Genomic DNA, 57671 nt, shown 5'->3' with positions numbered 1-57671 from the left:
TTTCGACCGATTAAGCCATAAATATCACCTTTTTTGACATCAAGTGACACATGTTCAAGCGCCAACTGCCGTCCGAATTTTTTTGTCACATTTTTTAAAGATAAGATTGTATTTGTCATCTCTATTCTCGCTTTCCTTTTGTTGATAGTCCTATCATATCATGCAAATATTAAGCCGTCTCTTAAGTAACTATTAAATCTTTCTTAAATCGCAACAAATAACTTGACGCAAGAAAAAAAGCGACTCAATCTGAGCGCTTTTTCATTGATTAACTAAGACCTAAATCGTTTCAAACAAAGCCACAACTTTTGCTTTTTGATTGGCTAACAAAGCGATTTTAGCAGCGATTTGCGTTTTCGCCATCTCGATAATACGCTTAAAGGCTGGCTCATCTTTAAATGGTTCTGTAAAGTCGATAAAGGCTTGGAGTTTGGCTTCAGTATCAAAGCTATTGCCAATGACTTTGATAAAGTCACCTGACGCCATGTCGCCACCTAACTTTTCTTGCACCCAATCCCAATTTTCAGCCAACCAGTCAAAGGCAACAGTTTGAGAGAATTCACGACTAATCAGTGATGAGAACCAGAAACGCAAATCTTGCGGTTTCACCAAATCAGTATTACGATATTGCGAGATAATCGTTTCAACTGTTGTCATTTTCTTCGTGCTAGACACGGCAACATTCAACTCACGTTGGAAGGTTTGGTCAGTCGTTTTAGCGTAAGCATCGAAATAGCTTTGAACCAACTCGTCTGTCTCATTTTCAACAATTTCATTTTTTAGGACAACTTGTCTGATATCAGCTGGAATACTGTGAATATCCGTAGCGTGCTGGCTAAAGACCTCAGATGATTGGGCAACGGCATCCGCGTTTTCAGCGTAGACTTCCCATGAAATCGGTAAAGCGCGCAACTGTTCATCATTGAACGACTCACCGTCAATTTTAGTCCAGCCCAAACGCTTGTACTGTTTATCAAACAAACGAGCCACAAATTTCTTGAAGTTGACTTCAGATTCGGTGTCTTCGTCAATGAAAATTTTCAAAGCATTGAGTGCTTGTGACATGGCCAAGTTGACAACGTTTGAGGGTTCATCATCAAATGTTGCCAGTAATTTCACCAAATCAGCATAGTCAGACAAGCTACCTTCTGCTAATTTCAAGGCAGATTGGATGAGTTGGACTTTTGTAATCGTATCAAAAGTTGGCACTGCTGCGGTTACTTTTTCAGTTAATGCAGCATCGTATTTGACCAAGTAATGTGCGGCATTTTGCGCATTGAAAAGTAACGGTTTGTCCTTATTTTTAGCTGATAAAGCCGCAAAGTTAGGAATGCTAACTTCTGCTTCTGACAAGACATCAGGCAGACCCGTCCAGTTCGTGTTAAGTGGAATTTGCCACAGACGACCTTGAGCCACACCCTCGCCTGTGAAGAATTGTTGTTGGCGTAAAACGAGTTCATCGTTTGCCACAGATACGCTTAATACTGGGTAGCCAGGCTGCTCAATCCACGATGTCATAAAGGCTGAGACATCACGACCTGACGCTGCTGACAAGGCATCCCACAAATCGCGACCAACGGTATTGCCATACTGATGCACGTCGAAATAAGCATGAAGTCCGGCAGAAAAGTCGGTGTCGCCGAGCCATTTGCGGAGCATGACCATGAGACGAGCGCCTTTGGCATAAACAATCGCACCGTCAAAGAGCGTGTTAATTTCGTCAGGGTGGTTGACAGCGACATGGACGGATTGGACGCCATCGATGGCATCACGGTTGAGCGCCATAGGAGCTTCTGATACTGAGAACTGCTCCCAGATGTGCCAGTCAGGCTCAATCGCGTCAATGGCAACGTACTCCATCATATTGGCGAAAGATTCGTTCAACCAGAGGTCATCCCACCAGTCCATAGTGACAAGGTCACCGAACCATTGATGGGCAAGCTCATGGGCGATGACAAGCGCCACGTATTGGCGGCTGGCAAGGGTTGAATTATCTGGGTCAGCGAGCAAGGCGACTTCACGATAAGTGATTGCCCCCCAGTTTTCCATGGCGCCTGCAGAAAAATCAGGCAGACCGATATGCCACGAATGTGGCAATGGGTAGGCGACTTTGAAATAATCTTCGTAAAATTCGATGACACGAATGGCAATATCCAAAGGAAAATCAAGCGCTTGGGCTTTGTGGGCTTTGGTTGCAAAAACACCAACTTGTGTGCCGTTTTTCGTTTTGCCAAGTTTTGATTGCATATCACCAAAGACGAAGGCCAAAAGGTAAGATGACATCTTAACCGTTGTATCAAAGGTATGCACACCATTTTCATTTGAAATTTCTGGCATATTTGAGACGATTGCTTCGCCTTCTTTTTCGTCAAATTTGACTGACAAGTCAAAGGTTGCTTTGGCTGCTGGCTCGTCAATCGATGGGAAGGCTTGACGGGCAAAATGCGTCTCAAATTGTGTACCGACTAATTGTTTTTTCTCACCGTCAGCATCGTAATATGACGGGTAAATTCCTGTCATATTGTCTGTCAAGGCTGCTGAGTAAGTGAAGTCAACGGTCGTTTGACCTAATTCAGAGACGTTAAAAATCACCGTTTCTGATGGGTCATCCAATGTGAAATCGACTGCTTGTCCATTGACGGTAACAGATGTGATTGCTAAGTCTTTTTGGTGAAAAGCAAGATTAGTCGTCAGACTCTCACCCGTTACGGTGACTTGTCCCTCAAAACGTTTCGTTTCTCGGTTAACGTCCAGAAAAATTTGATAATTTTCTGGTTTAAAATCATTATACAAATGCTTAAATTCGCTCATGTTCATCTCCACTATCCTTCATTTTATTCTGTTTCATTATATCAAAAAACGCGGGTCTTGACAAAATTCGGGGCTGGTCATATAAAAAAACACTTGACCTCAACCAAGTGCTTCATTTTTAATCTTACAGAACGCCCCAAACACTTTCCAAAACGTTCGTCTGATCGCGACCTGGACCAACTGAGAAAGTTGAGATTTTCACGCCAACGAGTTCAGACACACGGCGAACATAATTTTTCGCTGTTTCTGGCAAATCATCCAAATGACGAACGCCCGTAATGTCTTCTGACCAACCTGGCAAGGTTTCATAGATTGGGGTACAACGTTGCAGCGTTTCAAGACTTGCAGGATAGTAATCAATCCGCTCACCATCAAGATCATAAGCCACACAGATTTTCACTTCATCAAGACCAGTCAAAACGTCGATTGAATTAAGCGACAGATTTGTCAAGCCAGACACCCGACGAGAATGACGCATGACCACAGAGTCAAACCAACCCACACGACGTGGGCGACCCGTTGTTGTGCCGTATTCATGACCGACTTCACGGATTTGATGACCGATTTCATCGTTCAATTCAGTTGGGAATGGGCCATCACCAACACGTGATGTGTAGGCTTTACAGACGCCAACAACTTTAGAAATCTTAGACGGGCCAACACCAGAACCAATCGTCACACCACCTGCAACGGGGTTCGAAGAGGTCACGTACGGATAAGTCCCTTGGTCGATATCAAGCATGACACCTTGCGCACCCTCAAAAAGCACACGTTTACCAGCGTCTAACGCATCGTTCAAAATCACAGATGTATCTGTGACATATTTCTTGATTTGTTGACCATAGTCATAATATTCTTCGAAAATATCTTTGAACGCAATCGGATCAACTTCATACATTTTTGTAAATTCACGATTTTTTTGCTCAAGATTGCTTTTCAAACGCTCAGCGAAAATCTCTTTATCCAGCAAATCAGCAATCCGAATCCCAACACGCGCAGCCTTATCCATATAGGCTGGCCCAATGCCTTTAATCGTTGTCCCGATTTTGTTATCGCCTTTAGCATCTTCTTGCAGTTGGTCAAGCTTGATATGGTAAGGCAAAATCACGTGCGCCCGATCAGAAATCCGCAGATTATCTGTCGTAACCCCCGCGTCATGCAAGTAAGCCAACTCTTTAACCAATGATTTCGGGTTGACGACCACACCATTTCCGATAACAGAAATTTTCTCAGGATAGAAAATCCCTGACGGAATCAAATGTAATTTATATTTAGTCCCTTCGATAACAATGGTATGCCCAGCATTATCACCACCTTGATAGCGCGCGATAACTTCCGCATTTTCACTGAGGAAATCCGTAATTTTCCCCTTACCTTCATCGCCCCACTGGGTTCCAACAACAACTACTGATGACATATTTTCTCCTTCAAGATTCAAGCCAAAACCTGATACGCTTTAAAAACTTGCTCAAATTGCAACACTTTATTATATCAAATCTAGGCTGTGATTGCTACCACCCATCCCTATTTTCCTGACCATCCGTCTGCAAAGTTCGGAAAATAGCTGCTATTTTAAGCCAATTCAGACTTTGAAAACCCTGTTTTGGTAGCAAGTCTACACCTTGAAAAATCTCCTACGACAGCCTATTATCTAGTTTAGAAACTTGCAACATCTTAATCAGTCATTCTAATTATTATCTTTCCTAATTTTAAAAATATGATATAATTATAATCAGGAAAGAGGAAATCATTATGAAAAAACAAATCGCCATCTTGCTCTCTGCTACTGCATTATTGACAGGACTAGCTGCTTGTAGTAGCAAGCCATCAACAGACAGTTCAGCAGACAAAAAAACGGAAACCGTTAAAAAATCATCAAAATCTGAAGAAAAGAAAGCTAGTTCTGAAGCAAAGGACACAAGCAAAACATCTTCTAGTGACAAATCAGCGTCATCTGATAATTTCGATCTGATGATTGAGGGCGCACAATCCCAAACCGATACCCTCAAAAAACAATTCGGAGATATGTTTTCGGACATTACCATCACCAAAGGAGACGGACATACCCTTGTCTACACCTATACTTATGCCAAAGATCCTGGGGTAACTGTTGATGCCGAAGCTTTAAAACCGACTTTAGTCAAAGGGATGAAACCTGTTTTGAACACCCTTAAAGCCATCGCGCCTGATGCTAAAATTCAGGTCATTTATCTCAAACCCGACCATACTGAGTTGGCTAATATCACCATCACACAAGAAGATACTGATAATATCAGTTAATCTAAAATAAAAATAGTAAAACCGCAAGTCTGCCTGATCTGTGGTTTTACTATTTTTTCTGTATTAAAAGTGATTACATCATGCCGCCCATCATGGATGGATCCATACCACCCGGCATACCCGCAGGGGCAGCTGGTTCTGGTTTATTGGCAACAACTGCTTCGGTTGTCAAAATTAGGCTAGCAACTGATGCCGCATTTTGAAGGGCTGAACGTGTGACTTTGACTGGGTCGATAATCCCTGTCTCAATCATATCTACCCATTCGCCTGTCGCTGCATTGAAGCCTGTACCAGTTGCGGATTGTTTGAGTTTATCAATCACGACAGAGCCTTCATAGCCAGCATTTTTAGCGATTTGACGAACAGGTTCTTCAAGCGCACGTAAGACGATATTACGACCTGTGAGTTCATCGCCAGTCAAGTCGACTTCCGAAACTTTAGCAATCACATTGACAAGCGCTGTCCCACCACCTGCAACAATGCCTTCTTCAACGGCTGCACGTGTGGCGTTCAAGGCATCTTCAATCCGGAGTTTCATTTCTTTCAGCTCAGTTTCAGTGGCTGCACCGACTTTAATCACTGCCACACCACCTGATAACTTCGCCAGACGTTCTTGTAATTTTTCGCGATCGAAATCAGACGTTGTTTGCTCAATCTGTGATTTAATGACGGCAGTCCGATTGGCAATGGCATCTTTAGCACCCGCACCCTCAACGATGGTTGTTGTGTCTTTATCAACGGTTACCTTGCTTGCTTGGCCGAGCGATTCAACGGTCGCATCTTTCAACTCAAGACCGAGGTCTTCCGTGATGACCGTACCACCTGTGAGAATGGCAATGTCTTCAAGCATGGCTTTCCGACGGTCACCAAAGCCTGGTGCTTTGACAGCAACGACGTTGAAAGTTCCACGAATTTTGTTCAAGACAAGTGTTGGCAAGGCTTCTCCGTCAACATCATCTGCGATAATCAAAAGCGGACGATTTTGTTGTAAGATTTGTTCCAATAACGGTAGCACATCTTGGATATTTGAAATCTTTTTATCTGTGATGAGGATATATGGATTGTCAAGGTCAGCGACCATTTTTTCGTTGTCTGTTACCATGTATTGAGACAAGTAACCGCGGTCAAACTGCATGCCTTCAACGACATCCAATTCAGTTTCCATCCCTTTGGATTCTTCGATGGTAATCACACCGTCATTGCCAACTTTTTCCATGGCTTCAGAAATGTAGTCGCCGACTTTTTCAGAGCGAGAAGAAACCGCCGCAACTTGCGCAATCGCTTCTTTGCCAGAAACTGGGATAGCGATAGCTTTCAAGGCATCAACAGCTGTCGCGACAGACGTTTCAATCCCACGACGAATGCCGATTGGATTCGCACCCGCCGTCACGTTTTTCAAGCCTTCACGGACAATCGCTTGTGTCAAGACAGTCGCTGTTGTTGTCCCGTCACCGGCAATATCGTTAGTTTTTGATGCCACTTCACTAACGAGTTTAGCACCCATATTTTCAAAATGGTCTTCCAACTCGATTTCTTTAGCGATGGTCACGCCATCATTCGTAATCAAAGGGGAGCCAAATGATTTTTCCAAGACCACATTGCGACCTTTTGGTCCAAGCGTTACTTTCACTGTATCTGCTAATATATCGACACCGCGTACCATTGCCGCACGCGCATCTGATGAAAATTTAATATCTTTTGACATTTCTTACCTCCTGAGTTTTATTGATTGAGTTTAATAATTTATTCTACAACTGCTAAAATATCGCCTTCGCGCACAATTAGAAATTCATCCGTACCATCTTTGATTTCGGTTCCTGCGAACTTCTCAAATACGACGATGTCCCCAACAGCAACACTAGGGGCAATCACATCACCACGATGTGTCCGACCTCCTTGACCAACAGCGATAACTTCTGCTGTTGACGGTTTTTCTTGCGCGCTAGTCGTCAGAACAATGCCACCGACAGATTTCTCTTCTTCTTTTTTAACACGTAAAACAATACGATCACCTAATGGTTTTAACATCTGGTAAGCCTCCAATTATTTTTAATTTTTGGCACTCTCTGTGTTCGAGTGCTAACACCTCTATTATACTCAGTTGGTCAGGATTCGTCAAGGATTTTTGATTATTACAGAGAAAAATATATCAGATAAAATGAACTGCCATTACGACAATCCATTTTTCCATATCTTAACCTACAAAATCATAACCTTTAATTTCTCCATTACTTTAAAAGCGTTTCAAATCACGTATTGGGTACCTTTTACAGTTTTACAGGAAAAAGAATTGATAACCAGATACTAAAACGGCAAATCCTCAGCCTCTAACATAACATCTGAGACATCATCAAATTGCCCCTCTCTCAAAGCAACGGCCGCTCGACTTTCTAGCAAATTAAACTGTTGGCATAAAACTTCCGTCACGTAGTGGGTCACACCCGTCTTATCTTCGTAGCGTCGTGTCCGAAGTTCGCCCTCGATTGAGACCAGACTCCCTTTTTTAGCATAGGACGCGAACAATTCAGCAGGTTTTCCCCAGATGACAATCGCCAAAAAGTCTGCTTCACGTTGCCCGTCAGCATTCTTAAATTGTCGACTAACGGCTAAAGTCACGCGCAAGACAGATTTATCTGTCGGCGTTTTCTTCACTTCCGGCTGCGCAGTTAAGCGACCGATTAATAAACTTTTATTTAACATATAAAAAATCCTCCTATCTACTTATACGTAAACAAGAGGATTTTGTTTTAGTTATTTTTTATTTCTGCCAATGTTTAACTGGATCAAAAGCAGTTCCTGGCACTTCACTTCCCGCAAGTTCGATAATCCCACGTTTCTGTGGGGCGTTTGGCAAGGCCAATTCGCGTGGACTAGCCATCATGCCAAAGCTCGGCTCACCACGGAGTTGACCAGCAAAAATCAAGGCACCACTTGGCATCATTGCACCGGGTAAGGCAACAATCGTTTTCAGACCAACACGCGCATTCGGCGCACCTGCCACGATTTGAACCGTTTTATCCTCAGCAATCTTAACCTGCGCGATATTAAGGTGGTCAGAATCTGGATGTGGCACGAGTGATGTAATTTCACCAACCACAAATTTAGGCGCATGATCGGGAACCAAAACATCTTCAAATCCTGCGACTTTAATGGCACCGTTGAGTGTATCAACATCGGCGTCTGAAAGATCAACTTGACCATTGCCCGTAATCGGAAACAAAGTTGACGCGTCAAAGAAGTTCCAAGCCACAACTTGACCATTATCCTCACGCATAACTTTAGCAACATTGTCCTTGCGCGTTGCCGTTAATTTTTCACCCTGATTGTCCCCGGTAATCAACATCAAGACATCATTTAAGTGGGTGTTATAAATCGCAATCATTTTTTCTACTCCTTTAGGCGTCTCAACCTTTGACATTAGTCAAAAACGCAGTCACTTCTTCTTTTGTTTTCCGTAATTTATTGACCAGACGACCTGTTTCTTTGCCGTCTTCAATCACGACAAAACTCGGGATGCCCATGATGCCCCATTCAATGGCAACGTCAATATAAACATCACGGTCAACTTCGATAAAGGTATATTCCGGATGCGCTGCTTCAATTTCTGGCATAGCTGGCTTAATAAAGGAACAATCCCCACACCAATCTGCTGTGAAAAAGAAGACATTGCGACCTTTTTCAACGTATGTTGCTAATTCTTCTACACTATTTGGAATAATCATTTTTATCTCTCCTTAATCTACTGCAGTCACTTCTGACTCGTGTGTTTCAACAATCCGCAAAGTATCAGCATCAATCTCAAACGTTATAACTGTGCCATCCGCACGAATAATGCCACCTTCATGAACATGAAAAAGAATCGGCTCGCTCACAAGCCAACTGGCTAATAGATCATCAAACATAAAATGCTGTTTAGCCAGAGCCAAGAGCTTGCGCAGATTTTTATCCTTGCGCTTTTGGTAGAGCGTGCCGACACTGACGACAAGACTTGCACCGACAAGTGCGCCCATACCCATTTTCAAAATTTTCTTCATGATTATATTTTAGCATAATTTTCATTTTCTAGCTAACTGGTCGCATTTTTCTGCCCCATCTCAGCATTATTTTGGTATTATGGAAGTATAACTATGCACATAATTATTAAGGAGAATCCCAACATGTCGATTACTTTTGACAAAATCAAAACTATTACTGAAATTCAAGCCACATCCGGTTTCGAGCGCCCCATGCAAGACTTCATGCGCCAACACATCACCCCTCACGTCGATGAGGTGCAAACCGATGGCCTCGGTGGCATTTTCGGTATCAAACATGCTGCAGATACCAACGCGCCACGGATTATGGTCGCTAGCCACATGGACGAAGTCGGCTTCATGGTTAGCAAAATCAAGCCCGATGGCACCCTGCGTGTCGTCTCACTCGGCGGTTGGAACCCCCTCGTCATCTCGGCTCAGCGCTTTACTTTATTTGCCAGAAACGGGGTTGAACTTCCGGTCATCACGGGTGGCGTACCGCCACATCTGATGCGTGGAGTAGGTGGCGCCCCTGCCATGCCACAAGTTGAGGACATTATTTTCGACGCAGGCTTTGCAGATAAGGCGGAGGCGGAGCGCTATGGCGTGCACCCCGGTGCGGTCATTATCCCACAAACTGAAGCTATCCTGACTGCCAATCAAAAAAATGTCATCAGTAAAGCTTGGGATAATCGCTACGGTTGCCTCATGGTGAATGAACTCTTAGAACATCTGAGCGAAAATAAAATCGAATTGCCAAATACGCTCATCGCAGGTGCTAATGTTCAGGAAGAAGTTGGTCTCCGTGGGGCGCACGTTTCAACGACTAAGTTCAATCCAGACCTTTTCTTCGCCGTCGACTGTTCACCTGCCCAAGATACTTTTGATGCTAGTGCTGACGGTCGCATCGGCGACGGGACATTGATGAGAATATTCGATCCCGGTCATATCTTATTGCCAACTATGCGTGATTTCTTACTGGATACCGCAGAATCAGCTGGCGTTAAATATCAGTACTACGTCTCAAAAGGTGGCACAGATGCGGGGGCTGCTCACCTCAAACACGCAGGGATTCCATCAACAACAATCGGTGTTTGTGCCCGTTATATCCATAGTCATCAAACGCTCTTTTCACTGGAAGATTTCGATACGGCACAAGCTTTTCTACAAGAGATTGTGCAAGGATTGGATCGGTCTACTGTTGACTTGATTCGAGGAACTGGCGTGTAAAACATATAAAAAGCAGTCATAGCTGAATATAGCTATGACTGCTTTTAAATACGCTGTGATTATTCAGCTTGTGACACTTTTTTATAGGCAACGTTTTCAGCATATCCTGCAAGTCTTTTCCAGGACGGAAATTGATTTTTGCTTTCTCAATATTTTTACTTGTGAAAGCTGCTTGGCTTTCTGGTCTTATCAATTTGAGTGAGACATTAAATCGACCGAAATCACTTAAACGAACGATTTCATCATTTACAATATGCTCCCCCTTAACAGTTGGGTTAAGACTTCTAATACAGCCAATGTATCCGCATGGTTGACTGTTGAGCGTTGTGCGATTTCTTTCCCAAGCTGTTTAAGTGTCACATCGCCACTTGATTTAGCTGTGGCATAATAGCGACCGAGGGCAACAGGTTGGCTTGGATTGATTTTTGCGTTGACAGAATAAGCAATAGATATTTTTAGCTCCTTTTGTGTGTAAGGGAAGGGTCAAACGATTATTTCCAACGGTAAGTCGTGTTTAGTTTAACCGCTTCACTGCGTTTGAACGATGCTTCTCAAAACATGGCCATGTTTTGAGTGAAACACCGCCATGTTTTGAGTCAAACACCGCCGTGTTTTGAGTCAAACACCGCCGTGTTTTGGGATATCCGATTTTGCGTATGGGCTATAAACAATTTTCGCGCGATTTGTTTATGACTATACTATAGCACAACAATCCGAGTTTATTTCCAAGATGCCGTGAATGGTCGAAAATATACCATGAATAACCAAATCCTTGTATGAGTAACCAAAATATGCCATGAATGGTCACATTTTCAAGTTTTCAAAAAAGTTCTATGATTGATTTGACCTCCAAAATCATAGAACTTTTTATTATTTCGATTAGTCTAGTGCGTTTAATTTGTATTTGTCAATTCGAGTAATCAACTTCGTTGCGTATTCTGGATCTGTTGCATAACCGCCTGCTTGCAAGGCTTTTGCGGCATTGTCATACGTTTTGGCATTGCTGCGCCATGCAGCTCGATAACGATAATCCGTTCCTCTATCATTCAGAGTTGTTTTGATCTTCGTCACATAATCCTTCAAGGACTCAGCCTGACTGTTATACTTACGAAAGTCAGCCATGACTTGGACCGTCTTCCCATTGATGACCTCATTGGTTAAGGCAGTATACTTAGCGCCCTTCCAAGAAACATCAGCTTTGACTCCAAAGAAATTGTTAGCTTTTGTCGCTAACTCACTTTGTCCCCATCCAGTCTCAAGTATAGTTTGGCTCATCATAATCGATGGCAATAAGTCATTGGCCTTTGCTAATTTTTGAGCCTCTGGATAGATAGCATTAAACCAGGCTTTTTGGGTATCGTTAACACCTGACAAATTAAATACTGGCATTAGTGTTGGGGCTGGTGGGGGCACGACGAAAGCTGTCCCCCCTGTATCAAAGGCAATCCCTTTTTTCACTAATTTGATTTGAATCGCTTCTAGGCGAAGGGCCTGTCCTTCACTTCCTGCTGAAGCCCCATCTTTAGCCCAACCTAACCAACCTTTATTTTGGATGTGAACGCGATAATAGATATCATAGTTTTCTGCCAAAGTACCCGTTAAATTAATCCGGATCGCTTCTAGGCGTAGTCCTTGACCTGTCGTCCCTGAGATGGCGTTATCAGACACAGCATTTTGCCATCCGATATTTTGGATATGCGTTTGATACTGAATACCACCGTTCATCTTATGGAAGGCCACATTGGCAACATCAATTTTGATTCCTTCCAACCGTAGTCCTTTACCAGATGTGCCACTTGTCTCGCCCTCTTTAACCATTGTTTGCCAGCCAAGATTTTGAACATGTGTTTGATAGTTGACGACTAACTCCGAGTTGAAAAAGGCATCTCCACCAACATCAAAGGCTGTGCCTTTTTTGACCAGTTTGACCTGCATTGCTTCAAGTCGTAAAGCAAAACCTTGCGTACCAGCAGATTCACCATTTTTAGTCCAACCAAGCCAACCCTTATCTTGCACGTTAACCCGATAATAAATATCATAGTTTTGGCCTAAGGTACCCGTTAAGTTGATTTTGATTGCTTCTACGCGCAAACTCTTGCCGGTTGTTCCAGATAGGGCATTGTCTGAAACAGGATTTTGCCAACCAATACTCTGAACATGAGTTTGATATTGAACACCACCAGTCATCTTGTTAAAGGCAACATTATCAACATTGATTTTAACACTTTCTAACCTCAAGCTTTTTCCTATAGTCCCACTTACTGCACCATCTTTAACGGATGCTTGCCAACCAATCCCTTGAATATGCGTTTGATAGCTGACCGCCAAATCCGATGTCACGAAAGCCTCACTCCCAACATCAAAGGCTGTACCTTTTTTAACCAGTTTAACCTGCAACGACTCCAGCCGTAAACCAAAACCTTGTGTCCCAGCTGAATCACCATTTTTAGCCCAGCCGAACCAGCCTTTATTTTGTGATTGGACACGATAATAGATATCATATTGTGATTTAAGGTCACCCGTTAAACCAATTCGAACAGCTTCCACACGTAATGATTTACCTGTTGTTCCAGATAAGGCATTATTGGCCACACCATTTTGCCAGCCAATCCCTTGCACGTGCGTTTGATACTGGACGCCTCCTGATACATTACCCGTTACCGCTAACTTCAACGCTTCAACTCGAAGTGATTGCCCAACTGTGCCGCTCGTTTCACCATCCGTCACGGACTGTTGCCAGCCGATACTTTGCACATGAGTTTGGTAATGAACGATAGGCGTCGTTGGATAGTTGACTTGTAAATTACCATTCACAACCGTAGTGGCATGCTTACTTGGACTATAAGCATAGGCATGGATAGCATAGAGGCCACTTTGGTAATTATGATTCGCACCATCAAATGTTGCTAAATATTCATCATCTTTGACTTTAGTTGCCGGATACCAGAGTAAATCATCCTGTCCATTATCATGAGACCAGATTGGCACCGAAACTCTTGTTACAGCACCGCTTGTCTTAACACGCACTTTAAACTCACCAGTGGCTGGATTACCTTCTACTGAGGTACTGTTAATCTTCGGAGTTCCAAGTTGATTATAGTAGTATTCAACCAAATCTCGGAACTGATTCATGTTGTAACCAAACCTTGCCCAATAGGCATCTGGATCAACATGATCTGTCGTCTGGTTAAACTTATAGGCAATCATCTTATGACTAGCTAAATTACCATCAGGCTTGATTGATAGATCATTCCTTTGAGGGCTGCTAGGACTTGACATTAATTTTGGTGCCCCCATATCATAGATTATCAACTGTTCTGCTGACCACTTGGCCAGTGTGGCGATTTGTTTATAAAACGCAGCACTCGTCGTCACACGCATTTGCTCAATTTGGATACCATACTGGTTCCCCCAACCACCTGAACCCCAAGATTTTTTTGCTTTATCCGCTATGGTGATAAGTTGTGAGCCATCAACAAATGAGTGGACAAAAGCCGAATCCTGCGTTCTAACCATGTAGTCAATGGAGCCATTAATTGACCCGCCATCAACACCAACTTCATGGATAATCACCATCTTTGGTTTCCCATCGGTATAATTCATGTTGATGCCACCATTTCTGTTGGGGTCTTGATTATAAATTCTACCAAGGGATACGGTTTCTCCTGCAGGTTTCACATTATTCTTGATGATATAGTCATTGACTGCACTTGCCGCCTCTCCTTTCATGCCCAACAAACAAGTCGATACTGCGACTATTGCTAATAAAATCCATTTTTTCTTCATCATCTTCACCGCTCTTATCTTTAGTTAATTTACTACTAATTTATCATTATATTCCCTTTACTATCTATCATATCAGATTTATTGATGAATATCAAAAACGACGAGTATATTATTAAAAATATCAAATTTTATCTTGAACATACTTTACGAAATCTATTTTTTCTTTCTTAGCTTCATCCCAATATTTCAAAAGTTCCTCGTCTGAAATACTTGAAGAATTAACGCCCGCTTCATAAAGACTTAGTCTGGCCTCGGTCACGTCAGAGCCTTGGACATCTGACGTTTTGACTGTCTGGTTAGAAGAAGGGAGTATTTCAGAAGACATAGGCGTTTCTGAAGATTTTGAGAGAGTTGGCTTTTTTATTGCACTCGTTGATTTTGATGTCGATTTGACAGGAGCATCATCATCCTTTTTTGCCCCACAAGCGACCAATGCGCTACTTGCCAAAACCATTAAAATTAATCCTATTTTCTTCATCTTGATTCCTCACTATTTAATGACAAAAACTGGTCTACCGGCATCCCAATCCATGGTATCTGCTGATGGTCTGCTCCACAGGTAGGAAATGCTATACCAGCCATTGAAAAATTGACGACCATAAGGATCAAATACTTCTGTACTCCCGCCCCTATTGCCAAAAGAAACGACTGCATGACCAATCCCGACATTTTCTAACCAGATAAGCGGATAACCCTCTCTCAAACGTTGCTCAGCAACGCCTTGTGACGTGACAACTTCGACTGCATGACCGTAAGATTTTGCTGTTGCAATTAGATCTTTACCTGAAGCACCGAATGACCAGCCACTGTAATAGTCCATACGCGCTGCGACATCTGCAGGGGTCAAATTCATGCCATAACTGCCTTTTAAAATCATGGCAAGACTTGTCGGCACACAGCCAGATGGCCCGATAGTCGATAAATTAAAGCGATTGCCTGACCAACGTGGGTCTAATTGAGAATAATAGTAAGGTTTGCCGATTTTTGGTTTAAAATCACTCGCTGACAAGAACGCTTTTCCTGTTGCTGGACCAGCAGCCCCTTTAGGAACTAATTGAATCTGCAACGCTTCAAGGCGCTTAGCGGCACCACTTGAACCTGCATTCCCACCATTTTTCGTCCAAGCTAGCCAACCTTTGTCTTGGACATGCACGCGATAATAAATATCGTAAAAGCTCGCCAACTCGCCCGTTAAGCTGATATTGATAGCTTCGACCTGCTTACCTTGACCCGTTGTTCCCGCCATAGCGCCATTAGATGCTTTAGCTTGCCAGCCAATGTTTTGAACATGAGTTTGATAAATGACCGAACCATTAAGTCCTGTTCGAGCAGCAGAAACTTTCAACGCTTCAATCCGTTTCCCCTGCCCCGTCGTCCCTGAAATTTGATTATTGCCTTTTGAAGCCTGCCAACCAATACCTTGGATGTGTGTCTGGTACGAAAGTGTCGTCCCTGAAACAAAAGCACGTGACTGTTCAAAAGCACCCATCCCTTTAGGGACAAGTTTAATTTCAATCCCTTCCATTCGAGCTGAAAGCCCTTGGCTACCTGCTGTTGCCCCATTTTTCGCCCAAGATAACCAACCGACATTTTGAACGTGAACACGATAGTAGACATCATAATGACTGCTCAGTTCATCTGTTAGCAATAGTTTGATCGCTTCTAAACGTCTAGCTTGACCCGATGTTCCCGCCATAGCCCCATTAGATACTTTTGATTGCCAACCAATACCTTGAATATGGACTTGATACTCAATATGCCCAGCATAAGTCGCATTATCCAGTTTAACTTTTACCCCCTCAAGTCGCAAAGCTTTTCCTTGTGTGCCAGACAGGGCGCCATCTGTTACAGTCTTTTGCCAACCAATATTTTGAATATGCGACTGATACACAACCGATGTTTTAACGACAGTCATCGTTAGTTTTGCCGTTTTCAGACCGTCCTGTGAGGTCACTGTGATTTCTGTTTGACCAGTCGCCAGACCTGTAACCTTACCTTGACTATCAATACTAGCAACGGCTGAATTTGACGAGTTATATTGCAACTTCTGCTCTGCTGTACTTGGTAAGACAATCGTTGCAACTTGAACAGTTTGACCAATCGTAATTTTAGATTTGGACACGCTAACTTCTAGGCTCGCCACAACATCTGGTGTTTCAGACGTTGTCGTTCCTGTAGATAAGTCATCATCTGTCGGATCGGCGTCTGACGAACTGCTACTCGATGGAGCAGAAAACTGCTCACTTGAATTATCAATCTGTACCTGACTATCACCCGTCGTCGGTTCACTCGCTTGTATCACTAAAGGTCTCACAACTAATGCTATCATGAGCACACCTATAGCTATCACTATACTTAATTTATTCCGCTTCATCAGTCAACTCCTGACCACCATCATTTTGCGTAATCGCTTACAAAGCATGTGCTGTAAACAAGGCCTATTTCTTTTATTATACCATAAGCTGCTTGTCAAATAATAAATTTATGATGATATAAAAAAACTCGGTGGCAATCTTTTCCACACGAGCTTTTTGATTTAATACTAGTCACTACCAGATGCTCAATCTTTAAATTCTTTCTCAACTGCTTTTAAAGCGATGCCAAAAACTTGATCCATATCATAGTATTGGTAATTACCTAAACGTCCACCAAAAATAACATTAGGATATTTTTTAGTTTCATCGTTATATTTTTTGAAAATGCCAGAATTCTTTTCATCATTGACTGGATAATAAGCTTCTTTGGCGCAATCCCAATTTTGCGGAAACTCTTTTGTTAAAATCGTATAACCTTCATCAGCTTTCTTATCAAAATGTCGCCACTCCATTACACGTGTGTAAGGCGTTTCTGCATCAGTATAATTGATAACAGCATTTCCTTGAATATTATCAGACGCTACAGTTTCTGTTTCAAATCGTACAGAACGGTATTCAAGTTCTCCAAAAGAATAGTCAAAGAACTGATCAATCATGCCAGTATAAACAACCTTTGGAAATTCCTCTAAAAAGATTTCTTTATCATTGAAAAAATCAACACCTGTTTGAACATCGATAAGATCTGAGTCAAGCATTTTATCAAAGATAGCCGTATAGCCATCCACTGGAACACCTTGATAGCGATGATTGAAGTAATTATTATCAAAAGTGTAGCGTACTGGAAGCCGGCGGATAATGAATGACGGTAATTCAGTAGCTTTGCGCCCCCATTGTTTTTCTGTGTAACCTTTGATTAGTTTCTGATAAATATCAGTACCAATCAGACTAATAGCTTGTTCTTCCAAATTTTTAGGATTTCCTGAAATCCCTGCTTTGGACTTTTGCTCTTCAATTTTTGCTGCTGCTTCTGCTGGCGTTTTGACTCCCCACATTTGATAAAAAGTATTCATGTTAAAGGGAAGATTATAAAGCTCACCTTTATAATCTGCAACCACCTGATTAATATAATTATTAAATTCCGTAAATTGATTAATATAATCCCATACCATTTTATTATCCGTATGGAAAATATGAGCACCATAATCATGAACATTAATACCATGCTCTTTATGCGTATACATATTACCACCAATGTGAGCCCGACGTTCAATCATCAAAGATTTTTTACCACGTTTTGCAGCTTCATAGGCAAATACAGAACCATAAGGCCCCGCCCCAACAATCAGATAATCATAATTTTTTGTGTTATATTTCATTTTTTCTCCTGATATCAACAATATCTATATAAGTTATGACTAAAAAGTTCTAATATAAACTATCACCGTTTTCAGCTCTATAAATAATAAGCACCAAAAAGTGTTGAAAATAAGAGTAAAACATTTGTGATTACTGCTATACCCATGACAAATAATAAGATACCTTTTTGTCCATTAATTTTGATTTTAAATTTTTCATAACAAGTTACAAATAATAATAAAAATAATGTTGGTGTAAAATATCTTCCTTGTAAACCTTGCATTTGACCTAATATAGTCGGATTTCCCACTGGCGCTCCAGTCGGTGTATATGTCATATACACATAGTAAACAGCGGCAATTCCCATTAAAAAGATAACCATACTCGTTAATGAAATGAATTTACTTTTTATAAACTTATCCTCAGAAAGCAATACTGCAAACAGCACAATATACCAAATCATACTTACCCAAGCAGGTGTATAGTTAATGTTAGGATATGGCGAACCTAACAAATTATAAAATACGGAGCTCACTGATAAATAGTCTCTCAAATTGACAACATAATTAATGATAAATCTGTATATACTATAAAAAATGCCATTATGCCTCAAACCTAATAAAACAATCAAAATAACAAATATTAAGCCCAGCCCTACTAATAACGACAGCACCAAGGCCTTTTTATTTGTCCACAAATCACTGAAAAATCGAGACAGTTTCTGATAGAGTTTGGGGAAAACAAACATGGCGATTAAGACTGGTATAAAAAGTAATAAAACTTTAAAATTAGTTTTAGCGCCAAAGTAGATGGCCACAGAAGCTACTGCGAGTTCTAGCCACCTCCACCATTTAATCTGCTGATCAACTAGACTGTTAATCACAATAGCTATCAACCAAGCCACTAATACAAAGCTAAGAGAATCATAGGACAAACTTGCAAACGAGTTCAACGTTACTGGTGTTAAAGAGAGTGCGACAAAGATCATTTTCCCTTTTTTAACAGACTTAATGATTAAAAACATCAATAACGAGTTAATCAATACAGAAAATAAACGCGCTGTTGTTATCATCATACCCATTGAAGGATAAATTTTATGACCAATCCACACGCCTAGTGCAGGAATCAGATGTCCCAAAAAATTATAAGATTTGATATTTGGATTCTCAGTCAAGCCCTGTCTAGGTTGTTTGCTCATTGGCATTTCAACTATTCTTGTTAAGTAATACTTTTGAAAGTAACCGCCCTGTTGATAGACTTCAAGCTGTTGATCAATTCCAGTTCCTATACTAACTTCACCATATGCTGAGATATCGTTGGATAGATTCACCATGTTAGAACTCACGACATAGTGAAATTGACCGTCAGGCTCATTGAAAAAAGGCATACCAATTGCAAGAATCATACCAAGTAAAACACTAAGAATCAAATAACCCTTATGCAATTTACTTTTTTTCCCATTTATGGAAGAGGAGATTATTTTTTCTTCTTCTATTCTATTTTTCATTTTTTACGCCTCACAACCCTCTATATCTTACAATGAAAATTGTCGCCACTAAGATTAAAATCACCATAAAACCGATTGCTACAAATATATGTCTCCGATTAATTTGTTGTTCTTGTTTACTTCCATCTAATGTTAAATTACTATACTCATTAGCTCCCGCAACATAGTCAGGAATTTGACCCACAATGCCAACTAAAGGTTCTTTAGGATTATTTATGGAGTTATCAACCAACAGAGAATTATTAGGTGAGAAGTAACTCCGACTAAAAATAGAAAATTTAAAAATTTTATCGGAATCTGATGAATTCTGACCTTCGTCAATTCTATAAAGAAAGTAATTATCACCTTGCGCCAATCCTATAATTTGTATTAAGCTTTTATTGATTTCTCTGCTGTTTTTTTCACTGAAGTTAAATCTTAAAACATCTAAAGGAATTTTTAGGGGGGTCTCGCTCCCTAGTATATACCGTTCTCCACCTTCTAAAACTAAGGACTCTGAGGTTTGAACATGATTTAAATTATCAACCTCATGCCACTTATTATTTTTCCCATAGACTTTATAAGCATTACCTTTTGATTTAGCTAATATAAATTTTCCGCCTCGAGCAAACTCCGTCGCATTTTTTTGGGTCATTGCAAAATTTACCCCTGCTACAACTAAATTAGGAGTGGAGGCTACACTTGAACTTCCATCGTTATTGACAGACATGGCTTTCATAGAGGTATAGATAAGATCATTAGTACTGATATTATTTCCCTCAAGATTCACATGTACTGTAACTCGTAGCAATATATCACTTTGAGTTTCATTTAATGCAATATTCGCCGCTATCACAGGGTCAGAAGAATTAAATACCATCGTATCATTCAAATCAGGATTCGTAACGACTGCTACCGCGTCATTATTTTCCAAAACTTCTATTGAATCAAAAGAAAGATTCGATTGTGGCGGTAAAACCAGATTGACACTCCCAGCTTGTTGCCACATATCTTTACTTATAGAAAGATTAAAACTAAATTTTTGATTGGTGCCTACAACATATTGACCAAAATTTGTAGCCAGATTTTTTAACTTGCTATCCTCAGTAAATTTGATTTTATTATCTGTATTGGCGAGATCCACTAACACATTTTCAGAAGTCCCTTGTAGCTTAGTAAGCTTAACAAAATTATTATTAGCATCAAGAATAAGTGTATAACCTTGTTCTACACTTGCTTTAGCTACTCCCTTGTTATTTGTAAACTTATAAATCACGTGTTCTGGATTTAAAAAGGGAATCGTTGTATTAGAACGATTTATTTCACTAATCAACGATAAATCGTCAACATTCATTAGGCCAGAAATTATTGATGCCATTTCTTCATCTGTATGCGTAATACCCTGACCAATCTTTTGCCCATTACTCAGCGTAATAACACCAACATCACTTTCACTATTCGTGTTTTGAGTTGTCAATATCCACGCAGCAGAATTTCTAGCTTTTTGACTAATTTTTCCGTTTTTTATTTCTTTATAGGCACGATTGATATTCATTGCACTATAAGAAGTATGAATAACAGGTATCCCGTTATTGGTAACCTTTAAGTCAATATTTGTTTGATTTGTCGGTAAAGTATCAGCACTGACTTGTTGTTCCATTCCTAGAAATGCTAATGCAACAGCACTGATTAAAATCAATAATTTTTTATTTATTTTCTTTGTCATAATTACTCTCACTATTTGAAATAACCTATCTCTTCATTATTTTTCTAATATAAGGACTAATTAACGTATTTACTGGTGCGCGTAACACATATAATGTTACCGAATAAATCAATACAGCGATAATCGTCTGAATTATATAATTTAGTACACTAACTTGCATGTTATTATTAATTGTAAACATGAACACAAACACAATCACAGCTCCAGACATATATTTCCATACACCATGAAAAATTTCTTTCATCTTAAAAGTACCCCTGAGTACCCATATTTGATATGATGTTGTGGATATCTCTGTTAAAACTGTTGAAATAACTGCTCCCATCGCGCCCATTTTTGGAATGAGCAACAAATTCAATACTACGTTAACAATTAAACCACAAAGAGAGGAAACCGCAAACTCTTTAGTCCGTCTGGCAGAAAGCAAATATTGGTTGCCAAGAACACTCGCTATTGCAACAAAAATAATCATAGTCGCTTGAACGAACATCAGACTTGATACTTGATCATATTGTTTCCCGAAGAAAAATGGCGCAAATGTATGTGATACTCCCATAATTCCGGCAATTATCAAAAATGATATGGCATAACTCAAATCTAGAGACTTTAATGTCAAATCATGTACATCATCGGTCTTTCCTTGGGCATGCATTGAGGATAATCGTGGTAGAAATGCTGCACCAAAACTCGATACAAGGGTAAAAGATATTCTTATAATTGTATCTGATTGGTTAAAAAAACCAGCTGCAGCCATACCATCTAAAGCACCCAACATATTTTTGTTCAGCGAGAGGTAGATTTGTGTTGCGATCTGTGGAAAAAACAACCATAAAGTTGGCTTTAAATGCTTTAATACTTCCCATTCTTTAGGAGAAATATAAATAATATTTTTCCTTAAAAATGGCCATAAACTTAAATTTGAAAATAATTGAGAAATAACTACTAGGAGAATATATATCCATAAATCATTTGCTGTTTTAACTAGAATAAATGTTAAAATCACGGTTATAATTCTAATAATTGTATTTCGGACTATTACTACTTTGAAATTTTCCATTCCCATAAAGAACCAGGAGATATCAAGAGCAGTAGCTATAATTAGAATTCCTTGTAATAAAAACAAGTTTTGATAGTTTGGCTGAAACCAAATGCTTATAATGAAGATAACAAATGAAATTAGCACACTTACTGCGCGTAAGGTATTAATTTCAAAGAATAGCTTACTTCTTTCCCTGATATCAGAAAAAGCATAAGCGATTTCTCTATTTCCATAAAGTGTTATCCCTAATCCCCCTAACAAGACAAAATACGTTGCATAAGCCGTTGTTACAGAAAAAATCCCTATCCCCTTAGGTTCTAAAATACGCGATACATATGGGGCTGTGACTAATGGTAAAATGAGTGCTAAGAGCTGGTAAGATGTACTGTATACCATATTTTTTATGAGTTTCAAATCGGCCTCCAACATATATGTAACTTTGAAAAAATTTTGTCAAGTATTCTCTTGAGAGATAAACTTTCTATATCCTATTTTTGTTACTAGTAAGAATGTTCTTAAAATGAGATAAATTTTTTTTGTATTACCCTTTTGATAGCGTAGCATCACAAACATACGTTTTATCCATACTTCATGTAAAATACCTAGGTATGTTTTTATTACTTTTTTATTTTCGTTTGTTTCTGGAAGAGTGCCCATTACACGATGAAGCTGCCACTGTTCTTTTAGAATTTCTTGCCAAGCTAGATTTGTATAACCATCAGCCTTCATAGCAGTCAATTTACTTGCCAAATCTCCTTTTCCCGCCCCAAGAACATTATTCTCGTGTTGTCGATACAAAACAGTCGGTTCATTTATGTATACTAGATTATTATGCGCTGCTGCTACCTGTGCTAAATACCAGTCATGCATTATGATATCATCAGTATCTTTCCATGTCTCTGCCAATGCATTATTTATCATGCTCGCACACCCTGTTACACAGTTACGTCGCATTTCTTCTTTTAAATTTGTACTGGCTGGCCCTGTAATTTCATCTATCATACTTTGATGTAACACATTTAAACTACTATCTACAACTTTCAAGTCCGAATAAACTAGTAAAGGAACTTCTTCTTTGCAGAACATAGCCACATTTAACATAATTTCTAATTTATTTGGGAGCCAGACATCATCTTGATCACAAAAGAAATAAAAATCAGCCTTCGAATGTTTTACCAACTGAAAAAAAGAATTAATAACACCTACATTTTCACCTTGGACAAAATCAATTCTTTTATCTTGATCTGCAAATTGTTTGATGGTGGATACCGTATTGTCTTTTGAGCCATCATCTCGAATAATCAAGCGCCACTTCGTTTCCGTTTGAGCAATGATGCTTTCAATCTGCTGAGAGAGATACTTTTCGCCATTATAAGTGGACATTAGTATATTGATTTGCACTTTTTTATCGCCTTTCTACTTCTTATTAAATAAACTTTCGATTATTTCAAATCCATCAGTCTACCATCTAGAAGTCCTTTGAAATATAACCAAGTTTTTTTGCACTTTTGTCTTTCAAATAAAATAACCTTTAATGCATGTCCATTATTAGCTATAAACAGCCCTTTTGTTATATCATTCCAGCCATATTTTCGAATTAAATAAATTGTATTTCTTGAAAAATAGTAACGTCGAATAGCCGAGTGATTATTAACATAAATATCTCTACCTAAAAATTTTTTATGTACACGATCACCAATTTCATGCCTAAAACCTATAAAACCAATTTGATACATTTTATATGAGAGTTTACTATACTGAAGATTAATGTCATAGTCGACTAAGTCAATAAACATACGTTCATCAAATTTCGCAGACTTCTCAAAATACTGAGTATTCATCAATGCTCCTGAAGTGATACATAACTGGACTTCTTGGTATGGTTCTTTATACACTTCACTTTTAACAACATCATTAACATCTTGAAAATGGCAAGTCAATATCGCAGCTTTTGGTAATGTACAATAAGGTAAGTATTCTTTAATCAGGTCATCAGAGACGACTGAATCCTGATCAAGCGTTAAAAACCAATCATACTCATTTTTTATGGCATAATTCCCTATTTCGTTTAAAGCAAGAGCAATACCCTTATTTTCATCTAAAGCGATAACTTCAATATTATCGTATTCTTTAAATTCTTCTAAGTTAGTGGAATTGTTATCAACAATAAGTACCTTATCAACTTGAGAAGATACTGCTGCTATATTTTCACTTAGTCTTTTAATATCTGGGTTATAAGTTACTATTCCCGCTAAAATTTTCATCTATTACTGTCCTACTTTTTAAAAGCAAATAAAATATCTCTGATCCGACTTGAAGCGTGTTCGTAATTTTTCCAATCTCTTATAACTTGTTCAAATGTTTTAAAGAAGTTACCTGATTTTGCATTTGCTATTCGTCTTTTAGTAAACTCATAATATTTTTTTTCCACTTGGGCTAACGAAGAATTATTATCTTGAAGCACTTTATAAACAATTTCGTAATAGCCTTGATACTTTGCATAAAGTTCTTGAATATGAAGCTCTTTTGAAGATTTAAGCGTTACAACTGCTTTACCACTTGCATTCGTCTCATGGCGATTATGAATAGCAACAGACTCATTCAGATTATAGCCAACTTCCAATAATCCAGCTAAACACTCAATAAGTGCATCATGAGGCAACAAATTATAGTCTTCTTGCCAATATTTCAAAAATCGCTCTATAAATTCTTTTTTTATCGCCAAAGTCATGCCTTGACGAAAGCCCGCCTTATAAAAACGTTCTATAGGAAATTTTGAAAGTTCTTGGGTATTATCCTTAAATACATAGTTTGTTGGAATTGTCGCTTCACTTGTACTAACATTAAATTCAGTATCCGCACTTAAAACTTCTATCTCCGAATGACTTGAAAGTATTTCTACTTGTTTTATATTTTTTTCTAAATGCCAAACATCGTCTTGATCTGATAAAAAAATAACATCAGCATCAGTATTTTGAGAATCAATCAATAGTTGCCGAAAATTTAAACGCCACCCTAAATTTTTCTCGTTCTGAACAATATCCCATCCGACCAAGTTATTCTGCTTGATATAATTTCGAACAAATTGAACCGTCCCATCAGTTGAGCCGTCATCACGGATGATAACATAGTCAGGAGAAAGCACTTGATTTTTTATAGAATCTAACTGCTTCTCAATAAGCTTTTCTCCATTGTAAGTTGCCATCAATACTGCTGTTTTCATTATTCAAAACTTTCTATTGTCTTCTTTAGACCTGAATCAAGAGTAACAATTCTGTGCCAGCCTAATTTCTCTATTTTGGACATATCCATCACGGTTCTACCATCTGTACTGTAAGCAGTACTTTGCGATTCAGGAATGTCAAATTTAACTTTTAAGTTTTTTTCAGGCAATAATATTACTAATTTTTGTGCTAAATCTCTGATTTGAATAGGTTCATCTTCATTTGCCACGTTGTATGCTTGTCCAGAATCACCATTTAACAAAATGGCTAAGAGTGCTGTCGTTGCATCTGAGATATAACAAAAAGCTCGCTCAGCAGTTCCTTCAGATTTAAGAATAATATCTTCGCTATTAACAACATTTGAAATCAAATCACTCATGATACGGCCATCATGATTTATTTCCATACCCGGACCATAAGAATGTGCAATTCGAGCTACCGTATATGGCATGTTATATTGTACAGCGTAACTTGCTAATAATGTTTCTGCCATCCGTTTGCTTTCTGGGTAACAAGCTCTCGGAGAAAGGATGTCAAAACCACCATAATCTTGTTCTGTCAAGCTATTTTTGATTGATTTTCCATAAATTTCTCGCGTTGATAAAAAAAGAAAATTTTGGATTGTTTTTTTTCTCGAAAGCTCTAACAGATTCATCGTTCCCAAAGTATTCGCCTTAATAATCCCTACTGGATCAGTTGAAATAAACTTGGGACTTGCATTACTTGCCGCATGGATAATATAATCAATATCGCCTTCATAATCCAGTGGCTCAGTAACATCATGCTGTATCAATTCAAAATATTCTTTTGACAAATTTCGAAACTTAGCATCCGCTTTTTCCATGTTTCGAGCAGTACCAATAACTTTTGTCTGGAAATTTTCGTGAACATTTAAGTAATAAATCGTGTAAGCTAAATAAGTTGCTAACATGCCTGAAACACCAGTAATCAGTATTGTTTTGCCTCGTAATTTTTCAAGGTTAAGATAAGAAGCGCTGATAATTTCTTTTAAGTCTTCTTGAACAATCCTATTTTCAAATGTAATCATTGCTTATACCCCATAAATTTGACCTATTTCACGCGCATCACAGAGTGCTTTAAACATATAAAAATCATCTGGTGTTGTAATTTTTATATTTTCATAAGGTCCTTCTACAATATGTAGTGTTTTATCATACATCCCCATAAGTGTACTGGAATCAATCGCATCGGTAATCCCTTTAGAGATTGCATCGCGTTCAACTTCTAGAATCTCTGAAAGCTTAAAACTTTGAGGCGCTTTAGCTGTAAATGAGCGTGTCCGATCCACAACCTCTGATACTTGCTGAGAAGCATTAACAAGTACAATTGTTTCTTTAGCAGGAGCTGTTGTTATAGCCGAACCGTTATTTTTGACACATGCTATATTATCACGAATGACTTTGCTATTAATTAGTGGACGCACCCCATCATGTATCAACACAACCGACTCTTCCTGGTTGGCAAGCTTTTCTGCAGCTTCAAGACCATTAAATATTGAAAGTTGTCCTGTTTCACCACCTGGAACAATTGCTTTTACTTTTTTCAAGTTAAACTTCTTGACCAATTCAGTCATATAGTCCCGATAATCCGACAATATCACAACAACGACTGCATCAACTTCTTCTGTTGCTTCAAACAAGTCAATTGTATGCACGATAATCGGTTTACCTTGAACTTCTAAAAATTGTTTAGGCTTATCTTTGGAGTTCATCCTTGAGCCTGTACCACCTGCAAATATTAAACCAATATTCATATTTAATCTTCTTTCCAGTAAAAAGTAACATAATCATGATTTATTCGCTGATTTTCTGGGGGAAGCTGCATATAGTCTCCATGAATTTGGCGTAAATAGCTATCATGATCAACAATTTTTCTAACACTTAAACCTTCAAACTGTGCATCTTCATATGCTTCAAATATTTCGATTGGAAAATGTTCTTTGTCAAAATACCGGCTGGCAAGAAAACCAATCTGATTGGCTTTAGCATCTAACTGATACTTCGCCATGAACTCATCCACATCTTTTGCCACTTGTCTATTTTTACCATGATATTTAAGATATTTTGGACCTCGGAGAAAAAGACGAGCGAAAGAGTAGTACCACTTTGAACCACTTACAAATGCTGGAAAGGATGTTGAATATAAAATTTCCGCTTTATGCTGCGCTTCATGCATAAACTGAACTCTAACATCTTCTTTTGCTGGCATAGTATCCATGGGAAAAATATCAATATTTACACCAATTTTTGACCAAAGAAAATCAAATCCAGCTTTAGCTTGATAAGTTTGTTTGTTACAGAGTTTCGCATAGGGTTGAAAAGTCTCTTTAATAGAATAGTGCCATAGCTCCGCTTCCTCTTGATGGCTAAGAAGCTTTATAAGTTTGTCGTAATTTTCACGAGTTAGCATAATATCTATATCGTCATCCCAAGGGATGAACCCTTTATGTCTCACACTACCAAGTAATGATCCTCCCCCTAGAGAGTATTCAATATCATTTTCACGACATACCTTGTCTACTAAATCTAATAGTTCAAGTTCAATTTTTTTTATTTCATCTAATGAAACTTTTTTCAAATCTTATCTCCTTTTGTATAAATTCTGGCAAATAAAGACATCAAACCTAATTTATAGATACTAAAGAAAGTAGTTACAACTAATCTCACTTTTATTTCATCTCCTACGGATCCTTTAATAATTGAAGTTAGTTTTAAAGCACTTGGAAGTCTATTTTCAAGTAATTCTTTTTCTTTATAAAATTGTGTAAGAAATCCTTCTCGACTTGCCTGTTTTCCCTGTCTAAGTAGTTGATGGGAGATAGCTTTAAACATGAAGTAGGAAAATTCTGGAGAATTTTTTAATTTAATAGCTCCAATGTCTAAAAATATTTCTAGCATCTCAACTGCTTTGTCAGTATTTTCTTCATTTCCTACTTTTAGCTTGGTACTTGAAAATGACTCAGGATTGAATAACCAATTATAACCAATATAATCTATAAATCCATACTCCGCCCCCTGAGCAATAATGGATAAACAAAATGGAGTATCTTCAACAAACGTATCTTCAAAAAACAATATCTTTTTTCTTTTCAAAAAGTCTAAACGATAGATTCGATTACACGAGGACATTGTTGAGTACTTCGTATACCTCTGAGGTGAGCTAGGCGAATATGTTCTCAGAACTTTACCTTCACTTGTAATTCTACGAAATCCTGAAATGATAACATCAACACTAGTTTCCTCAGCCTTTTCAATGTGCTTGCTCAAAAAATCTATTTCATAATAATCATCTGAATCAAGAAATGAAATGTATTTTGAATCTGCCAACTCAATACCAACATTCCTTGCCTTACCTACGCCTTGATTCTCTTGATTAACGACTTTAATACAATTAGGGTATTTCTTCTCATATAAGTGAAGAATTTCAAGTGATTTGTCTGTTGAACCATCATTTATAGCAATAAGAATAAAGTTTTCCTGTCCTATATCTTGTGATAAAACGCTTTGTATAGATTTTTCTAGATAGATTTCTGTATTATAAACAGGCATCACGGCTGTTATTTTTTTCATCCTTATTCTACTCTTTCATGTAAGTAATTTTTTTGCTAATCCCCTAATAAATTCATTATTATAAAGCAAAATTGATAATTTTAAATAACCTTTATATAAATTGATATTCCAATATAAAGCTCTTCTTTGTTTGCTAATCATTGCAAATTCCTGATTTTGTTGGAAAAGCTTATTAAAAAGAATCATTGAAAAACTTGAACCATCACGGATACACTTCATCATAATAAAATCATTTTCATTCATACATAATTTGTAAACATAATTTAGTATCTCTGGATATTTTTCTTTTGCAAACTCTATTTGTATGCTATTTTTTTCAAAAATATCATAATTTTTTTGAGAAATTTTTATATTCGTTAGGCTTGAAACAACTTGTCGATAATACCATAATGATTGATTTACAAGTACAATTTCATCAGCTTGCTCTATAACAGGTAATATGATGGAAGTATCCTCATGTATTGCCAAATTAGGAAAGCGAATATTTTCAAAAATATCACGACTATATAATTTCCCCCAAGGGCTAAAAGAGGGATAACCTGATGATTGCACAGCTTTTATCCTATTTATTATTTTACCCTTTATAGAAACTATCTCTATATTCTCATGATGGTCACTCAAAGCATCTTGAGTAGAGTACTTTGCCATTGAAAAAATATGCGTTTTTCCATTGATTGGTCGTAATAAAATTTCTATAGCATCCTTTGAAATCTTGTCATCAGAATCCAAAAACATAATATATTGGCCAGCCACCTTATCTAACCCATTATTTCTGGCCGTTGCAACACCTTGCCCCTTTTGATTAATAAGTTTGAATCTCTTGTCCTTATTAACATAAGTCTCAGCTATATCCAATGAACGATCTGTTGATCCATCATTAATCAAAATAATTTCCAGATTTTCGTAGGTTTGATTAATAATAGATTCTAAACAATCATCCAAATATTTTTCAACATTATATATTGGGATAATCACACTGACTAAAGGTTTCAGATTCGCCATTTTATTTCCATTTCCTTGATTTTATATCTAAATACAACAAGCTGACTAATAATCCTTTGCTTATCTACTTTATTTGTCTTTTTCCGCATAACCCTCATAACTGCATGAATCTTTTAGAGCAGCAAATCTTAACTACTCTAAAACACGAGAATTAAACATATTAAGGTAAATATTTAATTTCTCATTTTTTTTAAAGTTGTCAGTAAAGCTCGCTCTACACCTCTCCAAGCTTTCTGATTTTGCAGCATATTTCTCAACTTTACCCCTGGTAAGATCACGCGACCATTAGTACGAATCACCAGCTTAGACAAATTTAGAACTTCTGGAATTTCTAGAATTTCTTCAGTCTTTAAATATAATGTAAAATCACTCGTTTCATTTTTTCTCTCAACTTTATCAGGGATTGAAAGGTTAATTACATATTGAGCAAAAATCAATTCCGAGAAGCGCTGAATTAACACTTTTTTCACTGAATTTGATGAATTTTTAGGAAGATTTTTTATGAAATTCCAAATATGTTTTGTCATCTTTAAATGCATCGTTCTATTTTTTACCATGTTACCAATTGCCATGGATTGTGTCCCTGAGTTCGTACGGTAGACATAAACTGGATAATCCAAATAAACCGATTTTTTAACAAAAGGTAACGGAAAACAGATATACTCAACATCAACGTAAAACATTTTTTCATCAATGCTTATCTTGTTATCTTTCAAAATTGATGTCCGATAGGTAATCGTGTGCATTGGTGGGATTTTGATTTGTTCAATAATTTTATCATGTTGAACAATTTGATTCGCATGGATTTTTAAGGCCATCATGAGTGTTTCATCTGCTGTTTCCTCATCATGTTCAAAATAGGGGTTGTTAATCAGATCGACGTCAACTCCTTTGAGAAATTCAATAAGCTTAACAAAATTTTCAGTTACAACCCAGTCATCCCCGTCCACAACTTTAAAATATTTACCCGTTGCTTCTAAAATCCCACGGTTAATCGTTGAACCGTGTCCACCATTTTCTTTATCAATGACACGGATTGAATCCGGATACTTGTCTGCCCATTTTTGCGCAACAGATACCGTATTATCTATTGAGCCATCACTAACGATCAAAATTTCGATATCTGAAATAATGCGTTCATCAATAAGATAAGGCAAGCATTCATCGATATATTTTTCTGTATTATACGAAGGGATGGTTACTGTTAAAATTTTACTCACTTAATTATTTTGCTCCAAATTCTTAGTTGCTTGATTGACTTTTTCTTGTTTTTCACTTTGATCTAATTCAGCATCTTTCATATCCTTACGCAATATCGAAATCTCTTGAATTAAAGTCTTAATTTGCTTTTCAGCTGAGATTAAAGAAATTTGATACCGTAACGAAATCATGATCAGCATACCAACTAATACAAAAAGTGCAAAAGAAGTTAATGTTTTCACACCGACTGCATTAGCGATTTTTGATGCAAGTTCCGAGAAGAGTGCACCAAATAGGATGACTAATGCAAGAATAAACCACTTAAGCATGTGGCGAACTTCAGCTATATTTTTGCGAATAAGCCGGATGGTATAAATGAAAAAAAGAACGGCCAATATAATGGCTATAATTCTTAAGGGTAATGGCATCATGATTTCTTCCCTCCCAAGATTGCAGAAAAAAGTATCGCGAGAGAGACACTTACCATATAGTTCATGCCTTTAAATAAATTGATACTCGACGTTCCCGTCTCTCTTTCAAACATACGTACCCCAACTTCTTTGACACGGATGTCTTTTGCAAATAAGTGCATGTAAGTTTCAGGTTCTGGATATTGGCTTGGATACCGATTAACAAACTGTGAAATGACTTTTTTATTGGCTGCTCGGTAGCCGCTTGTAACGTCCTTTATTCTAATTTTTGAAGTCATATAAATTAGAGCGGATAAAATTCTAATACCGATTTGTCTCGTAATCGAAGACTGAAATTCTGAATTACTCTCCTCTAGGAAACGTGAGCCTACGGTGAAGTCAGCCTCGCCACGCAAGAGCGGCTCAACTAGACTAGGAAGACTTTCAATATCATGTTGCCCATCGCCATCATACTGGATAGCAACATCATATTCTCTCTCTAAAGCATACTTATAGCCCGTCTGAACCGCACCACCAATACCTAGATTTTGAATTAATTCGATGTGATTAATCTCATTTTTTCTAAGGATTTCTTCTTCGTTATCCGTAGAGCCGTCATTAATCAGAATATAATCAATCTTATATTCTGATTTTTGGCGATATTGGTCAACTTTTCGAACAACTTGCGCAATTCCCTCGGACTCATTATAAGCTGGTATAATTAATAATATTTTCGGTTCTACCATTTTATTTCTTTCCTAGTATTATTTTTATGAGTGCTTTCGCAGCAAAAACATCTCTATTAAGCCAACCTTTAACTATCATTTTACCATATTTCTTCTTGATTTGATAGAGTTGCGCGGGTTGATAGGTTTTGTAGTAGTCATACTCTGCCGTAAAAATTTTAACAAATCTTGATTTGGATAATGCTTCTAAATGTTGTACGGATAGTTGATGAGAGATTTTTTCATCCATCACTTGAATCACTTGATGATGCTTTCTGAGTTGCCAAAAAATCCAATGATCTAAATAGTCTAGCGGGAATTCTTTAGTAAACCCACCAATTTTTACCATAAATTGCTTTGATAGTACAAGCCCGCTAGAAATACCCGTGATGTCTTCCTGATAAAGCCCAGCTGTTTTAGGATACTTTAAGTTCTTAATCGTTTCACTTGATGTCGGTGAGATTTGGACTTCTCTATCAAAAATTTGAGGGCAAACGGCATCAACTTTGGGGTCACTTAACACTTCAATCACTTTACCAATATAGTCTTCTGTCATCATGGTATCGTCATCCAACAACATCAACCAGTCATCTTTTGCTGTCGTTAGCGTATATTGATAAGCAATCCTTGTTCCCCGTTCTGTGGATTCTTGATTAAAATGATACTGAACAGAATCGAAACCATCTGGCAGTTTCTCACTAGAAAAATCAATCACCCCATTATCAAAGATAACGAGATTTAGAGATGCTTTAACAGAAGTTTTCATATCATTTAGCCGCTTATAACTTACAGTTTCAGTAAATTTTGTACTGTAGGCAACCAGACAGACTGTTAGTTTCATCGTAATATCCTCATTTTTATGAGCGCATTTTTGACCAAGTACTTAACTCTTGCTGTCAAACTTTCAGAATTGTTATCATTAGTCGTTAATAGCTTAGACAGATGCCTAATGCTTTGCGAATTTAATTCAAAATCTTCTTCCAAAAGCGCAATGACTTCTCGATAGGCATTCTCTACTGAATACAAAGCTCTAATATTTTCTAACACTGATAAACTCTTTTGTTTTTCGGCATCAAAATCTCTTAAGTTGTCAGAAATTAAGTTAGTCAGTTGCGTCACATTTCCAGCCTCATAAAATTGTCCAAAACCTAAAATATCATATGCTGACTTATGCCCTGGGTTGCTTGAAACAATACTCGGGACGCCATGTAGTAAAGCTTCTACATAAACTAAACCAAATGTTTCCATTTTTGACGGTCCAATGAAAATATCTTTATCCGTTACTAATGACCATGGCTTATCTTGCGGTCCAGCAAGTATTACATTTTTGATTTTGTTGGCTTTAATATAGCTCACAACTTTTTCTTTATACGCCTTATCAAAATTACCAATTAACACCACTTCAACTTCCGGTTGATCTAATCTCTGATAAGCTTCAATTAATTCCAATTGATTCTTACGTTCCGTCAATCGCCCAACCGAAATAAGACGCGTTTTATCTCCTACTTGTAGTTTCTCATCTGAGATTTGAGTATATGGATAAAAACTGTGAATGGTACGTTCTGGCAATAATGCTTGCAGCTTTTCTTGCAAACGACCTTGAACAGCAAAAATTTCTGTCGAATAGTCATTTACGAAATCTATTTTATCTAAATAATACGAAAATTCCCCCTCAGGAAACTCATGGATAATCCAAAAGTGAGGGATTTTTTTCATTGCTGCGACTAATGCGCCTTGGAACATATTGACCGAATTTGTAACGATTAAATCAATTTTTTCGTCATCAACAATCTTTTGAATCTTATTAAGATGTTCACGATAATAGTGGTAAAGTTCCCGTTCTGTTCCTTGTATAGAACCTGGTGCGTCTTCCCACCACCACTTAACCGCATTTAGCATGTAATTTTTAATCCCAGCATTCTCGAAAGAGGCCATATAAGGCTTATCTCCCGATGCTTGAGTCACATTGACAATATGATGCCCTTTGGATTTAAGTTGCTTTTGCAACTCAAATATTGAAATTTCAGCCCCATTATCTAGCGTACCTGTTGGGGAAACAAATAAAATATTTTTCATAAATTAACCTTTTGAAAACCAAAATCTTATCGTTAATATGATAAACAGGGATAAATCCACAAAACATATCCACAAAGCCAATATTTTTTCGATAAGTACTCGTTATTTCTACTTTAACTTTGTTTAGCCATTAATTACTTCTATGAATTCATCTTTATGAGACATCGTCTGATAGTCAGTAATCACTTTATTTTTAGCACGATTGCCTAAATCGATCAATTTCGTCTTGTTATCGACTAAATCTTTCAATTTTTCGTACCACAGCTCATCCGCTGCCAAAATGCCGGTTTGTTCATTCATGATGGCTTCTGAAAAACTGCCTATATCGCTTGCTATTGTAGGAACACCGACTAGAGCAGCTTCTAGCCATTTAATTTCAGATTTTGCTCGATTAAAAACGGTATCAACTAGCGGTGCAAGGTTGATATCCATTTTTGCGACTAAAGTCGGTAAATCGATCCAATCTAAAAAATCATGACTAACAAGTTGTTTTTGGTAGATCTTCATTTCGTCAGGGATTGTTAAATGACCGACTAAATGTAACTCTGTCTGCGGAAACTCTTTTAAAATCTGTAAAATTGTCGGCATGATAAGATTAAAGTTTTCATTGTGTGTAATTGACCCTGAAAAATAACCAATCTTTACTTTTTGATCATCTTTTTTAGATACTTCTGTAGCCTGTTCACTGATTGAAATCAGTTCTTTGCTTGCCAAATTTTGATTAAGATAGACGGGTTTCCCTAACTTTAACAATTCATTTTTCAAATCAGTTGTTGAGGTAATGAAAGCATCACATAAATCCATCAATTTACCATAGCTTTTTACGCCCGAGTCATATGCTACCTTCTCTTCTGCACTCAATGTTTTGACATAATCAAGTTGATCTGTATAAATTGTATCATAGACCAAGTCATCAATGTCATAGAAGACAGGTTTATGATATTTACGCGCCAACTTAATCAATTCTTCAAACTGTTCGCTATACGGCGTCCGATAAATGATAATCTGACTTGCATATTCCGCATATCCCATTTGAAAATCACTTGCATTAACAGTCCAAACAGTATAACCAAAACTTCGAAGTTGCTCTGCTTTGTTAATCACTCGATATCTCGTACATTGGGGAATTTGGTTTTCAACACCATCAATGATTAAAATATGCTCAGGGTGAGGGGTGTCTTTGATTGTATTGATGACCTCTTCAAGTACTTCCGTCGGGAAATCAGTTTCATGCTTAATATAAGCAATTAATTCAGGAACCTCTGTTTTTCGCGCCAATCCTTGCCAAGCAAACTTATCATCTGTATCATTGGAAAATGCTGTGTACTTGACGAGTGGGACATCAAATTTTTTAAGCATTGTTAATGGGTGAATATACATGGCAGAATCTTCATTATTGCCAGAAACCGCGCCATGAATAAAACCTAAATCTGAAAAATATTTAGTAAAGACTGTTTCATGTTTGCCAATTGCTTTATTTCGAGAATCTGTGTCGGATAAATTTTCCCAATACTGTAAAAATTCAGGCGTTTGAAACATATTTTTTTCAATGACAAGAAAATATGACTGCAAGTGTTCAGGAATGATCCCATAAGGATTAAAACCCGTGAAATCAACTTGTTTTTCACCATAAGATATCCCCCAAAAATCTAATTTTTGAGCTGACATTTTACGAAAAACAACTGACAAATCTGTCATTGGTCCAACGTTTGTATCGTTAACCAAAAGGAGCTCGTCAAAATTTGTTAATTCATGTTTTAATAGCAAAATACCATGACGAAAAGCGGCAGTATCATAACCCGTATTTTCTCGAGTCACAACTTGCCCATATTTTTCAAGTTTAGTCACATCACCATCAGGTAAAGCACTATTTAAAACAATCAAAACTTTATCAGAAAGGTTAGCAAGAGCTTCCAAAAAGCCTAATTTATAAGCTTGTAGATGAGGTTGATTTTCATAGATAACATAAACAAGTACTCGCTTAGGATTTTCGTACTGATTGAATTGACGCGTCTTTTGGCGTTTATTTTTATTTATCTTTAGTTGTATACTTGCAGCTGGATGAATATGTTGATGGACTTTTCTCACAATTTTACCCGGTGCTTTAATAAGTAATTTGGGATTTTTAGTCAAAATATATTTCATGCGCTCAAAATTTGTTGGCACTGTCCGCTCCCTCCTTTCCTCACATCCTTTTATAGTGATTTTAGCAGACTGGCTGCCTCTCTATCTTCTGGATTACGGTAGATAAATCTGATATCTTCGCCAGGTTGCGTCACTGTGATAACTTCTGTTTGCGAAAGCGGATTATCATTTTCCCAATCTGATGGGTCTTTTCGGAGCGTCGCTCCGAGCTGAAATTCTGTATTATGAAAGTTTGCCATTGGAATTGCCGCAGATAGACTTGCCCCAATCTTAACTTCTTGTGCTGGAGATTCATAGGCTGCACCGCCTCGAGTCGCATCATACAGAAAATATGATAAATAGAGCTTTTCTTCTGATTTGGTTTGCTCAGTATTGGCTTCAAAATGGATGGTAAAAGGCAGCTCATCTGTTGTTTTCGTTAATAAAGTTTCAGACTCAGTCGTTAGCCAAACTCTATCAGCTAAAGCATCATGCTCAGCATGTTGTGTGACTTTCAAATTATCAGCCGAATAAAGATTTGTGACGTGTTGCACATCGGTATTTTCAGCGGCATATCCGTCAGAAATATAAACAGCCTTATTACAATAACGCTGAACTGCACTCATATCATGCGTAACTAAAATGACTGTTTTTGATTTATCTTTTTTGGTTTCAACAAAAAATTCATTACATTTACGCTGAAAAGCCTCATCTCCGACAGCTAGAACTTCATCAAGGACTAAGATGTCCCCTTTAGCTTTAATGGCAACTGAAAATGCCAGTCGAACTTGCATACCACTGGAATAATTTTTTAATTTTTGATTCATGAATTCACTAAGTTCAGCAAATTCAACGATTTCATCATACATTTCCCCAATTTCTTCTTGAGAAAAGCCAAGCATCGCACCATTTAGGAAGACATTCTCACGACCTGTTAATTCTGGATTAAAACCGACTCCAAGCTCAATAAAGCTGACCAGTTTACCATTAACCGTGACGTTCCCTTTTTCTGGTGTGTAAATTTGCGAAATGATTTTTAAAAGTGTCGATTTTCCAGAACCATTTCGTCCCACAATACCAAAAAAATCGCCTTTTTCGACTTTAAAATTAATATCTTTTAAAACATGTTGCTCTTTATACCCCTTAACTCCGTGCAGTCTATTGATTAACGTTGTACGAAGACTTGTTGAGCTTTCAGTCGGGAGTCGAAAATATTTACTGACATGATCTATTTTTACTGCAATTTCAGACATTTTTTTACTCCTTAAATGATTTCAGCAAACTTACTCGCATGCTTCATGAAGAACCAATACCCGAAAACGAAAACAAAGACTGGTATAAGGTATGGAATAATGACAATCCAAGAATAATCCCAAAGCTGCCAAAGCGTTGGGTTTGTATTATGACTAAACGTTAAAATATAACGTAAATCTTGTATGATTTGAGCCATTGGATTGAGCATGAGAATTTTTGCAACAAGTAGATGATTTTTAGAAATTTCTGTAACTGGATAAATAATTGGCGTCCCATAAAAACCAGCCTGCATGACCACTTCCCAAATCGGACCTAAATCACGAAAATATACGAAGAGGGTTGACAATATAAAAGCTAGACCAGTGGTAAACAAAATCAACTCAATAAGTAATGGTATAACAAAAATGATATTCCAACCAAACGGAACACCATTGATGATTGCAAAGCCAAAAACAACGATGAGTGAAATAATCAGGTTAATCAAAGCATTTGTAACGACAGAAAAGATAACGACAGGCTTAGAAAAATTAACCTTTCTTAATAAATCTACTCTGCTTACAATTGATAGCATCCCAACATTTGTGGCTTCACCAAAGAAATTCCAGACAGTAATCCCCAAAAGAAGCGCCACAGCAAAATGAGGCACACTTGAGCCAAACCTCATAAAACGTACAAAAACCAAATACATGATAACAAAAAGTAAAATGGGTTTCAGAACTGACCATAAATAGCCAATAACTGACCCCTGATATCTTAGTTTAAAATCTGTTTTGACAAGTTCTTTAAGTAGAATTTGATTTCTACGGCTGAAGAAATTCATTTGTTTTTTCCTTTGTATGCAAATTTTGTGATGATAAGCGTGCGAAAAATACTGGTATGATAATTTTTGTTTTTACGTAAATCATATTGGTTGAGAATCTGACGTCGCTTTGTTTTTGGTTGCTCCAGAATATTGACATAGGCGGTCACAAGCGCTTTATTATCCTCTGACATTGCTGACAGATTTTCTGTCAATAATTTTTGAGCTTGCTTTTGGCTTGCTGTGATAAGCCCCCAATATTTTTCAAACCATAAGTGAGGGTGCAACCATTTTTTTACGCGTTTTGAAAGTGTTCTTGCGCCCAAAACATTGGCATCATGCTGACGATAAAGATGAGTGGGTTGATCAATATAAACCAGCTCGCCAAGTGCTGATGCGACAAGCGCTAAATACCAATCATGCATAATAACATCATTTGTTGTCTGCCAGAGTTTTGCCAGTTCATGATTAATCATGCTAGCACCGCCAGTAACCGTATTTTCAGTCAGCTCTTGGACAAGTTTTTTATTGGCATGATTAGATTGACTCCGAATCATTGATTTCGAAGTGACATTGAGTGCTTTATCAGTCACTTTCAAATCAGAATAATACATCATCGGTTTCCGATTATCATGCTTGTTAGCTTCTTCTAACATCACTGTCAGTTTTTCTGGCAACCAGTAATCATCCTGGTCTGCAAAAAAATAGAAGTCAGCTTCAACATTATGTGCCACAAGTTCATGAAATGATTTAATCACGCCAACATTTTCAGCTTGAATTAATTTAATTCGGCTATCTGTGCTAACAAAATCCGCAATAATATCGCAAGTTTTATCAGTAGAACCATCATCTCGAATGATTAAATTCCAGTCAGTATAGGTTTGCTTTTGAATACTTTCAATCTGTTCAGCGACGAACTTTTCGCCGTTGTAGGTTGACATTAAAATATTAACTCTCATCTTTACCCCTGGCTAAGTTCTCCATTTTTGTTAGAAGCTCAAGCTCCTCAGTAGAACTAGCCCTAAAAAGCCCCTCATATTGAGAGCATATGTGCTCCCAAGTGTATTTCTCTTCGATGATTTCGTGAGCTTTTTCTTGTAATCTTTGGCGTTCATCTTGCGTCAAGTTTTCAACCGTTGACAGCGTTGTCAGTAAATTTTTCTTATCGAAATAAATGACAGAATCACCTGCTGTCGTCCGATTGAAATTCACACCTAAAACCACATTGACAGCTGTTGACCACATCGCTTCAAGTAAGCCCGGGTTTGTACCCCCGACTTCATGACCATGTAAATAGGCAAAAGCTTGCTCACGAATATATCGCAATTCATTTTGATTATAGACAGTCCCAACAAATTTGATGCGTGAATCTTTGTCAAATTGTGTTTTTTCCCGCAATGCTTCAAAATAAGCATTGCCTTCGTGATTCGTAACGATCACAAGGTCACGTGTAATCGAGCTTTTCATAAAAGCTCTAATTAAGGTTTCATAATTATTTTCAGGCACAAACCGCCCGACAATCAAATAATAATCTTTAACCTGATATTTGACTAACGTTTCCGATTCTGTCAAATCTGACTTAAATTTTTCTGTACCATAGGCAATCACTTCAGACTTAACTTGCCCATATTCGCTAGTCAAGTATTCTTTGATACCCGTGTTATCTGAAATAATCAAATCAGCATAGCGTACCATTTTTTTTTCTGCAAATTTGAGGTACGAACGTACAGGTGCTGCCCATTTAGTTCTTTTCCACTCTAAGCCATCTGGATTGACAAATAACTTGCCACCAAGTCTATGAATTTTATTAGCATAATGGCCAATTAAACCACCCGCTGTATTCCCAAGAATATAAAAAATTGGTGCTTCAATTTGTTCTTTTTTACAATATTTAAGCGATGCATTGATTGCCAAAATATCATAGGCAATCACGCGCGCCGGACCGATTTTAGGTACCCTAATTACAAAACAATCTGCGCCAAGATATTCAAAATGTTCACCAGGTAGTGCTCTATCCGAATTTTCACTTTGACAAGCGACATGATATTTTATATTTTCATTCTTTTGATGTTTGACAAGCTCATCAACAAAAGTCTCAAAGCCACCATATTGGGCCGGCAAACCACGCGAGCCAATTATAAACACATGTTGCATTTTTCACCCATTTTCTCAAGATATTCCTTACTATTATAGCATAAATGGCTATGCTTGTCATTTTACTAACAGGTTACAAAACGTGTCACTACCATTGCCAGTAAATCCAATCCATCAAAAAAAGCATGCAAATCGCACACTTTTTTAAAATTTATTCAGGTTTTTCTTGTCTGTAGAATTCTTGTAAAGCATCTTGCCAGGTTGGAATGACAAAACCTGTTGCTTTCGCTTTGGTCAAACTCATGGTTGAATTAAGCGGACGTTTTGCTTTAGCTGGAAATTGACTTGAATCAACTGGTTTAACTGACACATTGGTATCTTTTAAAATTTCAACAGCAAAATCATACCAAGTCACATCTTCTGTTGCATCATTTGACAAATGATAGTAACCAAAATCCTTACGGTTATCCGTTAAATATGCCATGAATTCAGCCAAAGTCCGCGTCCATGTTGGTCGTCCATGTTGGTCGTTGACCACAGTCAAGCTATCATGTGTTTCTGCCAATTTTTGCATGGTAAAGACGAAGTTTGCCCCATAATTACCAAACACCCAAGCTGTCCGAATGATATAGAATTTTTTCGCGTATTTCTCTACGAGTTCTTCGCCCATACGTTTGGTGCGACCATACTCTGTTTGCGGGTCTGGCACATCGGCCACTTCCCACTCTTCACCAACTGGTTTTTGACCGTCAAAAACATAGTCAGTTGAGATATAAACAAGTGTTGCATCGTGTACTGCTGCTGCCTTAGCGATATTTTCTGTCCCTGTGACATTAATCGCATAGTCAAGCGCTTTACCCTCATCTTCTGCCTTGTCAACAGCTGTATAAGCTGCACAATGATAAATCAATGTCGGTTTGACTTCTGCGAAAACTTTGTTTACCTGCTCAGCATTTGTAATATCAAGCTGCGCCACATCCGTTGCGACATAGTCCACATCACGTTCGTCTAATAGATACCGTAACTCAGTCCCTAGTTGACCATTTGCCCCCGTAATTAAAATCATCTCTCCTCCGATTCTTATTGTTTTACTGACAAAACCGTCAATAAAACAGATGTATCTTTTGTGAGTTACCTATACTTTTGAAAAAAGTGTAACTTCTAGTGTGCTTGTTTATTATGAAAAACTGCCTCAATTTCATAACCGTCAGGGTCGTAAATGAAAGCTGCATAATAATTTTCATGAAAATGTTTATGATACCCTGGCCTGCCATATCCTTTAGCGCCAAAACTCATAGCTACTTCATTGAAAGCATCGACCGCTTGATTATCTTTTGCTTGAAAAGCCAAATGGAAAGGAAAAGGTGCGCCCTCATAAATCGCAAAATCACCAAAAGGATCTGTTGACAGACTGTCCGAAAAATTCGCCGAATTTTCTGAGCGATGATGGAGCTTATACCCCAAAGGCGTAAGCACAGCTACGTAAAATTGAATAGAACGTTCAAGATCTTTAACAGCAAAACCACCGATATGATTAATCATTTCTTCACACTTCCCAGTATGTAGTTACTGGCAAAAAATTATTTATCCAATACCTCTTGTGACTGAGCATAGTTGGCTTCAACCGCGGCTTTTTCAGCTTCCCACCAGTCTTTGTTATCTGTGTACCAGTTGATGGTCTCTTTCAAACCAGACTCGAAATCAGTGTGTTTAGGTGTCCAACCAAGTTCTGTGCGAAGTTTTGTGTTGTCAATCGCATAACGCAAATCATGGCCTGAACGGTCTGTTACGCGGTCATAAGCTGTCGCATCTTGACCCATTTCAGTCAGGATTTCTTCCAAAACTTCTTTGTTATTTTTCTCGCCGTCAGCACCGATGAGGTAAGTTTCGCCGATGACACCTTTTGCGAGAATTGTCCAAACACCCGAAGAGTGGTCTTCCGTGTGAATCCAGTCACGGACATTTTTACCATCGCCGTAAAGCTTCGGACGGATCCCTGCCAAGATATTAGTAATCTGACGTGGGATAAATTTCTCGATATGTTGGTACGGCCCATAGTTGTTTGAACAGTTAGAAATCGTGGCTTTCAGACCAAACGAGCGAACCCAGGCGCGAACGATTAAGTCACTCGCTGCTTTTGTTGATGAGTAAGGTGAACTAGGATTGTAAGGGGTGCGGTCTGTAAATTTTTCACCTTCGCCTTCGCCATGACCCGGCAAGTCTTCACGGTAGGGTAAATCACCATAGACTTCATCCGTTGAGACATGGTGGAAACGTAAATCGTATTTGCGCGCCGCTTGAATTAACGTGTAAGTCCCGATGAAGTTAGTATGGATAAACTCATCTTGAGATTTAAGTGAATTATCATTGTGCGACTCTGCTGCATAATGGACAATTGCGTCTACTTGCGCTGCTAATTTGTCAACCAAATCAGCATCAGCAATGTCGCCAACAACCAGCTCAACACGGTCGCCAAGAATCTCAACAATGTTGGCTTTGTTACCAGCATAAGTCAATTTATCTAAAACGATAATTTTTTCAATTTCAGGGTGGTTATGATACACATAGTGCACAAAGTTTGAGCCGATAAAGCCCGCGCCACCTGTTACAATGATTTTTTTTAATTCAGTCATTTATTTTACTTCCTTATTTGAACTTGGAGCTTACTTCTAAGAAGCTATAGCTTTTACATATCATGTTTCTATTTTTATACTAATGGCGAACTTTCACTCAACCACGACCACATTCCCCAGTAAAATTTATTAATTTTAGAGGCAGGAAATTCTTGCGTGTCAACAGTTGAGAAGGCATTCGGTGTAACTGATATCTGATAACCAGCATAATAGGCTGCTTTAACCGTTGCATCCACACAATATTCAGTCTGAGCGCCACAAATTTCAAGCGCATCGATACCCAGATTATCCAACGTCTGCTTTAACTCTGTTTTATAAAATGCGTTCCCTTGTGTTTTAGCAATCACGATATCATCAGGTTTAATCGCCAATTCAGAAACAAATTGCCAAGGTTCACTCCCCTCTGCCAATCCAACACTCTGATGTTGAATGAAAATGATTGGCTCAGCTTTTTCACGAAACTCGCAAATGCGTTGATTGATATTTTGAATAATTTTTTCAAACTCGAATAGTGGTCCAACACCATTTTGTAAATCGATTACTAATAAGGCTTTTGTCATCTTATATTAAACCTCCAGAACCTCTTATCACCGCTTACAGCAAATCAGCCGTCAAAGCCGTCACATCTTTTAACAAGGGATGATTTTTATCTGCGTCACTTACTTCAGCATTCGCAACGTCTTCCCATTTGATACCTAGCGTTGGGTCAGCATAGTTGACAAAGGCATACTTAGGTTTGAGTTCAAGTGCCCAGTAATCGTTCACGAGATAGCTATAAGACACAACATCGCTCAAAACTTGGAAACCATTGGCAACACCACGTGGGACGAAGATCCCTTTGCTGGCATCGATTTCTGTTTGATAGACATTACCAAAGCTTTCGCCCGCGCGTAAGTCAACCCATGCACCAAGTACACGACCATTGTCCGCAACCGAGATGTACTTATCCCAAGGCTCAGCATGTAAACCGCGTAAGACATTTTTACGTGAAAATGAGACGTTGTTTTGCAGTTTACCTTCAGCGAAGAAATTTTTCGGGAAACCAAGTGGCAGCATTTTTTCCTTTTGGAAGTTTTCTTTAAACCAGCCACGATTATCGCCGTGAACCGGAATGTCAAATTCTAACATCCCTGGAATTTCAGCAATTTCTCGCGCTGCTAATTTTTTTTCAAAAAAGTTCTCAGTCATGGATTAGTCAGCCTCCACAAGTCGTAACAAATACTGACCGTATTCGTTTTTCTTCAACGACTGTGCCAATTCAATGACTTGTTCACGTGTGATGTAGCCCATGCGGTAAGCAATTTCTTCCAGATTAGCCACTTGAACGTTTTGCATGCGTTGTACCGTTTCGATATATTGTGCCGCTTCAAGAAGTGACTCATGCGTGCCTGTGTCCAACCACGCAAAGCCACGACCCATGACTTCGACGTCCAAATCGCCACGTTTGAGGTAGGCATCATTCACATCTGTGATTTCAAGCTCACCACGCGGTGATGGTTTGATATTTTTAGCAATTTCGACCACATCATTATCATAGAAATAAAGACCTGTAATGGCATAGTTTGATTTTGGCTGTTCAGGTTTTTCTTCTACTGAAACCGCACGCATGTTGTCGTCAAATTCAACGACACCAAAACGTTCTGGATCCTTGACTTGATAACCAAAGACTGTCGCGCCTTTTTCTTTAGCCGCAGCACGACCTAACATTTTCGACATGCCAGGACCATAGTAGATATTGTCGCCGAGAATCAAGGCAACATTATCATCGCCAATGAAATCAGCACCGATAATGAAGGCTTGTGCCAACCCATCAGGACTAGGCTGCACGGCATAGCTCAATGAAATACCAAACTCGCTACCATCGCCTAACAATTCTTCAAAACGTGGCAAATCTTGTGGTGTTGAGATAATCAAGATTTCTTTAATCCCCGCAAGCATCAAAGTTGAAAGCGGGTAGTAAATCATCGGTTTGTCATAGATGGGCATCAATTGTTTACTTGCCGCACGTGTCAAGGGATACAAACGCGTTCCTGAACCGCCTGCTAAAATAATACCTTTTGTCATGAAAAGCCTCTTTTCTTTTTCTCTTTATTACTAAGCTCAAATATAACTATCCCTGATAGCTTTGTCGTTGAGACAGGATGCTATCCACTCACATCAGGTTACATTTGTGCTCGAATTTCATTCCCTATCATTATATCATAATTCACATTAGATGCGCCAATTTCTCATTTAATTCCCGATAAAACAAGCAAAAAACTCGCCGTTTAGCGAGTTTTTGACTTAACGATAGTCCGGTATCATTTTAGTATTGTGGTACACATTGGCAATTCGTTCACTTGCACCCGGCTCTACTGCGTCCAATGCGACTGAAATTTCTTCGTAGGATGCGGCATAATTACGATCCCGTTCAAATAATTGAAACGCCCGCGCAATACTCTTGGCAACAGCTTCATTCGTTGTTTTATAACGATTGGCATATTGCATCAAATCTTCCGCTAACCGTGCCTTGTCTACCATCTCATCCGTTGTATCCTTCAGATTTGATAAATCTTCCGTCGTCACATCAACCAAATGATTGACGCCATCAATATTCACTTTGACTTTATTCAATTCTTTAAACAAAGTTTGCACACGTTCTGATGTCGCAAAGAATTTATCCAGATAAACCTGTGGCAAACCCGGTAAATTACGTTTCTCAACGTAACGTTTTAGAATTCTAATTTCACGATCAAAATTATCCGCTGCATCTTGTGCTGCTTTCTCTTGTTTTCGCAAAGCTTGCAAATCATTACTGATTTTCAGTTGATTTTTCTCAATATCATCAAGCGTTGAAATAATCGTATCAACTTCCTTGCCAAGCAAGCTGTAAGGTTGCGCATTTTCCCCAATGACATCTAATAATTCATTGGCACCAGACTCTAACTGATCCAGCTGTTCTTGGTAGCCACGAATCATACCCATTTCGTTACCAGTCAAAACATAAGCTTGAGACACATGATCAATCTCCAAGAGGAGATTTTTATTATTCGCTCGTGTATGTGCAATGTAGTCTTTGATAATACTGGCATTTTTGGCCACATCACGACGCGCCTTGTATTCCGTCTCAAAAATTTCGTAGAGACCCTCTAAATTCATTTGAATTTGATCCAAATAGCCGTCTGCCCGATCCAATTCAAAGTGCTCAACATATTGAGAGGTCTGCTTCAAATCATCACGAACTTCTTGCAAACGTTCTTCAACTTTTACAGTTTCTGGTAGTTTAAAATCCTGTGCTAAAAAGTCTTGATAGCCTTGCGCTAATTCGTCCAATTGTTTTGGATAGTTGACAGTCAACTCTTCAACAACCGTTGGAATTCGCTCAGCAATAGCACCGAGGGCAATCGTATGCTCCTCAGCCGTCTCTAAAACTTCAGATGCCTCAATCGGGTCACCTGTTGAATTCAAGTCAACAAATTGGTTAAATTCAGTTTCGATATTATCTAACTGCGCTTCAAGTTCACCAAGCGCAACGCCATATCTGTCCGCATTCTCCATGATTTCAGTCCGCAAAGCTTCATATAAATCCAAAGAATCTTGAATTTTTGACGAATTAATCGTTTCTTGCTTGGTTAATTCGGCAATCCCCTCACGAATCGACTGAACGTCTTCTTCCATGAGTTCAATCTGACCCTCTGAAGCGTCCACAGATGCTCGCGCCCGAACGAATCTAAAAGAATCATTTAATTGTTCCGCTTCAAAAATGTGATTTTCTAAATCCGCAAAAGAATTTGACGATAAATCAATCCATTTTTGATTCCATTCGCGAAAAATCGTCTGACTTTGCCCAACCAGATGCAATTTTTTGACAGCGTCAATCTCTTCTTGTACCGGCAAATCAAATAGATCTTCTTTGCGTTCTTCAAGCGCAATAATCCGATCCTCTGTTTTTTTGCGTAACACCATCGACGCCACATAAAAAATAACGACGATTGCAAGTAAGACGACGATTGCGATTATGATACTGTTTGGCATTCTTTTTACTCTCCATCACGGGTCTATTCATACATTTAAATCATGTGTTCGAATTTATAAATTCCGTGTTTCATTATACCACATTTAAGCAAAAAAATACACCGGAAGATGAATTTCGGTGCATTTTTTAGGTCATCTGACTAATCGATGGTTTGAAAATTAGTTTTCAAGTGCTGCAGCCATTGTTGCTTGCACTTCAGCTTCAAAGTTGTTGGCAGCTTTTTCAATCCCTTCGCCAACTTCGAAACGTGCAAACGTCACTGCTTTAGCGTCTTTAGATTCAAGGAATTTTGCAACCGTTTTGCTGTCATCCATCACGTAAAGTTGTGACAAAAGCGCGTTTTCTTGGTCGATTTGTGTATTATCAACGAAGAATTTAGCCATTTTACCTGGCACGATTTTATCCCAGATTTTTTCTGGTTTGCCTTCAGCTTTCAGCTCTGCTTTGAATTCAGCTTCAACTTTAGACAAAACGTCATCAGTCAATTGTGCAGCGGAACCAAATTGTGGCACGTGCAAGAAAGCTTTACCTGTACGTTTACGGTCTTCGTTTTCGATTTCGATACGTGAAATCAAAGCAGTTGTTTCGCTGACGATGAAGTCATGGTCAAGTTCTTCAGCAGACAAAACGCTTGGGCTCATTGCCGCAACGTGCATGGCAACCGCTTTTGGAAGGGCTTCGTCGCCACCTTCGACGACTGTGATAACACCGATACGACCACCATTATGTTGGTAAGCACCGAAGTTTTGTGCATCCGTTTTTTTAACTAATTGGAAACGACGGAAGGCAATTTTTTCACCGATTGTTGACGTTGCTTCAACATAAGCCTCAGCCAAAGTTTTGCCAGTAGACGTTAGAATGGCAAGTGCGGCATCGTTGTCAGCTGGTTTGTTTTTAGCAATCAATTCGGCTGTTTCGTTAACCAAAGCAACGAATTGTTCATTTTTGGCAACAAAATCAGTTTCTGAGTTGACTTCAACAAGTGCTGCAACGTTACCGTCAACATAAACACCCGTCAAACCTTCAGCAGCGACACGGTCAGCTTTTTTAGCTGCTTTTGCAATCCCTTTTTCACGGAGCAAGTCAATCGCCTTGTTCATATCTCCATCAACTTCAACAAGTGCTTTTTTAGCATCCATGATGCCGGCACCAGTTTTTTCACGCAATTCTTTTACTTGAGCTGCAGTAATTGCCATTTTTGATTTCTCCTTTAAGATGTTGAGGCGACTGCTTTGAGACGATGAAAAATAGGAAAAGGCGTAAGCGAACATGAAAAGCGTTAAGTGCGGTCTGCTCCTAGGAAAATAGGAAAGACAAGGTTCTGTCTTTCTCTTTTTCCCTAGGAGTTGCACTTTATAAGCTAGACTTAGTTCGTGCGCACTTTTATCTTTTTTCCTAGTCTCAAGGAGCCGAAACTCAGTTTTAGTAAAAAAAGAGGACTGAGGCGTAGGCCCCGCCCTCTTTCGATTTTTTAGTTAGGTACTTGGTAGAATTGGTTCATTCTAACTAAGCCTATGCTTAGTTTTTGAAGCAACGCTACGCGTTTCCTTATCGGTCAATTCTAACTAAACCTCTGTTTAGTTAGAACCTTCCACAACTTCTACCAATTCTTCGATTGATTCAGCTGATGCTGGTTCTGATACGTTGGCATCTTCAGCTTCAACAGCGTCTTCGCCTTGACGACCTTCGATGATGGCGTCAGCCATTTTACCAGTGATTAATTTAACCGCACGAATGGCATCATCATTGGCAGGGATAATCACGTCGATTGGATCAGGATCTGCATTTGTATCAACCATGGCAACGATTGGAATGTTCAATTTAGTTGCTTCTTGGACAGCGATTTGCTCTTTATGTGGATCCACGATATAGATAAGATCAGGAATACGTGGCATATCAGCGATACCGCCCAAGAATTTTTCTAAGCGATCGCGTTGTTTGTTAAGCAAAACAACTTCTTTTTTAGGAAGAACGTCAAAAGTGCCGTCTTCTTCCATTTTGTTGATTTCTTTCAAACGTGCGATACGTTTTTGGATTGTCCCCCAGTTCGTCAAAGTACCACCCAACCAACGATGGTTGATGTAGTATTGACCAGCACGAGTCGCTTCTTCTTTAACCGCTTCAGCAGCTTGTTTTTTAGTCCCTACGAAGAGAACAACAGCACCGTTTGCTGCAGCGTCGCGTACATAGTTATAAGCGTCGTCAGCAAGTTTAACTGTTTTTTGTAAGTCGATAACGTGAATCCCGTTACGTTCTGTAAAGATGAACGGTTTCATTTTTGGGTTCCAACGGCGTGTTTGGTGACCGAAGTGAACACCCGCTTCGAGTAGTTGTTTCATTGAAATGACTGCCATGAGCTAGTCTCCTTTTAAAATAGTTTTTCCTCTTTTGACCGTCAACTCGCCCCGCTACTGGCTTCTAGCCAGCACTACGGGACGATCATGTCAAAATGTGGTTTCGATTACCGTAACTTTTTACGGCAACCATTTAATTATACACGCTTTTAGCGTATTTGACAAGACTTACTTGTTGTATTTATCAAATAAATCGCCGATTGTCCCAGTAAAATCAACTTGCTCATCACCAACATAGAGCGCATCTACTTCATAGTGATCTTGAATCGCTGGAATTTCACGATTTTGCAACATTAAAAACTCTGCAACATCTTTAAACGTTTTAGTTTCTGGCGCATTGCCTGCATTGTGATAAGTAATTTTCATTTGATTTTCCTCCTCCTTTATTATACCTCTATTTCTCAGAAATGGTAGTTTTTAAGCCCTTATCACTTTTTTGATGCAATTGATATAAAACAAAACGTGCGATTGGCTGTGCAATCAGCAGTTCTGTAACGAGCGCAATCGTGAAATTTCTCGGCCATTTGTCAAAGAAGTGTTGAAAGGGTGCTAAACTAATCGTTTTCGTTGCAATCATCGCACCCACAATCGTCATCAAGACAGACATCATCGCAACATTGATCAAAATCGTCAGCGTGATTTTGGCATTGAAACTATCGGTTTCAGCTGTCACTTTAGCTGCTAATTTTTCTGCAGGCATATGCGTGAGTAAGACACAGATAATGACCGCCACTAGCATTACCGGTGAATTCATCAGCGTATAGCGCCAAGTTGCTAGGCTAAAGCCAACCTCAAAACCAGAAATTACCGGTGCAATCATATTGACTGAAATCGTGGCAACAATGCCGAGGAATAAGGCGAATTCTTTGCCATTTCGGGGGAGCTTCATGTAAAAATCCATTAGGGATAACCTCTTATTTTCTATTTTCACCACAAAAAACAGCGCAAAAGCACCTCCGATTGAACTCGGAAGTCACCTTTACGCTGATCCATTATACGCAGTAAATTATCTTCAGTATATCATAAATATTTTTGCTTCGTAAGTCGAAATTTCATCAATTTGGATAAAACGCTTCTTGATTTACAAGATGTAACATCTGACCACGCTTATCTTTGACAAGGTCAGACAAAATCTTCGGTTGTAATCTATCGCTATCGCTGATGGGTAACCATAAAATCTCTTGACAGTCAAAATCAAGCGCTGATTGATTAAGCTCAAACGATTCTGTTGCCACGTTATAGACATACAAAAACTCATGATAAAATGTATCATCATATTTGAAAAAATTCTCAATCATCGCACATAAGCTAGCCGTTTCTACAATTAAACCTGTTTCTTCAGCTACTTCACGGCTAATCGCGGCTTGCGTTGTTTCTCCGAGGGCAACGCGTCCGCCTACTAAAGAGATTGTCCCGTTAGGCCATTGTGATACCAAAATCTTATCATCTTGTTGAATGATTGCCGCCACACGAATGTTTAATCGCCCACCTGCAAACTCTGCTGTTAAATCCTGCATGATTAATCCACCATTTCAATCGTTGACTTAAAATACTGTTCCATAAATCGGACTGTCGCCATAATCTCATCAGCCGTATAAGACACATCAAAGTCCGTCACTACCCACTTGGTCTCAACATCATCCCCACGGTGGACGACTGCGATTAGCTCTCCTGTAAAACTCTCCAGAGGCTTGTCATCTTCCGTTAAAACGTAGACATCCTGCGCCTCCCCATCGCCACCTATGACGCCCGCAACATAGCCGTAATTAATCGGATAAATCGTACCATGGTGGTCATAACCGATGGGGCGATCAATAGTCACTGATAACGTTAATCTCTCCATCTTTAAAACGCTTTTCTAAAATTGGCCTGTGATTTGACCCAGTCATAACCCATCCGCTCATAAAATAAATGTGCACCCTGCCGGTTTTCCCCAGAGTTCAAGCGAATCGCAGCTGCACCATCAGCCCGCGCAAACGCTTCTGCCGCTTGCATCAATGCTTTACCCACACCTTGCCTTTGAAAGGCCTTAAAAACAGCTAAGCCCAAGATATTCTTATAGGGAGGCGCATACGTCACATCATAGTCTTGGATATGAATATAACCAGCAGGTTCTCCGTCAACAAAGGCAACAAAAATGTGATTGGCTGATTTTGACAAGACCGCCCTCAAACGCTTTTGGCTAAAGGTTTCGTCTAAATCATAGCCCAATTCGGCTTGACCTAACCGATAAATCATGGCATGATCCTCAAAATTTGCTTTTCTGACTTCAATCATCTCTTATCTCCCTTTATTATATTTGCCAATAGTATATCATATTTCCGATTTCCCAGCACAAAAAAACTTACAAACCACTGTCTGTAAGTTTTTGCGTCGTTATCGCTTAACCTTTATAGTCATAAGCGATTTCGATGATCCCTTTCAATTCAGAGATTAAAGGTTCTTTTGGATTAGCAGTTGTACATTGGTCTTCGTAAGCTTTTTCAGCCAAGTGATCAATTTCTGCTTCCATTTGTTTCTTCGTCAAGCCTTGTGCTTTCCAGTTCATGTCGATACCAGTTGCAATACCAAGGTCATAAACAGCAGTTGCGAGCGCTTCAACCAACTCAGCAGTAGTGTTACCCTTAAGACCTAGGAAACGCGCAATGTCAGCATAGTCGCTGTCAGCACGGAAGAAATCATATTTAGGGAACATGGCATGTTTTTGAGGATCTTTGGCATTGTAACGGATAACGTGTGGGAGCAAGATGGCATTGGTACGACCGTGAGGAATGTTCCAAGCACCACCGACTTTGTGGGCGATTGAGTGGGTAATGCCGAGGAAGGCATTGGCGAAGGCCATACCAGCCATTGTAGAGGCATTGTGCATTTTCTCGCGCGCTTCAGCATTACCAGTTTTAACTGAGTTTTCAAGGTGTTCAAAGACAATCTTGATGGCTTGCAATGACAGACCACGTGTGTAGTCAGATGCCATGACTGAAACGTAAGATTCGATGGCATGTGTCAAGACGTCCATACCTGTATCAGCAGTGACACTTGCAGGCACTGACATGACGAGTTGTGGGTCGATGATGGCCACATCTGGTGTCAAAGCGTAGTCAGCGAGTGGGTATTTCGTATGGTCTTCTGAGTCAGTGATTACCGCAAATGGTGTCACTTCTGAACCAGTACCTGATGTTGTTGGGATACAGATGAAAGTTGCTTTTTCAGCATATTCAATCTTGTAAGCACGTTTACGGATGTCAAGGAATTTTTGTTTCGCGCCGAAGAATGATGTGTCTGGGTGCTCGAAGAACATCCACATCCCTTTCGCCGCATCCATTGCTGAACCACCACCGAGGGCGATCACCACATCTGGTTGGAAGCTATTGAAAACTTCAAGACCTTTATAAACTGTGTTGGTAGACGGGTTAGGCTCTACGTCTGAGAAGACTTCCACACGTGGGTCATTAGGATTCTTTTCAAGTTGTTTACGAACAAGGTCAGCATAGCCAAATTGAACCATACCTGGGTCACAAACAAGCATCACACGTTCAGCTTTAATTTGTTGCAAGTAAGTGATCGAATTTTTTTCAAAGTAAACTTTTGGTGGCAATTTGAACCATTGCATATTATTTCTCCGTTTAGCAAGCGTCTTAACGTTAATCAAATCAACTGCTGATACGTTATGTGACACTGAGTTATGACCGTAAGAACCACAACCAAGTGTCAAGGATGGCAACATTTCATTGTAGATGTTCCCAATACCACCTTCAGCTGCTGGCGTATTCACAAGGATACGACAAGCTTTCATACGAATACCAAATTGGATTTGCAAGTCTTCATCTTCTGTGTGGATAACAGCCGTATGACCAAGACCACCCAAATCAAGCATGGCTTCACAAAGGTCAAGACCTTCTTCGGTCGAGTTCGCTTTCACCATGGCCAAGACTGGTGATAATTTTTCACGTGATAACGGGAAGTCAACCCCAACGCCAGCGATTTCAGCGATGAGTAATTTGGTTTCTGCTGGTACTTTAATGCCTGCTAATTCAGCGATATATTTTGCTGAGTATCCGACGATTTTAGGATTAACCGCATGACCGTCAGGCAACATCACAGCTGCTTGCAATTTCGCCAGTTCAGCTTTAGATGATACGATATAAGCATTGTGTGCCAAGAACTCATCTTTAACCTCGTTGTAAACTTCGTTATCAACGATAATCGCTTGTTCAGACGCACAAATCATTCCGTTGTCAAATGTTTTTGAAAGGAACAAATCGTTTACTGCACGTTTGATTTTAGCATCTTTTGTGATGTAGGCAGGTGTGTTACCAGGCCCTACGCCAAGTGCTGGTTTACCAGTTGAGTAAGCTGATTTAACCATGCCTGCACCACCAGTTGCCAAAACTGTTGCAATCGTTGGGTGGTTCATCAAAAGACCTGTCGCTTCGATTGATGGTGTGGTCACCCATTGGATACAGTTTTCAGGCGCACCAGCTGCAACTGCGGCATCCAAGACGATTTGTGCTGCTGCCGCAGATGATTCTTGTGCTGATGGATGGAAAGCAAAGATGATTGGATTACGTGTTTTAATGGCAATCATTGATTTGAAAATGGTTGTTGACGTTGGGTTAGTTGTTGGTGTCACACCACAAATAACGCCGACTGGCTCAGCAATTTCAACGATGCCCGCTTCTTTATCTTCATTGATCACGCCAACTGTTTTGTTATCTTTGATAGCGTTCCAGATATATTCAGAGGCATACATATTTTTGATGGCTTTATCTTCATAGATACCGCGACCCGTTTCTTCCACCGCCAACTTAGCCAATGGCATATGTTTGTCAAGCGCTGCCATACTCATTTCATGCACGATATGGTCAATTTGTTCTTGATTTAATTTTTCAAGACCCTTGAGCGCTGTCGCCCCTTTAGCAGCAAGCGCATCAATCATGCCCGCAACGTCAAATGTTTCTGTTTTCTCTACAGTTTTTGTAGCCATCTTTTTTCTCCTTAAAAATGGTAGTTCCGATTAGGTTTAGATAAGTTAGTGAATTATTTAACTTATCTCTATATCCATATTATAGCATACTGAAAACGTTTGTAAAGTGATATTTAGCAATTTATCATTTGTGAAATTGCCGAGTTTGTGAATTTATTCATTAATTTGGTTTCAATACCGCCAAATCAAGCTATATTTTTTCACAAACTCGTCAAAAAAAATCGTCAGAAATTGATTTCACAATCTTCTAACGACCTGTTTATTTTTGATTGATTTTAAAGCCAAAGCATCATTTCTCCAGATAATCAAGCGCATCCTGCACGGTTTTCACCGGGACAATCTTCATCTTCGTCTTCAATTTTTTTGCAGCAGTCAGGGCTTCTTGATAATTTGACTTGACACCCGGCTCGGCTTTTTTCATCTCTTTGGTGATGGCATCATCAGGCGCTAGAAAAATTTCAGCACCATTGCGACTGGCGGTGGCAATCTTCTTATCAATCCCGCCAATTCGACCAATTTTACCATCCTGTTCAATCGTGCCAGTCCCAGCAATTTCACGTCCCCGTGTCAAATCCTGTCCCGTTAGTTGGGCGTAAATTTCTAGCGTGAACATCATCCCTGCTGATGGCCCACCAATCGCACCCGCATTAATCGTCACCTCCGGCGTACTCTTAACCGCCGTATGATCGACCAATGTGATGCCAATGCCAGCCTTGCCATCTGCGATTTTAATCGTTTTACCGTCTGCAGATTTTGCCTCGCCCGCTTCATTTGTGTATTGAACCGAAATCTTAGCCCCGATTTTTTGAGCCTTGATATAAGTCATCAGCTCCTCAGATGATTTGAAACTTTGTCCATTAACACCCGTCACCGTATCCGCGATATGCAAAATATCCTTAAACGTCGATTTTTTCATGACATCTAAAACGTAAACGCCCTTGTAGTCTAACTCAAAGGGCTTACCAGCCAGTTTAAACGCCTCGTAAATCGCCGCATTCTGCGCGCTTGCCATGTAAAAAGCGTTCATGCGATTGTAGTCAGCGTCCGTCTGATTGCCCATCATATCTGCCTTGCTGTAAACATCGGTAAAATCCGTCACCGCCGCATAAAGCAAACTAGCACCCGTTGCCCGCATCATCGAAACAGTCGTTAAATTCAAGGAACCTTTTTCAGATGTTTGGGTTAATGGTGGCTGATTGACTTTAACCATCTCACCCACATTTTCAGTCGTACCAGGCATCTCAACATAGTAGGGTAGGGGGAGTAGCACACCGATAAGGACTAGGATACCGACAAGACTAGCAATGCCCCAGCGGACTTTGATGAATGACTTCTTATTTTTGTTCAAATTTTTTCTCCAATTCAAGTGCCACAAGCGCCGGCACCCATTTTGACACATCGACGCCAAAGTGTGCCAACTCTTTCATTCGCGTGCTACTCACATACTGTAATTCTGGACTGGCCGCGAGCAGAACAGTCTCAACCCCTGTCATGTCATGGTTAAAATAAATCATGGCCGACTCGTAGTCTAAGTCTTGCGCATTTCTGACGCTTCGAACCAGCGCCGTCACGCCCAATTTCTGAGCGACATTGACCGTCAAATCCGACTCATGCACGATAACGTCAATCTGTTCAAACTCTGCCAATAGCTCGCCCATCATCTCCGCCCGCTCAGCCGATGTGAAAAGGGGATTTTTCTTGTCGTTGTTGAAAATGCCGACATAAAGTTTATCGAAAAGTTTCGCAGCGCGGTGAATAATATCCAGATGACCGTTGGTAATCGGGTCAAAAGTTCCTGTGTATAAACCGATTTTCATTTGTAAATGACCTCAAATTCTTCGTAGATTAAAGCAAGGTTTGCCTCATCATAAGTCAGATTTTCTCTGGCAAACGCCGTCTTGAAAACCTCACGATGGGCTGCTTGCCAGTAAGCAATCGATAAATCGCCTTCACCCTCTAAACGGGCCATTTCTTCGGTCACGTCATTGAACATAAAACGTTTAACTTTTTTCGTCTGTAAAATCGCAATCGGGTCATTGGCACCATTTAACAACATATCGTAAACTTTGTTCGCTCTTGGCAAAGCAGCGCCTTCAAGTTCATAAAAAGCAAGTGCAGAAGTTGTGCCTGTTTTCTTGCCTTCAAGGACGAGTTGTCCTAAGTCATCCGCCATTTTTGCAGTATTACCAAATGACCAGCTTGAGCCAAATAATGGTGACGCAATGTTAGTAGCAGCTTTAAATTTCTGCCAATAGGCTTGTTCAAGCGCCTTCATAGAGACTCACTTTCGATATACCATAAATTTTTTGCTTGATTAAATTGAAATTGCTGATACTTTCCGGTAATTCAACTGATTTATCCGTTTCACACACAATGATTACGTCTGGCGATAAAAGCCCGCTATCCTCAAGCCTTTCAATATCCTTAACAATCTGCTCTTTGGCATAGGGTGGGTCTAAAAATACTAAATCGAAAGGTTTGTCTAAAAGTGAAATCGCTTTATCAGATGTCATTTTCATCAGACTAAAACGCTCGAGATGTTTCGTCATCTCAATATTAGCTTGGATAACTTGTTGCGCCTGTCTATCTTTTTCAACTAGAACAGCTTTCTCACAGCCACGTGAAATAGCTTCAATCGCAAGACCCCCTGATCCAGAATATAAGTCTAAAACAAGTCCGCCATCGAAGTATTGACCTAACATAGAAAAAATCGCAGCTCTGACTTTATCGCCAGTCGGACGCGTATTTTTCCCCTCTAATGTTTTAAGGGTTCTCCCCCCGTATTGTCCTGCAACCACTCTCATCTCATCACCTCAAGTTATCTCTTCTTATTATAGCAAATTAAGTTCAATAATCGTATGTACAAAAAAACGACTGAAACCAGTCGTCAACCAGTTGAACTTCAGACTAACTTCTTTAGAAAATAGATGATTTGTCCGCACAAGCTACACTTGCTTACGCAAATCTCTAATTTTCTAAAGAAGTTTGGCTACGCCATCGTCCTCAGTATCCTAATTTATCGGGAAGACAGGATTCGAACCTGCGACACCTTGGTCCCAAACCAAGTACTCTACCAAGCTGAGCTACTTCCCGAACTTCTGATGTATTGAGAACTTGCCTCCCAATATATCTTTTCACCTATCCT

The 57671-nt window shown here is 39.0% G+C and carries 57 protein-coding genes and 1 tRNA gene (1 of these 58 running past the window's edge); 2 read left to right on the top strand and 56 right to left on the bottom strand.

Going from position 1 to position 57671, the window contains the following annotated elements:
- The 3 genes from RsY01_RS09055 to RsY01_RS09045 form a co-directional block, all read right to left on the bottom strand.
- On the bottom strand, positions 1 to 119 hold the start of the coding sequence (locus RsY01_RS09055; protein WP_094785223.1) for an ATP-binding cassette domain-containing protein. 805 nt of this gene lie to the left of the window's left edge; 119 of the gene's 924 nt are visible here — the first part of the coding sequence; its start codon is at positions 117 to 119; its stop codon lies off the left edge, out of view.
- Between the two features lie 160 nt (positions 120 to 279).
- Positions 280 to 2811 carry a M1 family metallopeptidase gene (locus RsY01_RS09050; RefSeq protein WP_094785222.1) on the bottom strand — a complete coding sequence of 844 codons (2532 nt, stop codon included), beginning with the start codon at positions 2809 to 2811 and terminating at the stop codon, positions 280 to 282.
- 124 nt (positions 2812 to 2935) lie between these two features.
- Positions 2936 to 4228: an adenylosuccinate synthase gene (locus tag RsY01_RS09045; protein ID WP_094785221.1), complete on the bottom strand. Its 1293-nt coding sequence runs from the start codon at positions 4226 to 4228 to the stop codon at positions 2936 to 2938.
- Between the two features lie 335 nt (positions 4229 to 4563).
- On the opposite strand from RsY01_RS09045, the gene RsY01_RS09040 reads away from it, so the two are divergent.
- Positions 4564 to 5091, top strand: a complete 528-nt coding sequence (locus RsY01_RS09040) for a hypothetical protein (RefSeq protein WP_094785220.1) — start codon at positions 4564 to 4566, stop codon at positions 5089 to 5091.
- Between the two features lie 73 nt (positions 5092 to 5164).
- Here RsY01_RS09040 and groL read toward each other — a convergent pair whose 3' ends face one another.
- The 6 genes from groL to RsY01_RS09010 all read right to left on the bottom strand — a co-directional run bounded on the left by groL (position 5165) and on the right by RsY01_RS09010 (position 9125).
- On the bottom strand, positions 5165 to 6796 hold the full coding sequence (gene groL, locus RsY01_RS09035) for a chaperonin GroEL (protein WP_094785219.1): 1632 nt from the start codon (positions 6794 to 6796) through the stop codon (positions 5165 to 5167).
- A 38-nt stretch (positions 6797 to 6834) separates the two neighbouring features.
- The gene (groES, locus tag RsY01_RS09030; protein ID WP_094785218.1) at positions 6835 to 7119 is read right to left on the bottom strand and encodes a co-chaperone GroES; all 285 of its coding nucleotides are present in this window, start codon (positions 7117 to 7119) and stop codon (positions 6835 to 6837) included.
- A gap of 276 nt (positions 7120 to 7395) precedes the next feature.
- Positions 7396 to 7791 carry a single-stranded DNA-binding protein gene (locus RsY01_RS09025; protein ID WP_094785217.1) on the bottom strand — a complete coding sequence of 132 codons (396 nt, stop codon included), beginning with the start codon at positions 7789 to 7791 and terminating at the stop codon, positions 7396 to 7398.
- A gap of 58 nt (positions 7792 to 7849) precedes the next feature.
- Entirely contained in the window at positions 7850 to 8473 is a 624-nt protein-coding gene (ytpR, locus tag RsY01_RS09020; protein WP_094785347.1) for a YtpR family tRNA-binding protein, read from the bottom strand.
- A 22-nt stretch (positions 8474 to 8495) separates the two neighbouring features.
- A complete protein-coding gene (locus RsY01_RS09015; protein WP_094785216.1) occupies positions 8496 to 8813 on the bottom strand; it encodes a thioredoxin family protein in 318 nt (105 codons plus the stop codon).
- Between the two features lie 12 nt (positions 8814 to 8825).
- Positions 8826 to 9125: a hypothetical protein gene (locus RsY01_RS09010; RefSeq protein WP_133063208.1), complete on the bottom strand. Its 300-nt coding sequence runs from the start codon at positions 9123 to 9125 to the stop codon at positions 8826 to 8828.
- A 123-nt stretch (positions 9126 to 9248) separates the two neighbouring features.
- Between RsY01_RS09010 and pepA the strand changes: the two genes are divergently transcribed.
- Positions 9249 to 10334: a glutamyl aminopeptidase gene (gene pepA / locus RsY01_RS09005; protein ID WP_094785214.1), complete on the top strand. Its 1086-nt coding sequence runs from the start codon at positions 9249 to 9251 to the stop codon at positions 10332 to 10334.
- Between the two features lie 16 nt (positions 10335 to 10350).
- Here the strand turns inward: pepA and RsY01_RS11125 are convergent, their stop codons facing one another.
- From RsY01_RS11125 to RsY01_RS08780, 47 genes are all read right to left on the bottom strand, one after another.
- Positions 10351 to 10527 carry a hypothetical protein gene (locus tag RsY01_RS11125; protein WP_489752623.1) on the bottom strand — a complete coding sequence of 59 codons (177 nt, stop codon included), beginning with the start codon at positions 10525 to 10527 and terminating at the stop codon, positions 10351 to 10353.
- 53 nt (positions 10528 to 10580) lie between these two features.
- Positions 10581 to 10781: an HU family DNA-binding protein gene (locus RsY01_RS11100; protein WP_274519423.1), complete on the bottom strand. Its 201-nt coding sequence runs from the start codon at positions 10779 to 10781 to the stop codon at positions 10581 to 10583.
- A gap of 432 nt (positions 10782 to 11213) precedes the next feature.
- Positions 11214 to 14123: a glucosaminidase domain-containing protein gene (locus RsY01_RS09000; protein ID WP_094785213.1), complete on the bottom strand. Its 2910-nt coding sequence runs from the start codon at positions 14121 to 14123 to the stop codon at positions 11214 to 11216.
- A 118-nt stretch (positions 14124 to 14241) separates the two neighbouring features.
- A complete protein-coding gene (locus tag RsY01_RS08995; RefSeq protein ID WP_133063207.1) occupies positions 14242 to 14598 on the bottom strand; it encodes a hypothetical protein in 357 nt (118 codons plus the stop codon).
- A 12-nt stretch (positions 14599 to 14610) separates the two neighbouring features.
- Entirely contained in the window at positions 14611 to 16449 is a 1839-nt protein-coding gene (locus tag RsY01_RS08990) for an Ig-like domain-containing protein (RefSeq protein WP_167373254.1), read from the bottom strand.
- A gap of 231 nt (positions 16450 to 16680) precedes the next feature.
- Positions 16681 to 17811 carry a UDP-galactopyranose mutase gene (gene glf, locus RsY01_RS08985; protein WP_094785210.1) on the bottom strand — a complete coding sequence of 377 codons (1131 nt, stop codon included), beginning with the start codon at positions 17809 to 17811 and terminating at the stop codon, positions 16681 to 16683.
- Positions 17812 to 17888: 77 nt separating this feature from the next.
- The gene (locus RsY01_RS08980) at positions 17889 to 19298 is read right to left on the bottom strand and encodes a DUF2142 domain-containing protein (protein WP_094785209.1); all 1410 of its coding nucleotides are present in this window, start codon (positions 19296 to 19298) and stop codon (positions 17889 to 17891) included.
- Between the two features lie 10 nt (positions 19299 to 19308).
- A complete protein-coding gene (locus RsY01_RS08975) occupies positions 19309 to 21003 on the bottom strand; it encodes a hypothetical protein (RefSeq protein ID WP_094785208.1) in 1695 nt (564 codons plus the stop codon).
- Between the two features lie 25 nt (positions 21004 to 21028).
- Positions 21029 to 22456, bottom strand: coding sequence for a flippase (locus RsY01_RS08970; protein ID WP_094785346.1), 1428 nt, complete (start codon positions 22454 to 22456; stop codon positions 21029 to 21031).
- Positions 22457 to 22495: 39 nt separating this feature from the next.
- A complete protein-coding gene (locus RsY01_RS08965; protein ID WP_094785207.1) occupies positions 22496 to 23443 on the bottom strand; it encodes a glycosyltransferase family 2 protein in 948 nt (315 codons plus the stop codon).
- Between the two features lie 41 nt (positions 23444 to 23484).
- Positions 23485 to 24306 carry a glycosyltransferase family 2 protein gene (locus tag RsY01_RS08960; protein ID WP_094785206.1) on the bottom strand — a complete coding sequence of 274 codons (822 nt, stop codon included), beginning with the start codon at positions 24304 to 24306 and terminating at the stop codon, positions 23485 to 23487.
- Positions 24307 to 24317: 11 nt separating this feature from the next.
- Positions 24318 to 25265 carry a glycosyltransferase gene (locus RsY01_RS08955; RefSeq protein ID WP_094785205.1) on the bottom strand — a complete coding sequence of 316 codons (948 nt, stop codon included), beginning with the start codon at positions 25263 to 25265 and terminating at the stop codon, positions 24318 to 24320.
- Positions 25265 to 26314, bottom strand: coding sequence for an NAD-dependent epimerase/dehydratase family protein (locus tag RsY01_RS08950; RefSeq protein WP_094785204.1), 1050 nt, complete (start codon positions 26312 to 26314; stop codon positions 25265 to 25267). The genes RsY01_RS08955 and RsY01_RS08950 overlap by 1 nt, the downstream gene beginning before the upstream one ends.
- 3 nt (positions 26315 to 26317) lie before the next feature.
- Positions 26318 to 27040 (bottom strand): IspD/TarI family cytidylyltransferase, encoded by a 723-nt coding sequence (locus RsY01_RS08945; RefSeq protein WP_094785203.1) that lies wholly within the window; start codon positions 27038 to 27040, stop codon positions 26318 to 26320.
- A gap of 2 nt (positions 27041 to 27042) precedes the next feature.
- Positions 27043 to 27864: a LicD family protein gene (locus tag RsY01_RS08940; RefSeq protein WP_094785202.1), complete on the bottom strand. Its 822-nt coding sequence runs from the start codon at positions 27862 to 27864 to the stop codon at positions 27043 to 27045.
- On the bottom strand, positions 27861 to 28856 hold the full coding sequence (locus tag RsY01_RS08935) for a glycosyltransferase family 2 protein (protein WP_094785201.1): 996 nt from the start codon (positions 28854 to 28856) through the stop codon (positions 27861 to 27863). The genes RsY01_RS08940 and RsY01_RS08935 overlap by 4 nt, the downstream gene beginning before the upstream one ends.
- 15 nt (positions 28857 to 28871) lie before the next feature.
- Positions 28872 to 29858: a glycosyltransferase family 2 protein gene (locus tag RsY01_RS08930; protein WP_094785200.1), complete on the bottom strand. Its 987-nt coding sequence runs from the start codon at positions 29856 to 29858 to the stop codon at positions 28872 to 28874.
- Between the two features lie 173 nt (positions 29859 to 30031).
- Positions 30032 to 31078, bottom strand: a complete 1047-nt coding sequence (locus RsY01_RS08925; protein ID WP_094785199.1) for a glycosyltransferase family 2 protein — start codon at positions 31076 to 31078, stop codon at positions 30032 to 30034.
- Positions 31079 to 31489, bottom strand: coding sequence for a DUF2304 domain-containing protein (locus RsY01_RS08920; protein ID WP_432205774.1), 411 nt, complete (start codon positions 31487 to 31489; stop codon positions 31079 to 31081).
- Positions 31486 to 32214: a glycosyltransferase family 2 protein gene (locus RsY01_RS08915; RefSeq protein WP_094785198.1), complete on the bottom strand. Its 729-nt coding sequence runs from the start codon at positions 32212 to 32214 to the stop codon at positions 31486 to 31488. The genes RsY01_RS08920 and RsY01_RS08915 overlap by 4 nt, the downstream gene beginning before the upstream one ends.
- Before the next feature lies 1 nt (position 32215).
- Positions 32216 to 33034 (bottom strand): glycosyltransferase, encoded by an 819-nt coding sequence (locus RsY01_RS08910; protein WP_094785197.1) that lies wholly within the window; start codon positions 33032 to 33034, stop codon positions 32216 to 32218.
- Positions 33031 to 34269, bottom strand: a complete 1239-nt coding sequence (locus RsY01_RS08905; RefSeq protein WP_094785196.1) for a glycosyltransferase family 4 protein — start codon at positions 34267 to 34269, stop codon at positions 33031 to 33033. Before RsY01_RS08905 ends, RsY01_RS08910 begins: the two co-directional genes overlap by 4 nt.
- Positions 34270 to 34392: 123 nt before the next feature.
- Positions 34393 to 36435, bottom strand: coding sequence for a rhamnan synthesis F family protein (locus RsY01_RS08900; RefSeq protein WP_432205773.1), 2043 nt, complete (start codon positions 36433 to 36435; stop codon positions 34393 to 34395).
- A gap of 29 nt (positions 36436 to 36464) precedes the next feature.
- A complete protein-coding gene (locus RsY01_RS08895) occupies positions 36465 to 37646 on the bottom strand; it encodes an ABC transporter ATP-binding protein (RefSeq protein ID WP_094785195.1) in 1182 nt (393 codons plus the stop codon).
- Between the two features lie 11 nt (positions 37647 to 37657).
- On the bottom strand, positions 37658 to 38467 hold the full coding sequence (locus tag RsY01_RS08890; protein ID WP_094785194.1) for an ABC transporter permease: 810 nt from the start codon (positions 38465 to 38467) through the stop codon (positions 37658 to 37660).
- Positions 38464 to 39405 carry a glycosyltransferase family 2 protein gene (locus tag RsY01_RS08885; RefSeq protein ID WP_107490455.1) on the bottom strand — a complete coding sequence of 314 codons (942 nt, stop codon included), beginning with the start codon at positions 39403 to 39405 and terminating at the stop codon, positions 38464 to 38466. Before RsY01_RS08885 ends, RsY01_RS08890 begins: the two co-directional genes overlap by 4 nt.
- Positions 39395 to 40600, bottom strand: a complete 1206-nt coding sequence (cps2T, locus tag RsY01_RS08880) for a beta 1-4 rhamnosyltransferase Cps2T (RefSeq protein WP_094785193.1) — start codon at positions 40598 to 40600, stop codon at positions 39395 to 39397. Before cps2T ends, RsY01_RS08885 begins: the two co-directional genes overlap by 11 nt.
- A 151-nt stretch (positions 40601 to 40751) precedes the next feature.
- Positions 40752 to 41606, bottom strand: coding sequence for a dTDP-4-dehydrorhamnose reductase (gene rfbD / locus RsY01_RS08875; RefSeq protein ID WP_094785192.1), 855 nt, complete (start codon positions 41604 to 41606; stop codon positions 40752 to 40754).
- 95 nt (positions 41607 to 41701) lie between these two features.
- Positions 41702 to 42082 carry a VOC family protein gene (locus tag RsY01_RS08870; protein ID WP_094785191.1) on the bottom strand — a complete coding sequence of 127 codons (381 nt, stop codon included), beginning with the start codon at positions 42080 to 42082 and terminating at the stop codon, positions 41702 to 41704.
- Positions 42083 to 42120: 38 nt separating this feature from the next.
- A complete protein-coding gene (rfbB, locus tag RsY01_RS08865) occupies positions 42121 to 43173 on the bottom strand; it encodes a dTDP-glucose 4,6-dehydratase (RefSeq protein WP_094785190.1) in 1053 nt (350 codons plus the stop codon).
- Between the two features lie 74 nt (positions 43174 to 43247).
- Positions 43248 to 43733: a cysteine hydrolase family protein gene (locus RsY01_RS08860; protein ID WP_094785189.1), complete on the bottom strand. Its 486-nt coding sequence runs from the start codon at positions 43731 to 43733 to the stop codon at positions 43248 to 43250.
- 34 nt (positions 43734 to 43767) lie between these two features.
- Complete coding sequence (locus tag RsY01_RS08855; protein WP_094785188.1) at positions 43768 to 44361, bottom strand: dTDP-4-dehydrorhamnose 3,5-epimerase family protein; 594 nt, start codon at positions 44359 to 44361, stop codon at positions 43768 to 43770.
- A 3-nt stretch (positions 44362 to 44364) separates the two neighbouring features.
- A complete protein-coding gene (gene rfbA, locus RsY01_RS08850; RefSeq protein ID WP_094785187.1) occupies positions 44365 to 45237 on the bottom strand; it encodes a glucose-1-phosphate thymidylyltransferase RfbA in 873 nt (290 codons plus the stop codon).
- Positions 45238 to 45456: 219 nt separating this feature from the next.
- On the bottom strand, positions 45457 to 47187 hold the full coding sequence (ezrA, locus tag RsY01_RS08845) for a septation ring formation regulator EzrA (RefSeq protein WP_094785186.1): 1731 nt from the start codon (positions 47185 to 47187) through the stop codon (positions 45457 to 45459).
- Positions 47188 to 47346: 159 nt separating this feature from the next.
- On the bottom strand, positions 47347 to 48384 hold the full coding sequence (gene tsf / locus RsY01_RS08840) for a translation elongation factor Ts (protein ID WP_094785185.1): 1038 nt from the start codon (positions 48382 to 48384) through the stop codon (positions 47347 to 47349).
- Between the two features lie 381 nt (positions 48385 to 48765).
- On the bottom strand, positions 48766 to 49542 hold the full coding sequence (rpsB, locus tag RsY01_RS08835; protein ID WP_094785184.1) for a 30S ribosomal protein S2: 777 nt from the start codon (positions 49540 to 49542) through the stop codon (positions 48766 to 48768).
- A 168-nt stretch (positions 49543 to 49710) separates the two neighbouring features.
- Entirely contained in the window at positions 49711 to 49908 is a 198-nt protein-coding gene (locus RsY01_RS08830; RefSeq protein ID WP_094785183.1) for a DUF4649 family protein, read from the bottom strand.
- A gap of 28 nt (positions 49909 to 49936) precedes the next feature.
- Positions 49937 to 50443 (bottom strand): DUF2798 domain-containing protein, encoded by a 507-nt coding sequence (locus RsY01_RS08825; protein WP_094785182.1) that lies wholly within the window; start codon positions 50441 to 50443, stop codon positions 49937 to 49939.
- 154 nt (positions 50444 to 50597) lie between these two features.
- Entirely contained in the window at positions 50598 to 51059 is a 462-nt protein-coding gene (locus RsY01_RS08820; RefSeq protein WP_094785181.1) for an NUDIX hydrolase, read from the bottom strand.
- Between the two features lie 2 nt (positions 51060 to 51061).
- A complete protein-coding gene (locus RsY01_RS08815; RefSeq protein WP_094785180.1) occupies positions 51062 to 51385 on the bottom strand; it encodes an inorganic pyrophosphatase in 324 nt (107 codons plus the stop codon).
- Positions 51386 to 51387: 2 nt separating this feature from the next.
- The gene (locus RsY01_RS08810) at positions 51388 to 51819 is read right to left on the bottom strand and encodes a GNAT family N-acetyltransferase (protein ID WP_094785179.1); all 432 of its coding nucleotides are present in this window, start codon (positions 51817 to 51819) and stop codon (positions 51388 to 51390) included.
- Positions 51820 to 51925: 106 nt separating this feature from the next.
- The gene (gene adhE, locus RsY01_RS08805) at positions 51926 to 54526 is read right to left on the bottom strand and encodes a bifunctional acetaldehyde-CoA/alcohol dehydrogenase (RefSeq protein WP_094785178.1); all 2601 of its coding nucleotides are present in this window, start codon (positions 54524 to 54526) and stop codon (positions 51926 to 51928) included.
- Between the two features lie 289 nt (positions 54527 to 54815).
- Positions 54816 to 55925 carry a SepM family pheromone-processing serine protease gene (locus RsY01_RS08800; protein WP_167373257.1) on the bottom strand — a complete coding sequence of 370 codons (1110 nt, stop codon included), beginning with the start codon at positions 55923 to 55925 and terminating at the stop codon, positions 54816 to 54818.
- Positions 55861 to 56343 (bottom strand): pantetheine-phosphate adenylyltransferase, encoded by a 483-nt coding sequence (coaD, locus tag RsY01_RS08795; protein WP_094785176.1) that lies wholly within the window; start codon positions 56341 to 56343, stop codon positions 55861 to 55863. Before coaD ends, RsY01_RS08800 begins: the two co-directional genes overlap by 65 nt.
- Positions 56340 to 56801, bottom strand: coding sequence for an ASCH domain-containing protein (locus RsY01_RS08790; protein ID WP_094785175.1), 462 nt, complete (start codon positions 56799 to 56801; stop codon positions 56340 to 56342). The genes coaD and RsY01_RS08790 overlap by 4 nt, the downstream gene beginning before the upstream one ends.
- A complete protein-coding gene (gene rsmD / locus RsY01_RS08785) occupies positions 56788 to 57330 on the bottom strand; it encodes a 16S rRNA (guanine(966)-N(2))-methyltransferase RsmD (RefSeq protein WP_094785174.1) in 543 nt (180 codons plus the stop codon). The genes RsY01_RS08790 and rsmD overlap by 14 nt, the downstream gene beginning before the upstream one ends.
- 215 nt (positions 57331 to 57545) lie before the next feature.
- Positions 57546 to 57619 (bottom strand) — tRNA-Pro (locus RsY01_RS08780).
- Positions 57620 to 57671 lie beyond the last annotated feature (52 nt).

It is taken from the genome of Pseudolactococcus reticulitermitis (assembly GCF_002260845.1).
GTDB lineage: Bacteria > Bacillota > Bacilli > Lactobacillales > Streptococcaceae > Pseudolactococcus > Pseudolactococcus reticulitermitis.
Note: the sequence above shows the minus strand (reverse complement) of the source record. Positions and strands in the feature narration are given on the sequence as shown.

Coding starts and splice junctions, on each gene's coding strand:
- RsY01_RS09045 (WP_094785221.1), bottom strand. CDS start 4,228: ATGTCATCAGTAGTTGTTGTTGGAACCCAGTGGGGCGATGAAGGTAAG.
- RsY01_RS09050 (WP_094785222.1), bottom strand. CDS start 2,811: ATGAGCGAATTTAAGCATTTGTATAATGATTTTAAACCAGAAAATTAT.
- RsY01_RS08980 (WP_094785209.1), bottom strand. CDS start 19,298: ATGAAAAATAGAATAGAAGAAGAAAAAATAATCTCCTCTTCCATAAAT.
- RsY01_RS08815 (WP_094785180.1), bottom strand. CDS start 51,385: ATGGAGAGATTAACGTTATCAGTGACTATTGATCGCCCCATCGGTTAT.
- glf (WP_094785210.1), bottom strand. CDS start 17,811: ATGAAATATAACACAAAAAATTATGATTATCTGATTGTTGGGGCGGGG.
- RsY01_RS08870 (WP_094785191.1), bottom strand. CDS start 42,082: ATGATTAATCATATCGGTGGTTTTGCTGTTAAAGATCTTGAACGTTCT.
- rfbB (WP_094785190.1), bottom strand. CDS start 43,173: ATGACTGAATTAAAAAAAATCATTGTAACAGGTGGCGCGGGCTTTATC.
- cps2T (WP_094785193.1), bottom strand. CDS start 40,600: ATGCAACATGTGTTTATAATTGGCTCGCGTGGTTTGCCGGCCCAATAT.
- RsY01_RS08910 (WP_094785197.1), bottom strand. CDS start 33,034: ATGAAACTAACAGTCTGTCTGGTTGCCTACAGTACAAAATTTACTGAA.
- RsY01_RS09015 (WP_094785216.1), bottom strand. CDS start 8,813: ATGATTATTCCAAATAGTGTAGAAGAATTAGCAACATACGTTGAAAAA.
- RsY01_RS09040 (WP_094785220.1), top strand. CDS start 4,564: ATGAAAAAACAAATCGCCATCTTGCTCTCTGCTACTGCATTATTGACA.
- groL (WP_094785219.1), bottom strand. CDS start 6,796: ATGTCAAAAGATATTAAATTTTCATCAGATGCGCGTGCGGCAATGGTA.
- RsY01_RS08890 (WP_094785194.1), bottom strand. CDS start 38,467: ATGAATTTCTTCAGCCGTAGAAATCAAATTCTACTTAAAGAACTTGTC.
- RsY01_RS08995 (WP_133063207.1), bottom strand. CDS start 14,598: ATGAAGAAAATAGGATTAATTTTAATGGTTTTGGCAAGTAGCGCATTG.
- ytpR (WP_094785347.1), bottom strand. CDS start 8,473: ATGATTGCGATTTATAACACCCACTTAAATGATGTCTTGATGTTGATT.
- rfbA (WP_094785187.1), bottom strand. CDS start 45,237: ATGACAAAAGGTATTATTTTAGCAGGCGGTTCAGGAACGCGTTTGTAT.
- RsY01_RS08800 (WP_167373257.1), bottom strand. CDS start 55,925: ATGTGTCAAAATGGGTGCCGGCGCTTGTGGCACTTGAATTGGAGAAAA.
- coaD (WP_094785176.1), bottom strand. CDS start 56,343: ATGAAAATCGGTTTATACACAGGAACTTTTGACCCGATTACCAACGGT.
- rsmD (WP_094785174.1), bottom strand. CDS start 57,330: ATGAGAGTGGTTGCAGGACAATACGGGGGGAGAACCCTTAAAACATTA.
- RsY01_RS09025 (WP_094785217.1), bottom strand. CDS start 7,791: ATGTTAAATAAAAGTTTATTAATCGGTCGCTTAACTGCGCAGCCGGAA.
- RsY01_RS08855 (WP_094785188.1), bottom strand. CDS start 44,361: ATGACTGAGAACTTTTTTGAAAAAAAATTAGCAGCGCGAGAAATTGCT.
- RsY01_RS09010 (WP_133063208.1), bottom strand. CDS start 9,125: ATGAAGAAAATTTTGAAAATGGGTATGGGCGCACTTGTCGGTGCAAGT.
- ezrA (WP_094785186.1), bottom strand. CDS start 47,187: ATGCCAAACAGTATCATAATCGCAATCGTCGTCTTACTTGCAATCGTC.
- RsY01_RS08825 (WP_094785182.1), bottom strand. CDS start 50,443: ATGGATTTTTACATGAAGCTCCCCCGAAATGGCAAAGAATTCGCCTTA.
- RsY01_RS08905 (WP_094785196.1), bottom strand. CDS start 34,269: ATGAAAAATATTTTATTTGTTTCCCCAACAGGTACGCTAGATAATGGG.
- tsf (WP_094785185.1), bottom strand. CDS start 48,384: ATGGCAATTACTGCAGCTCAAGTAAAAGAATTGCGTGAAAAAACTGGT.
- RsY01_RS08960 (WP_094785206.1), bottom strand. CDS start 24,306: ATGAAAATTTTAGCGGGAATAGTAACTTATAACCCAGATATTAAAAGA.
- rfbD (WP_094785192.1), bottom strand. CDS start 41,606: ATGATTTTAATTACGGGGGCAAATGGTCAACTAGGGACTGAGTTACGG.
- RsY01_RS08915 (WP_094785198.1), bottom strand. CDS start 32,214: ATGGTAGAACCGAAAATATTATTAATTATACCAGCTTATAATGAGTCC.
- RsY01_RS08990 (WP_167373254.1), bottom strand. CDS start 16,449: ATGATAGCATTAGTTGTGAGACCTTTAGTGATACAAGCGAGTGAACCG.
- RsY01_RS08945 (WP_094785203.1), bottom strand. CDS start 27,040: ATGAATATTGGTTTAATATTTGCAGGTGGTACAGGCTCAAGGATGAAC.
- RsY01_RS08885 (WP_107490455.1), bottom strand. CDS start 39,405: ATGAGAGTTAATATTTTAATGTCAACCTACAACGGCGAAAAGTTCGTC.
- RsY01_RS08935 (WP_094785201.1), bottom strand. CDS start 28,856: ATGAAAAAAATAACAGCCGTGATGCCTGTTTATAATACAGAAATCTAT.
- RsY01_RS08820 (WP_094785181.1), bottom strand. CDS start 51,059: ATGCAGGATTTAACAGCAGAGTTTGCAGGTGGGCGATTAAACATTCGT.
- RsY01_RS08810 (WP_094785179.1), bottom strand. CDS start 51,819: ATGATTGAAGTCAGAAAAGCAAATTTTGAGGATCATGCCATGATTTAT.
- RsY01_RS08790 (WP_094785175.1), bottom strand. CDS start 56,801: ATGAAGGCGCTTGAACAAGCCTATTGGCAGAAATTTAAAGCTGCTACT.
- RsY01_RS08920 (WP_432205774.1), bottom strand. CDS start 31,489: ATGATGCCATTACCCTTAAGAATTATAGCCATTATATTGGCCGTTCTT.
- RsY01_RS08895 (WP_094785195.1), bottom strand. CDS start 37,646: ATGTCTGAAATTGCAGTAAAAATAGATCATGTCAGTAAATATTTTCGA.
- RsY01_RS08950 (WP_094785204.1), bottom strand. CDS start 26,314: ATGATTACATTTGAAAATAGGATTGTTCAAGAAGACTTAAAAGAAATT.
- RsY01_RS08975 (WP_094785208.1), bottom strand. CDS start 21,003: ATGACAAAGAAAATAAATAAAAAATTATTGATTTTAATCAGTGCTGTT.
- rpsB (WP_094785184.1), bottom strand. CDS start 49,542: ATGGCAGTCATTTCAATGAAACAACTACTCGAAGCGGGTGTTCACTTC.
- adhE (WP_094785178.1), bottom strand. CDS start 54,526: ATGGCTACAAAAACTGTAGAGAAAACAGAAACATTTGACGTTGCGGGC.
- RsY01_RS08955 (WP_094785205.1), bottom strand. CDS start 25,265: ATGAAAACAGCAGTATTGATGGCAACTTACAATGGAGAAAAGCTTATT.
- RsY01_RS09000 (WP_094785213.1), bottom strand. CDS start 14,123: ATGATGAAGAAAAAATGGATTTTATTAGCAATAGTCGCAGTATCGACT.
- groES (WP_094785218.1), bottom strand. CDS start 7,119: ATGTTAAAACCATTAGGTGATCGTATTGTTTTACGTGTTAAAAAAGAA.
- RsY01_RS08930 (WP_094785200.1), bottom strand. CDS start 29,858: ATGGCGAATCTGAAACCTTTAGTCAGTGTGATTATCCCAATATATAAT.
- pepA (WP_094785214.1), top strand. CDS start 9,249: ATGTCGATTACTTTTGACAAAATCAAAACTATTACTGAAATTCAAGCC.
- RsY01_RS08830 (WP_094785183.1), bottom strand. CDS start 49,908: ATGAAAATTACTTATCACAATGCAGGCAATGCGCCAGAAACTAAAACG.
- RsY01_RS08860 (WP_094785189.1), bottom strand. CDS start 43,733: ATGACAAAAGCCTTATTAGTAATCGATTTACAAAATGGTGTTGGACCA.